The organism is Verrucosispora sp. FIM060022, from assembly GCF_003977705.1.
Classification (GTDB): domain Bacteria; phylum Actinomycetota; class Actinomycetes; order Mycobacteriales; family Micromonosporaceae; genus Micromonospora; species Micromonospora gifhornensis.
The window spans coordinates 114594-172264 of sequence record NZ_RQIV01000003.1; the positions used below are offsets into that span (position 1 = coordinate 114594).

Consider the following 57671-nt stretch of genomic DNA (forward strand, 5'->3'; position numbering starts at 1 on the left):
CGGAGCCGACCATCGAGTGGTACCTGCACACCACCGTCGACCCGTCGCTGGCCGACCCGGACGGGCACCACTCGTCGGCGCTGTTCGTCCAGTCGGTGCCGTACGAGTTGGCCGGCACCACCTGGGAGGCGGCGCTGCCCGGCTACGTCGACCAGTTGGTGGCCATCTGCGAGCGGTACGCCCCCGGCACCGCCGACCTGATCGCCGACGCGGTGCCGCTTCCCCCGCCCGGCATCGAGACGCACTTCGGCATCACCGGCGGGCACATCCACCACGTCGACAACACCGTCTCGTTCACCGACCGGATGCCGTACGCCACCGGGGTCGACGGGGTGTACGCGGGCAGCGCCGGCTGTTACCCGGCGGGCAGCGTGATCGGCGCCGCCGGGCACAACGCGGCTCAACGCATCCTCGCCGACCTCGGCCGCTGAGCGCGCACGGGACGAGGTGCAAGGAAGGGCACCTTATTAACGTCTCGCGTAGTGAAGGGGCCCCTTCTTAACACCTCGGGCAGGCGGCCTAACTCGTCGGTTGGGCGACCTCGGTCTCCTCGCCGACGCGGTGCGCCCGGACCTTGTGCCCGACGCTGGTCAGGCAGCGGCCGCTGGGCAGGTCGAAGCGCCAGCCGTGCAGCTGGCAGGTGAGCTGGTCGCCGTCGACGATGCCGAAGCGGCTCAGGTCCGCCTTCAGGTGCGGGCAGCGGCGCTGCACCACCCAGTCGCCGAGGGTGATGTCCTCGGCGTCGACGGCCCGTTCGTGCTCGTCGTACCAGCCCTCGGCGTACTGGAGACGCTCGGTGGACAGGCACTTGAAGAAGGCGTACACGAACTCGTTGTACTGGCCGATCCGGGCGGCGGAGAACCGGCAGGACAGGAAGAGCGAGTTGACCCAGTCCACCTCGCCGATGTGCAGCAGGTGCTCGACGAGCGCCCGCTCGGTACGGAACCGGTACCTGACCTTCTCGTCGGCGTACGGCCGCACCTGCTTGCCGGGGAAGTCCACCACGATCGACTCGATGCTCTCGCCGTCGTAACCGACCAGGTCGAAGCGGACCGGGCCGCCCACACCCTTGGCCAGGTAGATCGACTCGTCGAGCAACGGCTCGATGCGCTGCTTCAACTCCTTGAGCACGTCGATCTCGGGGTGCCGCCAGGACGCCTTCTCCGCCTCGATGATCGGGCGCTTGCGCTCGCGCATCTCCTCCAGGTGGGCCACCTTGTTGGCGAAGAACTCCTCCACCGGCACCGGGTGGGTCGTCGTCGCGCCGGAGGTGGTGATCTCGGAGACGCTACCGGGCAGCAGCACGATGCCGTTGGTACCGCCGACCTTGGCGTACTCGGCCAGGAAGACCGACTGGTCGGGGAAGATGTTCCCCTCGTCGCCGAAGATGTCGTTGAACTGCCACAGCTCGTCGTCGAGGAAGCAGGGCGGGCCGGCGATCGGGAAGACGTGGTCGGCCTTGAGGTCGTCGATGTAGCGCCAGGTGCGGTCGAACTGCCGGTCCCGCTTCTGCTTGCCGAACGCGGTCTTCGCCGACTGCGGCAGCTCGTAGACCATCGGGTACCAGATCGCCCCGGAGAACTGGAGCATGTGGGCGTGCACGTGACCCAGCTCGGCGAAGGTGCTCAGGTCGGTGGGGCGGGCGTCGTTCTGGTTGAGCAGCCGCACCCCGTCGTACTCCACCCACAGCGACGAGTCACCGATCGGGCCGTCGGTGGGGCTGGTCAACGCCTGGATCATGATCTTCAGGCCGCCGTCCAGCTCCACGACCTCCTCGTTGCGGGTCTTCAGGAACTTCGTGAAGCCCAGCGCGCGGAACTCGTCCTCCATCTCGGAGGTGGGGAACTCGGGCAGCAGCACGGTGGCCTTCTTCGACACGTACCGCTTCAGGTGCGCCGCGTCGAAGTGATCCCGGTGCAGGTGGGAGACGTACAGGTAGTCGACGTCGCCGAGGGTCTCCCAATCGAGCAGGGAGTTGTCCGGGAACGGGAACCAGGAGGCGAAGTAGGCCGGGTTGACCCACGGGTCGCACAGGATGCTGCCCGCGCCCGTGTCGATCCGCATGCTCGCGTGCCCGGTACCGGTCACTCGCACCGCAGTTCCCCCTCAAGAAGACAAATCAAGGCGTACGCCGAAACGCTACCGGAGGTAGCGTGCTCGCCGTCCCTCGACACCGGTAGTCCCCTCCGGCCCGGGGATGACGGGCCCTTCGGCCCGGGCGCTCGCTTTCGGACCGGCCCGTTCGGCGCGTCACGCCGGTCAGTCCCGGGTGATCTTTTCTCTATCGGCCGGACCCTGCGCCAGGGCCGTCAGCGGGCGTGCCAGACTAACCGGAGATCCGATCGCGAGGGAAGGACCGACCAGTGGCAGGAAGCGAGCCGGTAACGTCGCCAGACCAGCACAAGCCTGGGCACCGCAAGTCCGGGCGGATCGGCGCGATCCTCACCGCACTCGCGCTGCTGGCGATGCTCTGCGGCAACCACGAGGGCAGGGTCGAGAACCTGTGGCTGATCGGCCTGGCCGCGCTCCTGCTGCTCATCGTGATCGGCGACGCCGTGCTGCGCCGCAACGGCCTGCGTTCCTGACCCCGCCGCGGTCCTGACGCCCGAGGCTTGGACACCCCTCGGCAGCCGCAACCGGCGCGGGGGTGCTGACGCGGGGCCGAACGGCATGACCACCGGGGCCGTTCACGTCCGGCAGACACGAGTAGGGCCCGCCTCCGACAGCGGAGGGCGGGCCCGATTCGTCGTCGCCGGTCAGCGGCCGAAGAGGATGTCCTGCACGTTCTTCAACGCGGCGTCGACCTCCGCCTCGAAGTAGCCGCCCTGCACCAGGCCGAAACGCAGCGTGTCCAGGTCCTTCGGGTTCACCGGCATCGGGTTACGCCCGGCCATCCCGCCGAGCAGGCTGTCGAAGAACCGGTCGACCTGGTCGGGGTCGTACCCGCTGCCGAACCGACGCACCTGGAAACTGCGCCGGATCTGGTCCACCCGGTAGAGGTCGCTGCCGGGCGGGCCGGCCATCGGCGGGCCACCCATCGAGGGCCCGGCCATCGGCGGCGGACCCGCCATCGACGGACCACCGAGTGCCTGCTGCGGCACCGCGGGCGGTCCCGCCGGGCCGCGACGCGGGTCACGATCCGGCATGCGGATCTCCGCAGTCATATCGGTACGGGCGCGCCGGCCCGCCTCGAAGCCGTCGAAACGCGGCTCGTCCGGCGGACCGTACCCACCAGGACCATCGGGGGGACCGTAACCGCCAGGACCGTCAGGCGGACCGTAGCCACCGGGGCCGTCCGGGGGGCCGTAGCCACCGGGGCCGTCCGGGGGGCCGTAGCCACCGGGGCCGTCCGGGGGGCCGTAGCCGCCCGGCCCGGCGGGCAGGCCGCGCGGCGGAGCACCATGACCCATCGGGCCACCCGGGGGGCCCATCGGCGCGCCTGGCCCCATCGGGCCGCCAGGGCCGCGGGGTGCGTCGTAACCGCCGCGAGGTGCGTCGTAGCCGCCGGCGAAGGCGCCGGTGGGCTCGTCGTAGCGGCCGTACGGGCCGGCCTGCGCCGGCATCGGCCGGGGCGGCATCGGCGGCTGCGGCACCGCCGACATGCCCCGGTCCTCGCGCATGGGCGGACCCATCCGCTCCGCCGGCCCCATCCGCTCCGCCGGGCCCATCCGGGTCTCGCCACCGGCGCGGGTCTGACCCCGCTCCTCCAACTCGGCCAGCTGCCGCTCGACCCGGTCGAGGTGCAGGTCGACCTGCCACTCGTCGTAGCCGTTGAAGCGAACCCGGAAGACGACGTCGTGGACCTCCTGCGAGGCCACCGGGGCACCCACCGGCTGGCCGGCGAGGGTCGCCTCGACCCGGTCCAGGAAGGCGTCCACCTCGTCAACCTTGTATCCCCGGCGGAGCGCCTTACGCCGGAAACGCTGACCCTGACTCGCCACTATGTCTCCTGGTCTCGTTCGCCACGCCCGGTCATGCCGACGGGTTTCCGGCCGGGTCGGTGCCCATGTCCTCCGCGGCGGCCAGCTGCCCACACGCCCCGTCGATCTCGCGACCTCGGGTGTCCCGTACGGTGGTGGACACCCCGGCGTCGCGCAACCGCCGGACGAACTCCCGCTCCACCGGCTTCGGGCTGGCGTCCCATCGGCTGCCCGGAGTCGGATTGAGTGGAATCAAGTTCACGTGGGCCAGCTTGCCGGCCAGCAGCCGCCCGAGCAGATCAGCTCGCCACGGCTGGTCGTTCACGTCCTTGATCATCGCGTATTCGATCGACACACGACGCCCCGTGCGAGCCGCGTACGCCCAGGCGGCGTCCAGCACCTCGGACACCTTCCAGCGCTGGTTGACCGGCACAAGTTCGTCGCGCAGCTCATCATCGGGGGCGTGCAGCGACAACGCAAGAGTCACCGAGAGGTCTTCGCTGGCCAGTCGGTGGATGGCCGGCACCAGGCCGACCGTGGAAACGGTGATGTGGCGCTGCGACAGCCCGAGGCCCTCGGGCGCCGGCGCGACCAGCCGACGGATCGCGGCCACCACCCGGTTGTAGTTCGCCAGCGGCTCGCCCATGCCCATGAAGACCACGTGCGACAACCGTGCCGGTGAGCCCACCACCGCGCCGGAGGCGGCCACACCCGCCAGGTAGACCGCCTGGTCGACGATCTCGGCGGTGGAGAGGTTCCGGGTCAGACCGGCCTGGCCGGTGGCGCAGAACGGGCAGGCCATGCCGCAGCCGGCCTGGCTGGAGATGCAGACGGTCACCCGATCCGGGTAGCCCATCAGCACGCTCTCCACCAGCGCCCCGTCGTGCAGCCGCCAGAGCGCCTTGCGGGTCGCCCCGTCGTCGCAGGCCAGCTCGCGGACCGGGTTGAGCAGCCGGGGCAGCAGCTGGTCGGCCAGCCGAGCCCGGGAGGCCGCCGGCAGGTCGGTCATCTGCGCCGGGTCGCGCACCAGCCGGCCGAAGTAGTGGGTGGAGATCTGCCGGGCCCGGAACGCCGGTTCACCCAGACCGGTGACCAGGGCTTTCCGGCCGGCCAGGTCAAGGTCGGCGAGATGTTGCGGTGGCATCGACGCCCGGCGCGCGCCAGGCGCGTCCGGGTCGACCGGGATCAGTGGCAGGCTCGTCATGGCCCGTCCAGTCTGGCACGCCCGGCGTGGACCGCATCCCTCCGGAGGGTGCGGATCGGGTCCGGCCACGTCCGCGACCAGGCTGCGTGGCCGTGATCCATGCCTCAGTTCACCGCCGGCACGAGGACCACGAGCAGCAGGTACGCCGTCGGCACGGCGAACAGGACCGAGTCGAGGCGGTCCATCAGGCCACCGTGCCCGGGCAGCAGGTTGCTCATGTCCTTCACACCGAGATCCCGCTTGATCATGGATTCGGCGAGGTCACCGAGGACGGCGGCACACGACACCGCCACCCCGAACACGGCACCCCACCACGGTGCCACGTCGAACAGCAGCCAGAGCAGCAGGGCGCTGCCCAGCGCCGCCGCACCGACCGACCCGGCGAAACCCTCCCAGGATTTCTTCGGGCTGATCGTCGGGGCCATCGGATGCTTGCCGAAGTTGGCGCCGGCGGCGTACCCCCCGGTGTCGGAGAGCACCACGGCGACAAGCGTCACCAGAATCCGCAGCGCCCCGTCGTCCGGCGACGACGCGAGCAGCGCGGCGAAGCCACCGAGGAAGGGCACGTACACCGCGATCAACGTGGCCGCGGTCATGTCCCGCCGGAAGTTGGCCATGCCGTCGCCGAGCCGCCAGACGAGCGTGCCCGCGATCGTGACCAGCAACCCCAGCAGCAGCGCGTCCAGACCGCCGAACCAGCCGATGGTGACCGTCAGCACCCCACCGACGATCAGGGGAACCAGTGGCACCACGGCGCGGGCCCGGCGTACCGCGCGGGACATCTCCCAGATGCCCACCCCGAATGCGGCGGCGAGCACCAGCAGGAAGGACGGCGTGTAGAGGAAGAGCGGGAGCAGGACCACAGCCCCCAGGCCGAGCCCGACCGAGATGGCCGCCGGCAGGTTCCGGCCGGCGCGGCTCGGCGCAGCGGGTTTGCCGGGGCTCCCCGCCGGCCGGTCGAGGTGCGACGCGGGCTGCTCACCGGGGCTCGATGCGGGTTGCCCGTTGGTGGGCCGCCCGGCGCGACGACGGCCGCGGTGACGGCGTCCGGGCGGCGGATCGTCGGCCTCCGGTTCGTCGCCGGGCACCGGGGCGAACTGGGCCGTCGGGGCGTCGTCGTGGTCGAGGCCGACACCGGCAGGTATCCGCTCGATCTGCCCGGTCGGGGCGTCGTCGTGGAGCAGATCGGCAGCGCCACGGACCGGTTCGATCTGGGCGGTGGGGGTGGCGTACCGCTCGGCGTGCGGATCAGCGGCCCAGGGGCCGGGATCGAGGTTCGGGTCGGGCCAGGGCAGTTGGGCGGGCTGGTCCGGCCGATCCCAGCCACGGGCCTCGGCGCCGCCGTAGGGGTCGAGGTGGGACATCACGCACCAGAGGGGAGCGGGACGAAATCCACCACTTGCCGTACAACCACTACCATCCCCTACCCGCGCGAGGCGCTCCGTTGAGATTTGCCGGCCGGCCGGTTGACCGATCCCCACCCTTCACCGCCGGGCCACCGGGAATCGTGCCGAGCCTACTGCACCTGTCCGCCCCACAGGCCGCACCAGTACCCACCCACACCCTCGACCCCGCCGTGTTGCTCGCGAAGCTGTCACCACGAGTGCGACGACTGACTTCAGGATCAACCGGACGGGGACGGGGGTGCAGTGGGTGGGCTGGGCGCACCGTGGATCACGGCGCGAGGTCAGACCTCCAGGAGTTCGGTCTCCTTGTGCTTGACCAGTTCGTCGACGTGCGCGACGTAGCGCTGGGTGAGGTCGTCCAGTTCCTTCTCCGCGCGCCGGCCGTCGTCCTCGCCGACCTCGCCGTCCTTGACGAGCCGGTCCAGCTCTTCCTTGCCCTTGCGGCGAATGTTGCGGATGGCGACCTTGGCTTCCTCGCCCTTGTGGCGCGCGACCTTGATCATGTCGCGGCGGCGCTCCTCGGTCATCTGCGGGAGCAGGATGCGCAGCTGGTTGCCCTCGTTGTTCGGGTTGACCCCGAGGTCCGAGTCGCGGATCGCCTTCTCCATGGCATTGATCTGCGAGTTGTCGTACGGCTTGATGATGGCCATCCGCGGCTCGGGAATGGCCACCGACGCCATCTGGGTCAGCGGCGTCGGGCTGCCGTAGTAGTCGATGATGATCTTGGAGAACATGGCCGGAGTGGCGCGGCCGGTGCGGATGGCACCGAACTCCTCCTTGGCGTGCTCGACCGCACGCTCCATCTTCTCCTCGGCCTCGAGGAGGGTGTCGTCGATCACCGTTCTCCTCGCCTCCTTCTTGTGCTCGTCGTGGGGCTTGTCGGGTCACCGGGACCGTCGGGGTGAGGTCGACGGTCGCTTCAGGTGGTGATCAGCGTGCCGATCTTGTCGCCGCCCACCGCCCGGACGATGGTGTCGTCTCCCTGGGCGCCGAAGACCAGCATCGGCAGGCCGTTCTCCATGCAGAGGCTGAAGGCGGCGGCATCGGCGACCCGCAGGTTGCGGCGCAGCACCTCGGAGAAGGTGATCGAGTCGAACTTGCTGGCGGTCGGGTCGATCCGCGGGTCAGCGGTGTAGACCCCGTCGACGCCGTTCTTGCTCATCAGCACCACGTCCGCGTGGATCTCCAGCGCACGCTGCGCGGCCACCGTGTCGGTGGAGAAGTACGGCATGCCCGCCCCGGCGCCGAAGATGACCACGCGGCCCTTCTCCAGGTGCCGGATCGCGCGCAGCGGGATGTACGGCTCGGCGACCTGGGCCATCGTGATGGCGCTCTGCACCCGGGTCTCGATGCCTTCCTTCTCCAGGAAGTCCTGCAACGCGAGGCAGTTCATCACGGTGCCGAGCATGCCCATGTAGTCCGCCCGGGCCCGGTCCATGCCCCGCTTCTGCAGTTCCGCGCCCCGGAAGAAGTTGCCACCGCCGACCACCACAGAGACCTGCACCCCGCGTCGTACCACGGTGGCGATCTGCCGGGCGATGGCCTGTACGACGTCCGGGTCGACGCCGATCGCACCGCCGCCGAACACCTCGCCGGAAAGCTTCAACACCACCCGCCGGGACCGGCCGGGCGGTGGCGCCGTCGGGTCGTCCGCCGCCAGCGTCCGGTCACTCACAACCTGCGTCATCCGCCCGTCCTTCCCCCACCGGTGCACCGGGTGCGTATCTGCCGCTGCCGACCTTATGGGACGAGGAGGCCGCGGTGCTTGTCGCGTACACCGGCGGCCTCCTCGTCGTGTCGTTGCTCAGCCCACGGGCGCGGCGCGCCCGACGGCGGCTCAGGCCTGGCCGACCTCGAACCGCACGAATCGGGTGACCTCGATGCCGGCCTCGGCCAGCACCTGCTTCACCGTCTTCTTGTTGTCGGTGACCGACGACTGCTCCAGCAGGACGAAATCCTTGAAGAAGGAGTTCACCCGGCCCTCGACGATCTTCGGCAGCGCCGCCTCGGGCTTGTTCTCCTCGCGGGCGGTCTGCTCGGCGATACGCCGCTCGGACTCGACGACCTCGGCCGGCACCTCGTCACGGGTGAGGTACTGCGGACGCATCGCGGCGATCTGCATGGCCGCACCACGGGCGTCGGCGTCGGCGGCCTCGTCGGCCTTGCCGGTGTACTGCACCATCACGCCGACCGCCGGGGGCAGGTCCTGGGCCTTGCGGTGCAGGTAGACCGCGACCGTGCCGTCGAGCTTGGCGAAGCGGTTCAGCACCAGCTTCTCGCCGATCTTGGCGGACTGCTCCTGGACCAGATCGGCGACCGGACGGCCGTCGATCTCGCTGGCCAGCAGCTCCTCGGCGTTGCTCACGCCGGAACGCTCACCGTGCTCGACCAGCTGCTGGGCCAGGGCGATGAAGGCGTCGTTCTTGGCGACGAAGTCGGTCTCGCAGTTGAGCTCGAGCATGGCCTGGCCGGCGTGGGCGATCAGCCCGTTGGCGGCGGTACGACCGGCCCGCTTGCCGACATCCTTGGCGCCCTTGACGCGCAGGATCTCGACGGCCTTGTCGAAGTCGCCCTCGGCCTCGGTCAGGGCCTTCTTGCTGTCCATCATGCCGGCGCCGGTCAGGTCGCGGAGCTTCTTGACGTCCGCGGCGGTGATCTGGGACATGGCTCTCTCTTCGGTGTTGAGATTGCGATGGGATGGTCTGAGGTGCCGGTTACCCGGATTCGGGAAGTTCGTGCCGACCTGGTCGCCGCCGGTCACCATCGGCGAACCGACGGTGACCGGACGGCGGCGGAATCACTGGCCGGAAACGGCCGCCGGCTGCTCGGCGGGAGCCTGCTCGGCCGGGGCCTGCTCGGCGGCGGGCTCCTCGTCGGCCTTCTTGGGCTCCTCGAGCAGCTCGCGCTCCCACTCGGCCAGCGGCTCGTCGGTGGCGACACCCGCCTCCGGCTTCTCGTCGCCACCACGGCGACGACCGGAACGGGCGATCAGGCCGTCGGCGACGGCGGCGGCCACGACCCTGGTCAGCAGCTCGGCCGAGCGGATCGCGTCGTCGTTACCCGGGATCGGGAAGTCGACCTCGTCCGGGTCGCAGTTGGTGTCGAGCACCGCGATCACCGGGATGCCCAGCTTGCGGGCCTCGTCGACGGCGATGTGCTCCTTCTTGGTGTCGACGATCCAGACCGCGGCCGGGAGCTTCTGCATGTCCCGCAGACCACCGAGGGTCTTGGTGAGCTTGATCTTCTCGCGGGAGAGCTGCAGGGTCTCCTTCTTGGTGTAGCCGGCGGCGGTGCCGCTGAGGTCACCGAGGGCCTCCAGCTCCTTCATCCGCTGCAGCCGCTTGTACACCGTCTGGAAGTTGGTAAGCATGCCGCCGAGCCAGCGGTGGTTGACGTACGGCTGGCCGACCCGGGTCGCCTGCTCGGCGATGGCCTCCTGGGCCTGCTTCTTGGTGCCGACGAACAGAATGCTGCCGCCCTCGGCCACCGTGTTGCGCACGAACTCGTACGCCTTCTCGATGTAGTCGAGGGTCTGGCGCAGGTCGATGATGTAGATGCCATTGCGCTCGGTGAAGATGAAGCGCTTCATCTTCGGGTTCCAGCGCCGGGTCTGGTGCCCGAAGTGAACACCACTTTCCAGCAGCTGACGCATGGTCACGACGGCCATGGTTCGTACTCCTTGGGGTCCCTGGTTCGTCCGCTCGGCCGGCGGCCGAGTGGCCTGGTGCCCGGTCGTCGGCCAGGATGGGCCCGACAGGGTCGGGACCAGGGAGGCCGCCGCCGCACGACGACTTCGTGAGGAGGGCACGCGAGGTCGACCGCGCGAGGCGGTCGCCAGTCGACCAGTGTACGCGCCCGCCCCGCCGCCCGACCCCCGGGTGCAAGGAAGGGGCCCTTGTTAACGCCTGCGGTAGAGGAAGGGCCCCTTGTTAACAACCGCCGAACGCGAGGTCAGCCGGCGGCGAGCGCCGCAGCGAGGAAGAGCGCCAGCCCGACCGTCAGGTAGGCCGTCGGCGGCCGCAGCCAGCCACGCGCCCCGTCGGCGAGCGAGAACCCGGTCGTCCGCAGCCCGTACAGGCCGACCGCGAAGATCGGCAGACCGGCCACCAGGAAGGTGCCCACGAGCACGTCGGCGGCGGAGACCGGGTCCGCGGTCGCCCCGTGCAGCAACACCCGCAACGCCGGCACCTCGAAGATCACCACCAGGACGGCGAAGAGTACGGCCAGCACCGGCCGGCGGGTCCGGTAGACGCCGTCGCCGCTGGGCGGCCCGGCCGGTACGCCCGGCACCTGGTAGCCGCCCTCCCCGGTCGTCGGCCGGAATCCGGTGTCCCCGGCGGCCTGCTGGTCGCCGGTGTTTCCCGCCGCCAGGTCGCCCCGGGGCGCCACCGGCGGCATCGGCCCGGTCGGCTGCTCCAGCGGATTCATCGCCTCCGTGCCCCGCTTCGCCTCCACGATCGGGTACCCGGTCAGCGGCACGGACCGGGCCGGGTCACCCACCACCGACGCCAGCGGGGCCGGCTCGTCCACCGCCGACGCGAACGGCGCCGGATCGCTCACCACCGGAGCGAACGGGGCCGGATCGTTCAGCAACGGGTCTGCGCCGACCGGCGCGGTGGTCTCCCGGGCGGCACGCCTACCCGGACGTTCGGTGGGCAACTCGCCCGAAACGTCCGGATCGGTCGACCCGGCTCGTCGGGCGCGTGAGGCCCGATAGCGCTCGGGCTCCGCCGGGATGTCGGCGAGCGGGTCCACCCCACCGAAACGTCGCGCGGCGGTGTCGTACCGGTCCTCGTCGTCGATCCGCTGCTCGGGGGGCACCGGCGTGTCGTCCCGGTACCGCGCCTGGGCGGTATCGCGCCAGTCCGGGTCGCCGTAACCGTGGTCGCGGTCACCGGGATACCAACCCGACTCGTGGTCATCGGCAAAGCTACGTCGTCCGTCCACGCCCGGCACCGTATGCGACCGGCCGACCGACCGCCATTCGACCCCGGCCCTGGCCAGCGGCGGGGAAGGGCAATTCGACCGGGTACGCAGAGTAAGAAGCTGATTCGTCACTCAGCTTCGCTTTAGCACACCGAGGGCATGATCGTTTGTCTGTCCACAGCACCTCCGGTCGTCCACAGGCCGCACCGGTGGGGGCACCTCGACCGGCCCGCTGCGGGCAGGGTGCCGGCCATGACCAAGCGGAACCAGGCGGTCGGCGGGTACGGGGAACGATGCGCCGTCCGACACCTGATCGAGGCAGGGCTGCGCCCGGTGGCCCGGAACTGGCGCTGCCCCTCCGGTGAGATCGACATCGTCGCCTGGGACGGGCCGGTGCTCGTCATCTGTGAGGTGAAGACCCGCCGCAACCACGACTTCGGCACCCCGGCCGAGGCGGTGGTCCGGCACAAGGCCCGCCGGCTGCGTCGGCTCGCCGCCGCGTGGCTGGCGGCCACCGGCACCACCGCCGACGAGATCCGCTTCGACGTCGTCTCGGTGCTGCTGCCGCGCGCCGGCCGGGCCCAGGTCGAGCATCTCAAGGGAGCGTTCTGATGAGCTACGCCCGGGTGCTCTGCGTCGGCCTGGTCGGCGTCACCGGTCACCTGGTGGAGGTGGAGGCGGATCTCGCGCCCGGCCTGCCCGCAGTGGTCATCTCCGGGCTGCCGGACACCGCGCTGCACGAGGCGCGCGACCGGGTGCGGGCCGCCGTGGTCAACTCGGGTCAGCGCTGGCCGAACCGCCGCATCACCCTCAACCTGCTACCGGCCACCCTGCCCAAGTTCGGCTCGGCCTTCGACCTCGCGATCGCGGTGGCACTGCTCGGTGGCTCCGGCGAGTTGCCCCTGGCACCGCTGGACGGCGTGGTGATCCTCGGCGAACTGGGCCTGGACGGGACCGTCCGGCCGGTACGGGGCGTCCTGCCGATGGCCGCCGCCGCGGCCCGGGCCGGCGTCGAGCGGGTGATCGTGCCGGCCGCCAACAGCGCCGAGGCCGCCGTGGTGCCCGGGCTGCGCGTCCGGGGCGTGGACACCCTGCACCGGCTGATCGCGTTCGTCCGCGACGGTGCGCCACTGATCGAGCCGCCGACCCACGTACCGGCACCCGCCACCTCCGGTCCCGACCTGGCCGAGGTGGCCGGGCAGGGGCTCGGCCGTCGAGCCCTGGAGGTGGCTGCCGCCGGCGGCCACCACCTGGCGCTGATCGGCCCACCGGGTGCCGGCAAGACGATGCTGGCCGAGCGTCTGCCGTCAATCCTTCCTGAGCTGGACGACGACGCCGCGCTGGAGGTCACCGCCCTGCACTCGATCGCCGGGCTGTTGCCGGCGGACGGTGGGCTGCTGCGCCGCCCGCCGTTCCAGGCCCCGCACCACACCGCGACCATCCCCGCCATCGTCGGCGGTGGGCCAGGACTGGCCCGGCCCGGCGCGATCTCACTGGCCCACCGAGGGGTCCTCTTCCTCGACGAGGCTCCGGAATTCAGTCGTGCCGCCCTGGAAGCGTTACGCCAACCGCTGGAGCACGGCCGGGTGCACCTGGCCCGCAGCCGGGGCGGCGCGGAATACCCCGCCCAGGCCCAGCTGGTGATCGCGGCGAATCCGTGCCCATGCGCCAACCCGGCCGGCGACGACCGTTGCGAGTGTCCCCCGCAGGCCCGCCGCCGCTACCTGGCCCGGCTCTCCGGTCCGCTGCTCGACCGGATCGACCTGCAGGTGCGGCTGCTGCCGATGCGCGCTGCCGAACTCATGGAGGCCGGCACGCAGGAGTCCTCCACGGCGGTGGCGGCCCGGGTGGTCGCCGCCCGTGCCGCGGCGGCGGATCGCTGGTCGGCGTTGGGCCGCCGACTCAACGCTGAGGTGCCCGGCACGCGGCTGCGCCGGCCGCCGTGGCAGCTGCCCGCCGCCGACACCGCCGAACTACGGGCCCGGCTGGATTCGGGGTCGCTCTCCGCCCGCGGCTTCGACCGGGTCATCCGGCTCGCCTGGACGATCGCCGACCTCGACGGGCGCGCCCGACCGGACCGGCACGACGTCGGCGAGGCCATCCACCTCAGGACGGGAGAGGCAATATGAGCAGGTACGACGAGACGACGCTGGCCCGGGTCGCGTTGACCTGGCTGGCCGAGCCGGGCACCCGCTCGGTGTACGCGCTGGTCACCGAACTCGGCCCGGTGGCCGCCCTGGAGTTGCTGCTCGACGGCGCCGCGCCGTACGAGGACCTGCGCGACAGCGTGGCGGCACGCAGCCGGGCCGGAGACGCCCGGGCCATCGCCGCCGAGGCCCTCGATCGCGGCGAACGACTCGGCGCCCGGGTCGTCGTGCCCGGCGACGACGAATGGCCCGGCACGGTCGAGGAACTCCGCAAGCTTCGGCTCTCCGACGCGCGCCGCCGGGTCGACCGGGAGACCGCCCCACCGCTCTGCTTCTGGGTACGCGGACCGTGGCCGCTGGCCGAGGCGCTGGACCGGTCCGTGGCCGTGGTGGGGGCGCGAGCCGCCACGCCGTACGGTCTGCACGTCGCCCGGCAGTTGGGCTACGGCCTGGCCGACCGGGACTGGACGGTCGTCTCCGGCGGCGCGTTCGGCATCGACGCCGCCGCGCACCGAGGTGCGTTGAGTGCGGGTGGCCGGACCGTCGCGGTGCTCGCCTGCGGCGTCGATCGCCCCTATCCGGTGGGCAACACGGCGTTGTTCGACCGAATCGCCGACTCGGGGCTGCTGGTGAGCGAGTGGCCACCGGCCGCCGAGCCGCTTCGTCCCCGTTTCCTCATCCGCAACCGGGTGATCGCGGCCGGCACGAAGGGCACCGTCCTGGTGGAGGCGGCGGCCCGCAGCGGCGCGACCCAGACCACCAGACGAGCCCTCGCCCTGAACCGGCCGGCGATGGTGGTGCCCGGCCCGGTCACCTCGGCGATGTCGGTCGGCACGCACGAGATCCTGCGCGAGGAGCCGGGGGCCCGCCTGGTGACCGGTCTCGCCCACGTGCTGGAGGAGGTGGGCCGGATCGGCGAGTTGGCCCCGGTGCCGCGCGGCCCGGACCGACCCACCGATGTGATCGACGACGATGCGCGGGCGATCGTGGAGGCGATGCCCCGCCGAGGCACGATCGGCGTGGACGACCTCGCGGCCCGAGCCGGCCTGGCCGTACGCACGGTGCTGCGCAAGATGTCCCTGTTGGAGGAGCTGGCCCTGGTGGTACGCCGCGACGACGGCTACGCCCTGGTCCCGCCGCGCCGCGCAGGCTGAGCGGCAGTATCGGTGCGCGGCAGGTTCGCGGGCGCCACCGCCTCGTCCTAGGCTGGGCCGCGTGGGGGGTACCGAAGACCGCAACACCCGCGGCACCCGGGCCGTGCACGCGGCGCTGCCGGAGCCGCTGCGGGACGCGGTGGACGAGTTCGCCCGACACCTCGCCTCGGTCCGCAACCGCTCGGCCCACACCGTGCGGGCGTACGTCGCCGATCTGGTGTCCCTGTTGGATCATGCCCACCGGATGGGCTGCGCCGAGGTGGCTGAGCTGAGCCTTGACACGGTACGCAGTTGGCTGGCCAAACAGCGGACGATGGGAGCGGCCCGGGCGTCGCTGGCCCGGCGGGCAGCGGCGGCACGCACCTTCAGTGCCTGGGCGCACCGGGGCGGGCTGCTACCCACCGACGTGGCCGCCACGCTGGCCAGTCCCCGTCCGCAGCGCACCCTGCCCACCGTGCTCCGCACCGACCAGGCCGCGCTCCTCGTCGAGGCACCGACCCGCAACAGCACCAGCCCCACTCACCCCACCCCCGACGACCACCCCGTTGATGACCACCCCGTTGATGACCACGCCGACAGACACCGCACCGCCGATGCCCACCCCACCGCTGACGGGCACGGCACCGCCGGCGGGCCGGTCGCCGCTGAGACCGGGGACGGTGCCGGGGCGGAAGAAGTGGTCGCCGAGGCGGTGCGGTTGCGGGACCGGGTGCTGCTGGAGTTGCTCTACGGCACCGGAGTGCGGGTGAGCGAGGCCTGCGGCATCGACGTCGCCGATATCGACCATGGCCGGCGGGTGGTTCGGGTCCGGGGTAAGGGCGGACGGGAACGGGTCGTGCCGTACGGCTCGCCGGCCCAGCGGGCCCTCGACGAGTGGCTGCGGCGGGGACGGCCGGTGCTTGTGGTTCCGGGCTCCCGCGACGCGTTGCTCCTCGGCGTCCGGGGTGGCCGGTTGAACCCGACGACGGCCCGCCAGATCGTCGGGGCGTACGCACAGGCCACCGGCCTGCCCCGGATCGGCCCGCACGCGCTGCGCCACTCGGCCGCCACCCACCTGCTCGAAGGCGGGGCGGACCTGCGCGCGGTGCAGGAGTTGCTGGGGCACTCGTCGCTGGCCAGCACGCAGGTCTACACCCACGTCTCGGTCGACCGGCTCCGCGCCGCATACCGCCAGGCCCATCCCCGCGCCTAGGGACTGCACAAGATCCATCACGACGGGCCGGGGACAGCGTTACGATCATCCGGTGAGCGTCCCGTTGCCTCCTGAGCCGATCCCGGGCGCTCGTCTGCTCTTCTCCCTCGACCCGGCGGTCAGCCACCTCAACCACGGCTCGTTCGGCGCGGTGCCGATCACCGTGCAGCGGGCCCAGCAGCGGTTGCGCGACGAGATGGAAGCCGATCCGCTGCGCTTCTTCACCCAGGGTCTGGTCGACCGGATCACGCACGCCCGCCGGCACCTGGCCGGCTTCCTCGGCGCCGACCCGGACGGCACCGCCCTGACCGTCAACGCCACCACCGGCGTGGCCGTGGCGTTGCAGTCGGTCGGGCTGCGCCCGGACGACGAGGTGCTCACCACCGATCACGGCTACGGTGCGGTCGACTTCGCCGTCCGCCGGGAGTGTCACCGCACCGGGGCGACCCATCGGGTGCTGCGGGTGCCGCTGTCCGCGACCACCGAGGAGATCGTGCAGATCGTCCGGTCCGGGCTGCGTCCGGGGCGTACCCGACTGGTCGTGGTCGACCAGCTCACCTCGGCGACGGCGCGACTGTTCCCGGTGGCTGCCATCGTCGGCGTGGCACGGGAACACGGCGTGTCGGTGCTTGTCGACGCCGCCCACGCGCCCGGCATGCTGCCGGCTACCGTGCAGAGCATCGGCGCCGACTTCTGGGTCGGCAACCTGCACAAGTGGGGGTACGCGCCCCGGGGCACGGCCGTCCTCGTGGTCTCCCCGCCCTGGCGGGAGCGGGTCGAACCGCTGGTGGTCTCCTGGGAGCAGGAGGCGGGCTTCCCGGGCCGGGTGGAGTGGCAGGCGACCGCGGACTACACCGGCTGGCTGAGCGCCCCGGTGGGGCTCTACGTCCTGCGTACGCTCGGCGTGGACCGGGTGCGTGCGCACAACGCGGCGCTGGCCGCGTACGGGCAGCGGGTGGTGGGGGACGCTCTCGGCGTGCGACCGGCCGACCTGCCCGACCCCGGCGGACCTACGGTCGCCATGCGGATCGTCCCGTTGCCGGCGGGCCTCGCCACCACCATGGACGGCGCGCGGGCGCTGCGGGCCCGGATCGCCGAGCGGCTCGCCGCCCAGGTCGCGGTCAACACTTGGGACGGGCGGGGCTGGCTGAGACTGTGCGGCCAGGTGTACAACTCGCCCGACGAGTACGACCGGCTCGCCGTGCAACTGCCCACCCTGCTCGACCAGCGCTGAGCGGCGCGTCGGCAAGCGGCAGCAGCCGGGTCCGGCCGAGACCGAGCAGGGCCAGCGGGTCGAGGTAGTCGTCGCCCCGGCGCAACCCCCAGTGCAGGCAGGCGGCCTGCGGACAGCCCGCGTGGCCGGGCAGCAGAACTCCCAGCACGGTGCCCGCATGCACCGACGTGCCGACGGTGACCGCCGGTTCCACCGGCTCGTAGGTGGTGCGCAGCCCGTCGGCATGGGCCACCGAGATCACCGGACGGCCGGCGACCATGCCGGCGTACGAGATCGTGCCGTCACCGGCGGCCCGGATCGTCGCGCCGGCCGGCGCGAGCAGGTCCACCCCACGATGGCCGGCCAGCCAGGGACGAGGCGGCGGATCGAACCGGCGCACCGGCCGGGGCTGCCCGTCGACCGGCCACCGGTACCGCCCGACGCTGTCCGCCGCGACGACCCTGGACGGCGGCACCAGCGCGGACGCCGAGACGACCAGGCCCTGATGATCGGCGGCCAGCGACATCGCCGTCGGCAGCGACGACGAGGGCGGCGGCGGGTACGTGACAAGTGGCACGAGCAGGAGGGCGCAGAGCGCGCCGGATCGGGTCACCATGGCGGCGAGTGTGCGCGTCGTCGGCGCGGCTTCGCTGCCCGGCCGGCCTCGCCTGTGGACGACGCCACGCCCTGTGGACAGACCGCGCCGACGCAGTTGATCTGCTATGGCGTGACGCGGCGACCGAGGGCGATGGCTGCTGCGGAGGCGACGCGGAGAGCCGGACGGGGCCGGGCACGCCGATGTGGACCGATCACGGGCGGGTGGGGGCCGCCGTGACGACAACGGACCGAGGATCAGCCGCCGAAGCCGGAGTCGGCGGGCAGCGAGATGTCGGGCTTCTCCAACTCCTCGACGTTGACGTCCTTGAACGTCATCACCCGGACGTTCTTGACGAACCGGGCAGGACGGTACATGTCCCACACCCAGGCGTCATGCATCTCGACCTCGAAGTAGACCTCGCCGTCGGAGTTGCGCACGTGCAGGTCGACCTGGTTGGCCAGGTAGAACCGCCGCTCGGTCTCCACCACGTAGGAGAACTGACGGACGATGTCGCGGTACTCCCGGTAGAGCTGCAGCTCCATCTCGGTCTCGTACTTTTCGAGGTCTTCCGCGCTCATCGCACTCCGCCTTCCATGACCACATCTTCCCCCACCGGCGCTGGACGCTGACGCTGCTCGCCCAACGCCACGCCGACGGTACCCCCTGCGAAGCCTGAGCGCTCCATCGGCTCGTCCCAGCTTGCGCCCAGCGGTCGACGTGAGCGGGGCGGGCGGCCGTCCAGGCCGGAGACGGCAGCGACGTTGACATAGGAGAACCGGTGTTCCCGGCACGGACCGTGCTCGCGCAGCGCCGCCGTGTGGTCGGCGGTGATGTACCCCTTGTGCTCGGCGAAGCCGTAGCCGGGGTGCTCGGCGTCGAGGTCGACCATGATCCGGTCCCGGGTCACCTTGGCCAGCACGCTCGCCGCCGCCACGCAGGCCGCTACCCGATCACCCTTCCACACGGCGAGACCGGGCACGTCCAGACCGTCGACGCCGAACCCGTCGGTCAGCACGTACTCGGGTCGCACGGTCAGCGAGGCCAACGCCCGGCGCATCGCGGCCAGGTTGCACACGTGCAGCCCGCGGGCGTCGACCTCCTCGGCCGGGATGACCACCACGGCGTACGCCAGGGCACGCGCGACCACCTCGTCGTACACCCGCTCCCGGCTGGCCGGGGTGAGCAGCTTGGAGTCGGCCAGGCCGTCGATCTCGCCCCGCCGCCCCTCCGGCAGCACCGCAGCGGCGGCGACAAGCGGCCCGGCGCACGCGCCCCGGCCGGCCTCGTCGGCACCGGCGACGTGCCGGAAGCCACGCCGCTGCAAGGCCCGTTCCAGCGCGTAGAGCCCGGCCTCCCGGCGCACCACCGTGCGCGGCGGGGTCAGCACGGCGCACCGCCGGCCGTGGCCGGGGCGCCGGTCAACGCCCGGGTCAGGATCGCTGACAGCTCCTGCGGGTAGCACCGCTCGGCGGTGCTGCGCAGCTCCTCGGCCGACCACCACCGGTAGCCGTCCACGCTGCCCCGCTCCGCCTCGCTGAACCCGGTGGTGTCCACCTCGTGGGTGGCCACCCGCACCAGGAAGAACCGCTGCTCCTGCCGGTACCACACCCCGTCGAAGGAGAACTCGGTGATGTCGGCGTGCACCGGTTCACCGAACTCGGCCACAGGCAACCGCAACCCGGTCTCCTCCGCCAGCTCACGCGCCGCGCCGTCGGCGTACGTCTCCCCCGGGTCCAGACCGCCGCCGGGGGTGAACCACCAGCGTCCGCCCTGCGGCTGGGCCGGATCGAAGCCGCGGAAGAGCAGCAGCCGATCGGCCCGGTCGACCAGGAGCACCCGGGCGGCGCGCCTCGGGGTGTATCGCGTCACCGCACCAGACTGCCAGACGTCACCGACAACGCCCACGTCGCCGTCCCAGCCGGCCCGCCGGCACCGTCAGGGTGCCGGAATCGCCTCGAACCCCTCGGGCACCGTGAGCAGGGTGGCCCGGTTGAACGGCCAGAAGACGGTGAAGGCCCGGCCCACGACGTCCTTCTCGGGAATGGTGGCCGCGGTGACGTTCTCGCCGGACTGCTGATAGTGCTCCAGCGAGTCGCCGGAGGCGGAGCGGTGGTCGCCCATCACCCAGAGCCGACCCTCCGGTACGACGACATCGAACTCCTGGTCCGCCGGCTTGTCCCGCTGACCGTCGAAGGAGAAGATGTACGGCTCGTCCAGCGGCACCCCGTTGATCACCAGACGGTCCTGCGCGTCGCAGCAGACCACCCGGTCACCGCCGACGCCGATGACCCGCTTGATGAAGTCCTCGCCCGCGGGGTTGCCGCTCCACTCGACGGGCGCCTTGAAGACGATCACCTCGCCGCGGTGCGGTGTCCGGAAGTTGTACACCAACTTGTTGACCAGCACCCGATCGTCGATCTTGAGAGTGTTCTCCATGGACGGCGACGGGATGAAGAAGGTCTGCAGTACGAAGGCCCGCACCAGTACCGCGACCAGGATCGCCACCCCGAGAAGGATGGGCAGTTCCTTCCAGAAGGAGTGGCGCGGCTTGTCGGTCTGCTCGTCAATCACGGGAGGAGCCTACGTTGCCCGGATCGGTGCCACCGCGTCGAACGCGCGAGAACGGAGAGTACGGCTGCGATCGGAAGTGCCAGGAAGGCACCGCCCTCGGCGGTGGGCCGCACCGCCGGCGCGGCACCGCCGGTGGCCGTGACCGGTGACGGCACGTCGGCGAACGTCTCCGGGATGGGCAGGGTGTGCCAGCGGTTGGAGGGCCAGACCACCGCGAAGGCTCGTCCCACCACGTTGTCGATCGGCACCGTGCCCTGGCAGCGGGCGTCCTGCGAGACGAGACGGTGGTCGCCGAGCACGAACATCTGCCCGGGCGGGACCACGATCTCCTCGAACCGCCGGGAGCGGCACTCCTGCGCGTTGGGGGGCAGGTCCAGTGGCGAGTCGCGCAACACGTACGCCGACTCGTCCAGCGGGGTGCCGTTCACCAGCAGCCGCCCCTGGTCGTCACAGCAGCTCACCCGGTCACCGGGAAGCCCGATGACGCGCTTGATGAAGTCCTTCTCCCCGGGGCGGCTCAGCCCGACCAGGTCACCGACGGTGCGGCCGAGGCGGTCGACGAAGCCGTCGGCCGGCTCCACCTCCACCTGCGGGACCCACTTGTCGGTGCCCCGGAAGACCACCACCTCGCCGCGCTGCGGATCCCGCACGTTGTAGACGACCTTGTTGACCAGGACGCGGTCACCGACGAGCAGGGTGTCCTCCATCGACCCGGAGGGGATGAAGAAGGCCTGGAGCAGGAACGTGCGGATCAGCACGGCGAGGCAGAAGGCGACGACGAGCAGCAGCGGCAGTTCCTGCCAGAGCGGCATCTGCGGCTTGTTGCGCCGGCTGCGCCGACGCCAAGGATCAACCGAGCCGCTGTCGTCAAGCGCCTGTACCACGCGCACTCCCCGGTCCACAGAAACGACTACCGCCCGGCAGTCTCGTCGAGACTCCCCGGGCGGTAGTGGAGGTCACCCGCCGTGCACGGCGGGTCGCCGCCGCGCTGCGCCCGTACGACCAGGGTAGTGCGACCCCGAGCGTACGACACACGCGCAGCTTAGGCGGCGTGGCGCAGAGCGAGGTCAGCTCGGCTGCTTCTCGCGCAGCTCCTTGATCTTGGCCTTCTTGCCCCGCAGCTCACGCAGGTAGTAGAGCTTGGCCCGACGGACGTCACCGCGGGTCACGACCTCGATCCGGTCGATCGCCGGGCTGTTGATCGGGTAGGTCCGCTCGACACCGACGCCGAAGCTGAGCTTGCGAACGGTGAAGGTCTCGCGCAGTCCGTCACCCTGGCGGCGGATGACGACGCCCTGGAAGATCTGGACCCGGGACCGGTTGCCCTCGACCACCCGGGCGTGCACCTTGACGGTGTCACCGGCACGGAAGTCGGGAAGGTCGGTGCGCTTCGACTGGGCGTCAAGGGCGTCCAGGATGTTCATCGCTGCGTCCTCGTGAGGCTCACGGCGCACCGTCAATCGGCGCGCGGATGGGTGATACTGATCCCCGGGTGGTGGTCGCTGACACCAGACCCCGGTCGGGGATCCTCGCAGCCGTCCACGGCGCAGACGACTGCGGCAACCCCTCTACTTTGCCACATCGGGTCCGGGCACCGGAAACCCGGCCCGGTCCAGCGCCGCCACGTCCCGTTTGTCCAGCTCCCCGGGGTCGAGCGCGGCGAGCATGTCGGGCCGACGTCGGGCGGTACGCGCCAACGCTGCGTCCCTGCGCCAGCGGGCGATCCGACCGTGGTCACCGGAGCGCAGCACCTCCGGCACGTCCAGCCCCCGCCAGGTCGCCGGCTTGGTGTACATCGGCGCCTCCAGCAGCCCGTGCGCATGCGACTCCTCGGCCAACGAGCCGGCGTTGCCAAGCACCCCGGGCAGCAGCCGGACGACCGCCTCCAGGATCACCAGCACCGCGACCTCGCCACCGAAGAGCACGTAGTCGCCGAGGCTGACCTCGGTGACCGGCATCCGGGTCGCCGCGTGGTCGAGCACCCGCTGGTCGATGCCCTCGTACCGGCCGCAGGCGAAGAGCAGGTGCGGCTCGGCGGCCAACTCGTACGCCAGCGCCTGGGTGAACGGCACGCCGGCCGGGGACGGCACCAGCAGCCGGGGCGCAGCCGACTCGGCGGGGGCCAGGGCGTCCAGCGCCGCACCCCACGGCTCGGGCCGCATCACCATGCCGGGCCCGCCACCGTACGGCGTGTCGTCGACGGTGCGGTGCACGTCGTGGGTCCAGCTCCGCAGATCGTGTACGGCCAGCCGCAGCGTGCCGTTGGCCCGCGCCTTGCCGATCAGCGACAGGTCCAGCGGAGCGAAGTACTCCGGGAAGATCGACACGATGTCGACGCGCATCAGGGGTGCTCCGCGGGATCAGAGGTCGAGCAGGCCACCGGGCGGGTCGACCACGACGCGACCACCGGCGAGATCGACCTCGGGGACGATCGCCTTGACGAACGGAATCAGCGCGGTACGCCCCTCGGGACGACGGAGCACCAGCAGATCCGAGGCGGGTGCGTGGTCGATCCGAGCCACCTCGCCGAGACGCTCGCCGGACGGGGTGACCACGGCCAGCCCCACCAACTGGTGATCGTGGAACTCCTCCGGATCCTCCGGCGGTGCCACGTCGGCGCTGTCCACGGTGAGCAGGGTGCCCCGCAACGCCTCCGCGACGTCACGGTCCAGTACCCCCTCGAAGGCGACCAGCAGCCGCCCCTGGTGCCAGCGGACAGCCTCCACGGTCAACGCGTCGGGCACCTCGTACCGCTCGCCCGGTTCGGCGGCCGGCTCCTGGCCGCCCCGGGGAACCACCCCCGGCATGGTGGCCAGCACCACACCGGGGGCGAACCGCGTATCGGGCTCGTCCGTACGGACCTCCACGGTGACCTCACCGCGGATGCCGTGCGGCTTACCGATCCTGCCGACGATGAGCAGCATCAGTACGAGTCGACGATGTCGACGCGCACGCCGCGCCCACCGATGGAGCCGATCACCTGGCGCAGTGCCTTGGCGGTCCGACCGGACCGCCCGATCACGGTGCCCAGGTCCTCGGGGTGCACGCGAACTTCGAGCCGCTTGCCCCGACGGGAGTCGACCATCCGGACGCGTACGTCATCGGGGTGGTCGACGATGCCCTTGACCAGGTGCTCCAACGCCGGCCGCAGTGCCATGTCAGGCCTGCTCGCCGGAGTCCGCAGCAGCCGGCGCCTCGGCCTTCGACTCCTCGGCCTTCGGCGCCTCAGCCTCGGCCTTGGCGGCCTTCTTCGCCGGCTTGGCCGGAGTGTCCGCCACACCGGCGGCGGCCTTCGCCTCGGCCTCGTAGGCGGCCGTGCGGTCGACCCGCTCCGGCGCCACCTTCAGCGGCGGCGGGGCCGGCAGGCCCTTGAACTTCTGCCAGTCACCGGTCAGCTCCAGCAGCCGCTGCACCGCCTCGCTCGGCTGAGCGCCGACGGACAGCCAGTACTGGACCCGCTCCGACTTGACCTCGATCACCGAAGGGTCTTCCTTCGGCTGGTAGATGCCGACGAACTCGATCGCCCGGCCGTCACGCTTGGTGCGCGAGTCGGCGATGACGATGCGGTACTGCGGGTTGCGGATCTTGCCCATCCGCAGGAGCCGGATCTTTACGGCCACGGTTGTTTCGCTCCTGTTGCGATCTCACCGGCCCAGGTGGGCGGTGTGCACGGGTGAGCGCCAACCGGCACAGTGGGGTTGGGCCGGAGACTGCTCGGGTGGACTGGCGACGCGACCGGGTTAGAGGGCGCCGGACGCGCGCCGGATACCAGCCAGCCATTCTGCCAGATCCACCCCGGATCCCTCACATCGGACCAGGGCGGGTCACCCGAACCGGCCCGTATGTGACCCAGAACACACCGAAACAGCCAGCTCGGCGCAGGTGGGCGACTCAGCGCACGGGTGGGCGGTCCCAGCCGGCGGGTAGCCACTGCGGGGTTTCCCACTCCGGGGGCGGCGTGAAATCGCACCAGGTGCCGTCGAACGGGAACTCACCGGCCTCGGCCAGGGCGATCACCCGCTTGCCCTCGGCTCGTACGGCCGCCTCGTCGGTCACCCAGTAGTGCTCCGGGAAGGCCAGCCGCTCGACGAACTCGCCCTCGTCCTTCCACTCCCAGCTGCGGTCGGGTCGGACCCACACGTCGAGATCCTGGTCGATGATGTCGATACCGGCCAGCCCGCCGTCGTCCCACCGGACGCCGGTCTCCTCCAGGTTGACGTACCACCCGGTGAACCGCCCCTGCGCGTCCCGGAACCACCAGACGGAATGCGCCGCCCCGGCAGGCAGGAACTTCAGCAACGGCGGCCCGTTCCACCGCCCCTGCTTCAGCTGAAACGTCGGAGTGAGCCACTCGGCAAACGGAACCGCCCGCATCCCCAGCCCGGCAGCGTTCACCTCCCCCGCCACCGCCGACCCCTCAGCCACCCACAACAGCAGCCCACGCTCATCGTCGCTGATCACCCGGGCGGGCCGCACCCACCCGATCCGCCCTCGCCGCACGTTGCGGTGCACCACCAACCGCCCCACCTCAAACCTCACGCCCCGACCCTACCGCCCCCAATCCCCGCGATCTTGCACTTCTGGTCGCCGAAATACACCTTTTCCTCGGGTTTACCCCGACAGAAAGTGCAAGATCGACGGGCAGAGCGGGGGTGGGGTGGGGGTGGGTGGGGGTTAGTAGGCGCGGGCGAGGATGGCGGTGAGGTTGGGTTCGTCCTCGGTGTCGGGGACGGAGTTGTCGGCGCGGACCAGGCAGCGGACGGTGACGCCCTGGGCGTTGGCCTTGGCCTCGCCTTCGACACCTACGGCCGACCACGGGACGCGGGCCCAGCCGGTGGCGGCCGCCTCGATCGCCTCGTCGAGGGTGGCGACGTCGATGGTGCGGGACTGACGGAAAGCCAGGGCCTGGTCGTGCAACGCCTGCTGGTCGGCGTCCAGCGCGGCGAGCACCGCGCCGACCACGTCCGCGATGGGGGTGGGGGCCTTCGAGCCGTCCGTACGCCGGACCACGACCGCGTTGCCGGCGGCCAGGTCGCGGGGGCCGACCTCGACGCGTACCGGGTAGCCGCGCAGCTCGGCGTCGACGGCCCGGCGGCCGAAGGGGGTGTCGGTGCGGTCGTCGAGCATGACCCGGACGCCGGCGTCACGCAGCGCGTCACGCAGCTTGGCCGCCGCCTCGCCGACACCCTCGCCGTCCTTGACCACCATGACGTACGCCTGCACCGGCGCCAGCTTCGGCGGCACCCGCAGCCCGTTGTCGTCGCCGTGGCACATGATCAGACCGCCGAGCATCCGGGTCGAGGTGCCCCAGGAGGTGGTCCAGGCGTGCTCCCGACCGCCCTCGGCCGAGGAGTAGCTGATGTCGAACGCCTTGGCGAAGTTCTGCCCGAGCTCGTGGCTGGTGCCGAGTTGGAGCGCCTTGCCGTCACCCATCATGCCTTCACAGGTGTAGGTGGCGGTCGCCCCGGCGAACCGCTCCCGGGCGGTCTTGAGCCCGACCACCACCGGGATGCCGAGCACGTTGACCATCAGGTCCTCGTACGCCTCGTGCAGGATCTTGCGGGCGTAGGCCCGGGCGTCCTCGCGCGTGGCGTGGGCGGTGTGGCCCTCCTGCCAGAGGAACTCGCTGGTGCGCAGGAAGATCCGCGGACGCAGCTCCCAGCGGACCACGTTGGCCCACTGGTTGAGCAGCAGCGGCAGGTCCCGGTACGAGTCGATCCACTTGGCCATGAACTCGCCGATGACCGTCTCGCTGGTGGGGCGTACCACGACCGGCTCGGCCAACTGCTTGCCGCCGCCGTGGGTGACCACCGCCAGCTCCGGCGAGAAGCCCTCGACGTGCTCGGCCTCGCGCTTGAGGTAGCTCTCCGGGATGAACAGCGGGAAGTACGCGTTCTCCGCCCCGGCCGCCTTGATCCGGTCGTCCATCTCGGCCTGCATCCGCTCCCAGATGGCATAGCCGGCCGGTCGGATCACCATGGTCCCCCGCACCGGCCCGTTGTCGGCCAGCTTCGCCTTAGCGATGAGGTCCTGGTACCACCGGGGGAAGTCCTCAGCCCGGGGAGTAAGCACGCGCGCCATAACCGCACATCCTATGCAGGGGCGGACAGGGCAGCGCGATCGGGCGCGACATCACCACCATCAGCCGCCATGTCCTCCCCTGCCCCGGTTCCGGGTCCAGGCGCAGTACCGGCTCGACGTGCGGTACGTCGGGTCAGCGGATGACCCGGCCCCGCAGCACGATGCGGGCAGGCTCGCGAACCACCCGCAGGTCCCGGCGCGGGTCGTCGGAGTAGACGACGAGGTCGGCGAGGCCACCGTCGACCAGGCCGGGGAAGCCGAGCCACTCCCGGGCCCGCCAGGTGGCGGCGGCGAGCACGTCCTCGGTGCTCATGCCGGCCTGCTCGTGCAGCAACAGCATCTCCTCGGCGGCCAGGCCGTGGTCGATGCCACCGCCGGCGTCGGTACCGACGAAGATCGGCACCCCGGCCTCGTACGCCGAGCGGACCACCTCGGGGAAGCGGTCCCGCAGGGCGATCATGTGGTCGGCGTACCCGGGGAACTTGGGTCGGGCCTGGTCGGCGATGTGGCCGAAGGTCTGAATGTTGATCATTGTGGGGATCAACGCGGTGCCCTGCCGGGCCATCAGGTCGATCAGGTCCAGGCTCAACCCGGTGCCGTGCTCGACGGAGTCCACCCCGGCCCGCACCATGATCTCCACGGCCGACTCGCTGAAGGTGTGCACGGCGGCGCGTACCCCGGCGGCGTGCGCGGCGGCCACCGCGGCGGCCATCGTGTCCGCGTCCCAGGCCGGCGCCAGGTCACCGACCCCCCGGTCGATCCAGTCCCCGACCAGCTTGACCCAGCCGCTGCCGGCCGCGGCCTGCTCGGCCACGGTCGCCGCCACCTGGGCCGCCTCGACCTCCACCCCGATGTCGCGCAGGTAGCGCCTCGGCGGCGCGATGTGCCGCCCGGCCCGGACCATCCGGGGCAGGTCGGGTTCGTCCTCAAGCTCCGGGTACGGGAAGGGCGAACCCGCGTCCCGGATCGCCAGCACACCCGCGTCCCGATCGATGCGCGCCAACGTCCGCGCCTGGTCCAGCGAGGTGATCGGGGTCGCGCCCCGGGCGATGCCGATGTGGCAGTGCGCGTCCACCAGCCCCGGCAGGACGAAGCCGCCATCGACGATGGTCTCGGCGCCGGGCACCGGTTCGAAGGTGATCCGGTCGCCGACCAGCCACAGATCCCGGACCTCGTCGTCCGGCAGGAGCACACCGCGCACATGCAGAGCCATGCGCACAGTCCTACCGGATCACTCTCCGTCGCCGGCGAGGAGCCCCGCCCGCCGTACGGTCAGCGAGGCGGCTGACCGCCCTTGCCGAGCTTGTTGAAGTCGATCTTCGGGAGCTTGAAGCCCGGCGGGAGGCCCTGACCGGCCGCCAGGTCCTCCGGCTTCATGCCCGGCGGGAGTTGCGGCATGCCGCCCGGGAAGCCACCGGGCATGCCGGCACCGGTACGCGGCCGACCGCCGCCCTTCGTACCCTTGCGCTTGTTCTTCGGGCTCTTGGTGGCCTTGCGCCGGCCGCCCGGCAGGCCCATCATGCCGCCCATCTGCTTCATCATCTTCTGCGCGTCGGCGAAGCGGTTGAGCAGCTGGTTGACGTCCATCACGGTGACCCCGGAACCGTTGGCGATCCGGGCCCGACGGGAGCCGTTGATGATCTTCGGGTTGGTGCGCTCGGCCGGGGTCATCGACCGGATGATCGCGGTGATCTTGTCGAAGTGCTTGTCGTCCACCTCGGCGAGCTGGTCCTTGACCTGCCCCATGCCGGGCATCATGGCCAGCACGTTGGCGATCGGCCCCATCCGGCGCACCGCGATGAGCTGGTCGAGGAAGTCCTCCAGGGTGAACTGCTCGCCGCCCATCAGCTTGGCGGTCATCTTCTCCTTCTGATCGGTGTCGAAGGCCGCCTCGGCCTGCTCGATCAGAGTGAGAACGTCGCCCATGCCGAGGATCCGGCTGGCCATCCGGTCGGGGTGGAAGACGTCGAAGTCCTCCAGCTTCTCGCCGGTGGAGGCGAACAGGATCGGCTGCCCGGTCACCTCACGCACCGACAACGCGGCACCACCGCGGGCGTCGCCGTCGAGCTTGGAGAGCACCACACCGGTGATGCCGACGCCGTCGCGGAACGCCTCGGCGGTACGCACCGCGTCCTGACCGACCATCGCGTCGATGACGAAGATGACCTCGTCGGGGTCGACCGCGTCGCGGATGTCGGCGGCCTGCTGCATCATCTCGGCGTCGATGCCGAGCCGGCCGGCGGTGTCGACGATGACCACGTCGCGGGCGGCACGGCGGGCGTGTTCGAGGGACGCCTTCGCCACCTGCACCGGGTCACCGACGCCGTTGCCGGGCTCCGGGGCGTACACCTCGACGCCGGCCCGGCCACCGAGCACCTGGAGCTGCCCGACGGCGTTGGGACGCTGGAGGTCGGCGGCGACCAGCAGCGGCTGGTGGCCCTGGGCCTTGAGCCAGCGGGCCAGCTTGCCGGCGAGGGTGGTCTTGCCGGAACCCTGGAGGCCGGCGAGCATGATCACGGTCGGCGGCTGCTTGGCGAACTGGAGCCGACGCCCCTCGCCGCCGAGGACGGTGACCAGTTCCTCGTTGACGATCTTGATGATCTGCTGGGCCGGGTTGAGCGCCTGGGAGACCTCCGCACCGCGCGCCCGTTCCTTGACGTTCGCGATGAAGCCCTTGACCACCGGCAGCGCGACGTCGGCCTCCAGCAGCGCGAGGCGGATCTCGCGCGCGGTGGCGTCGATGTCGGCGTCGGTGAGGCGTCCCTTGCCGCGGAGCTTGGTGAAGATCCCGGAGAGGCGGTCACTCAAGGTGTCAAACACGCGAACATCCCGATCGTCGTCTTCGGCGGGCACGGTGCGGACACGCGGGTGGCGTCCAGCCCACCGCTAGCCTAGCCCGACCCCGCTTCCCCGGCCCGGCCCAGCCGCCCCCTTTACCGCCGGCAACCCCTCCCACACCCCGCTCCCACGCCGCCCTGCGAGGTGTGCGGGCCGCACCCCGCAGGGCAACGACGCCGCTGCGCGCGCAACATCAGGGAAAATGCTGCCTCGTCGGCTGGTGAGGCAGCATTTTCCCCGAAACTGCTGGCAGCACGTTCTCGGAGACGCCGCCAGGGCCGACTACACGGCGGCGAGGACGGCGGCTTCCAGGCGGGTGCGTTCGTCGTCGGAGGGCCAGCCGCCCACCAGGTAGAAGACGTCGACCACGTCCCCGCCGAGGGTGGCGATGCGGGCCGCGCGGACCTGGGCGCCGGCGGCGTCCAGCGCGCTTGTCACCCGGTACAGCAGGCCGGCGGCGTCCGCGGCCCGCAACTCCAGCAGTACCGCGTCGGTGGCGGCGTCCCGGTGCCAGACCACTCGTGGTTCGGCACCGGCCCCCCGTGCGGCCAGGGCCCGTCCACGCAGTCGCTGGGTGACCGACACGTCGCCACCGACCGCCCGACGCAGGTCGGAGCTGAGCGCCACCGGCTCGGGGGGCAGCCCGTACCGTGGCTGCACCCGGCACTCCACCAGGGCCCGCCCGTCCACCGTCGAGGCGTCCGCCGCGAGCACCTCCAGGCGGTGCAGGGCCAGGCAGCCGGCCACCGTGGCGAGCAGGCCACGCCGGTCCGCCGCGGCCACCGCCACCCGGTCCCCGGTCAGGTGTACGACCGGCAGCGGCCCCGCCACCAGCGCCGGGTCCGGTGCGGGCGGCTCGGGTACGGTGCCGGTGTCGAGCGTGGTGCGGACCCGGGCCACCAGTTCGGCGATCAACCGGCCCTTCCAGTCCGACCAGGCGCCCGGCCCGGTGGCGGCAGCGTCCGCCCGGGCCAGCGCGTGCAGCAGGTCGAGGGTGGTGACGTCACCGACTGCCTCGGCCACCCCGGAAATGGTCACCGGATCGGCCAGGTCGCGGCGGGTGGCCACCTCGGGCAGCAGCAGGTGCAGCCGGACCAGGGTGCCGATCAGTGTCGCCTCGGCGGCGGGCAGGCCGATCCGGGCGGCCATCGCCTCGGCGATCGGCGCACCGACCGTGGAATGGTCACCCGGCAGACCCTTGCCGATGTCGTGCAGGAAGGCAGCGAGCAGCAGCAGGTCGGGGCGGTCCACGTCGCGGGTGTGCCGGCTGGCCTCGAAGGCGGTCTGCACCAGGTGCCGGTCGAGGGTGAACCGGTGCACCGGGTTGTGCTGGGGCAGGCTGCGCAGCCGGGTCCACTCCGGCAGCCAGCCGTCGATCAGCCCGTACCGGTCACAGGTCTCCCAGGCGGGCAGCAGCCCCGCACCGGCGCCCAGCAGGGTGGTCAGCGCGGCTCGGGCCTCCGCCGGCCACGGCGTGGGCAGCGGCGGACAGTAGGTGGCCAGCCACTCGCAGGTGGCGCGGGCGATCGGCAGCCCGGTGACCGCCGCCGCGGCGGCCACCCGTAGCGAGAGGTTGGGGTCGGGGCGGGCCCCGATGGCGGTACGGGCCAGCACCAGTTCCCCGTCGTGCTCGACCACGTCCCGGGCCACCGGCCGACGCAGCGGCCGTCCGTCGGCACCCCGGCGACGACCGGAACGCAGCCGGTCCGCGGCGCGGAAGGCGTCGTGCAGAGCATGACTGACGGTACGGGCGTCACCGGCCACCCGGCGCAGCAGCGCGTCCCCGTCCCCGGCCGATCCACCCGGGCCGGCGGTGTGAGCGGTGTCAGGGCCGCCGGGTGCTGCCTGGCGCAGGCCGAGCAGCGCGGCGACCCCCTCCCGTTCCTGGGCCAGCAGCCGGTCGACGCGCCGGCCGACCTGGTGATGCAGCGCGTCGCGGGTGTCCAGCAGGCGCAGGTGGGCGGCGTGCACGGCGGGCCGCAGCGCGTCGGTGATCCCGGCGATCGCGATGGCCCGCAGGATGCCGACGTCCCGCAGGCCGCCGGCCGCCTCCTTGAGGTCGCCCTCCAGCAGGAAGGCCAACTCGCCGTGGGCCTGCCAGCGGGCGACCGTGGTCTCCCGCAGCGGGGCCAGTTGGCGTACGGCGGTGCGCCGCCAGTGGTCGGTGGCGCTGCGGATCAGCGTGTCGGCCAGGTCGGGGTCACCGGCGACGAGACGGGCGTCGAGCAGCCCGAGGGCCACCTTGACGTCGTCCTGGGCGACCGACAGCGCCTCGGCGACGGTGCGTACGGAGTGGTCCAGCCGCAGCCCGGCGTCCCAGATCGGGTACCACAGCTCGGCGGCCAGCTCGTCGATCCCGGCCACCCCGGAGTGCACCAGCACCAGGTCGAGGTCGCCGTAGGGGGCGCACTGCCGCCGGCCCAGCCCACCGACCGCGAGCAGGGCGACGCCCGGCCGCGGTGGCAGCAGCCGGGCCAGCCAGGCGTCGTACGCGTCCGAGCGGGCCCGACGCGCGGTGGCGCCGATCCCGGCCGGTACGCCGACGACCTCGTTGACCTTCGGTGCTGCCGTGGGGCTCGAAGCCGAGGCTTGCCGAGAGATCAACGAGGTCATCGACGGTGTCTCCTTACAGGGCGTCCAGGCCGCGCTCGCCGGTGCGTACCCGAACGACCTCCTCGACTCCGGTCACCCAGACCTTGCCGTCACCGATCTTGCCCGTCCGGGCGGCACCGACCACCGCGTCGACGATCTTCTCGACGTCGATCTCGTCGGTCAGCACCTCCACCCGGATCTTGGGCAGGAACTCGACTGTGTACTCGGCACCCCGGTAGACCTCGGTGTGCCCCTTCTGTCGCCCGTAACCCTGGACCTCGCTGACAGTCAACCCGGCCACGCCGAGGGCGTGCAGGGCCTCCTTGACGGCGTCCAACTGGTGCGGCTTGATGACCGCGGTCACCAGCTTCATGTCCAACCCCTCCATCTCACGAACGTTAGCCGGCGACCTTTTCGCTTACCGCTTCGGTGGGCTCACTCTTCGGCTTGGCCGAGGAAGCGATACCCGCGGCGGCGAAAGCCCCGCCACCACCACTCGTGGAGCTGAACTCGTACGCGCTCTCCGCGTGCTCGGCGTTGTCGATGCCCTCGACCTCGGCCTCGGCGCTGGCCCGGAAGCCGATGGTCTTCTCGATCGCGAACCCGATGATGTACGCGACCACGAACGAGTAGACAAGCACCGCGATGACGCCGACCGCCTGCAGACCCAGCAGCTTGATGCCGCCGCCGTAGAGCAGACCGTCGTTGCCCTCACCGGCCAGCACCTCGATGGCCAGGAAACCGATGAGCAGCGAGCCGATGATGCCGCCGACCATGTGCACGGCGACCACGTCGAGCGAGTCGTCGTACTTGAGCTTGTACTTCATGCCGACCGCGAGCGCGCAGATCGCACCGGCGATCAGGCCGAGGGCGATGGCGCCCAGCGGCTCCAGGAACGCACAGGCGGGGGTGATGCCGACCAGACCGGCGACCGCGCCGGAGGCCGCACCCAGGGTGGTCGGCTTGCCGTCGCGCAGCCACTCGACCACGATCCAGCCGAGCACCGCGGCGGCGGTGGCGACCTGGGTGTTGATCAGCGAGATGGCGGCGGTGCCGTTGGCCGCGCCGGCGGAGCCGGCGTTGAACCCGAACCAGCCGAACCACAGCAGACCCGCACCGAGGAGCACCATCGGCAGGTTGTGCGGCTTGAACTTGTCCTTCGGCCAGCCAACCCGCTTGCCGAGTACGAGCGCCAGAGCGAGCGCGGCGGCACCGGCGTTGATGTGCACCGCCGTACCACCGGCGAAGTCGAGCACGCCGAGCTCCATGATCCAGCCGCCGCCCCAGACCCAGTGCGCGACCGGGAAGTAGACCAGGGTGGCCCACAGCCCGGCGAAGAGCAGCCACGGGCCGAACTTGGCCCGGTCGGCGATCGCACCGCTGATCAGAGCGACGGTGATCACGGCGAACATCAGCTGGAAACCGGCGAACAGCAGATCGGGAATGCCGCCCTCGGTGCCGCTCTCCAACATGCCACGCAGACCGGCGGCGGAGAGATCACCGGTGATCCCGCCGATGTCCTCGCCGAATGCGATGCTGTAGCCGTAGAACACCCACAACAGGCTGACCAGGCCGATCGCGCCGAAGCTCATCATCATCATGTTGAGCACGGACTTGGATCGCGTCATGCCGCCGTAGAACAGCGCCAGGCCGGGCGTCATGAGCAACACCAGCGCGGCAGAAGTCAAAATCCAGGCGGTGGCACCAGAATCTAGCTCCGGCACGCTGCCTCCTCTCGGGTCGTTTTCCCTCCCTCCCGGCATCGCGCAGCATCGCCCGTACGCCGGTTGGCCGGAACTCTCGTCGTCGGCTGTTTCGACGAGGGGCCCCGACTGGTTTCCGGTGCGTCACGGCTTGTTTCGGACGTGTGAAGAAAACCGCACAGCTCCACGCTTCGACGGGGGTGGATCAGCCATTTGGTGATGGTCTATCCCCCGACGGGTTACTGCAGGGCGGATTCCAGGGCACGCCGCTCGTAATCGAGCAGTCGAAGATCGCGCATCGGCCGGCGCAGGTGGCCCTTGTGCACGATCCGCACGAAGGCCGGCTCCCCCGCCGCAGCCATCCGCCGGATGCCCTCGACGTGGTCGATGATCCGCTTGCGGATGGTCCCGATCAGCCGGTGGCGGTCGCGGGGGATCAACCCGTACGCGTCGGCGAACAGCCGCAACCGGCGCGGCCGGTCCGGACGCTTCCAGCCCAGGGTGATCGAATCCCGGTCGGAGAAGATCGGCACCCAGGTCCAGGCCGCGTACGCCACGTCGTAGATCCGCGCGCCGGGTGAGGCGAGGTCGAAGTCGATCAGCCCGAGGGTGCCGTCCGGACGCCAGATCACGTTGTGCGGCGCGGCGTCGTGGTGGCAGATGACCTCGGTGTCCGGTGGCGGCGGCCCGAACGAGCGCCACACCGCGTTCGCCGGCGGCGCGAAGCCGTACTGGGCGTCGTGGAACATCCGCAGCATGGTGGCGACGGTGACCAGCGCCTCGTCGGTGACCCAGTGCGGGGCCAGCGGGTATTCCCCGCACTCCCCCTCCAGGTACGACAGCACCTCCCGGTTGCGCTCGTCCATGCCGAGCGCGCGGGGGGCACCGGTGAAGCCCACGTACTCCAGGTGGCGCAGCAGGGCGTGCACCGACGGCGTCCACGGTCCGGCGTTGCGCCGGACCGTGTCGCCGACCCGCACCACGGTGCTCACGTTGCCGCCGTGCAGGGGGATCTCCTGCGAAGTCACGTACGGTCTCCCGAGGCGCTGCGACGGGTGGCTCGGGTCGCGCCAGCCCGCGTACGCGCGATTGTCTCTGGTCACCCGAGGTTACGCGGCCGGACCGGGGGCTTCGGTGCCCAGCAGCGCGTCGACGAACTGCGCGGGGTCGAACGGCGCCAGGTCGTCCGGGCCCTCGCCGAGCCCGACCAGCTTCACCGGGATGCCGAGCTTGCGCTGCACGGCGATCACGATGCCGCCCTTGGCGGTGCCGTCGAGCTTGGTCAGCACCACTCCGGTGACGTTCACCACCTCGGTGAAGACGCGGGCCTGCTCCAGACCGTTCTGCCCGGTGGTGGCGTCGAGGATGAGCAGGGTCTCGTCGATCGGGCCGTGCTTCTCCACCACCCGCTTGACCTTGCCCAGCTCGTCCATCAGGCCGACCTTGTTCTGCAGCCGGCCGGCGGTGTCCACGAGCACGGTGTCCACGCCGGTGTCGATACCCCGCCGGACCGCGTCGAACGCGACGCTGGCCGGGTCGGCGCCCTCCGGGCCCCGGACGGTCTCCGCGCCGACCCGTCCCGCCCAGGTCTCCAGCTGGTCGGCGGCGGCGGCCCGGAAGGTGTCGGCCGCGCCGAGCAGCACGCTGCGACCGTCGGCGATGAGCACCCGGGCGATCTTGCCGCAGGTGGTGGTCTTGCCGGCGCCGTTGACCCCCACCACCAGCAGCACCGCCGGCACGCCCTCCTTGGGGGTGGTCCGCAGCGAGCGGTCCAGCTCCGGGTCGAGCGCGTTTACCAGTTCGGCGGCGAGCAGGGCACGCAGTTCGGCGGCCGAGCGGGTGCCCAGCACCCGGGTCCGCTCGCGCAGCCGGTCGACGATCTCGCGGGTGGCGTCGATGCCCACGTCCGCGGTGATCAGGCTGTCCTCGATCTCCTCCCAGACGTCCTCGTCGAGGCGGTCGCGGCTGAGCAGGCCGAGCAGGCCCTTGCCGAAGGCGTTCTGCGAGCGCGACAGCCGGGACCGCAGCCGGACCAGCCGGCCGGCGGTCGGCTCGGGCACCTCGACGGTCGGGGTCGGCGCCTCCACCACCGGCGGCGGCTCGACCAGGATGCCGGTGGACAACTCGGCCTCCGGGGCCTCCACCGGCGGCCCGGCGAGATCCTCCTGCGTCCGGGTGTCGACCTCCGTGCGCGGCAGCGGCGGTGCCGGCCGCCGGCGCAGCCTCGGCACGACCAACCCGATGCCGCCGAGGATCAGCACACCGAGCAGGGCGAGAACGATGAGGAGGTAGTCCTTCATGCCGAAATCCTGTCAGATGCCGCCGACCGCGTCTCAACCACCGCTGCCCCGCACCCGGCGCGGGGCGGCGGTAGTCTCGGCCACAGCCAGCAGTGGTGCGACGGCCGGCCGGGTAGTAGAGGTCGAAACACTCTCATCTGGAGGTCCCACATGCCCGCCGAGCTGCTCATCGGCCCCCTGCTCCGCCGGGTGGTCGGCACGCGGGCCACGGTCTGGGTGGAGACCACGGCCCCGGCGGTGGTCACCGTCCGCACGGCCGACGGCGCCACCGGCACGACGAACACCTTCACCGCGTACGACCACCACTACGCACTGGTGGTGGTCGACGGGCTCACCCCGGACAGCACCACGGCGTACCAGGTCTTCGTCGACGACCAGGAGGTCTGGCCGCTGCCCGACGGGCGTTTCCCGCCCAGCGTGATCCGCACCCGCGCCGCCGAGGACCGGGATCAGCCGGTCCGGCTGCTGTTCGGCTCCTGCCGGGAGACCACCCAGCACGCCACCACCCGCAAGCTGCCCCCGGACGCGCTCGACGCGTACGCCCGGCGGATCCTGGCCGACCCGGACCCGGCGGCCCTGCCGGACCTGCTGGTGCTCCTCGGCGACCAGGTCTACGCCGACGAGACCTCGCCGACGGTGAAGCGCCTGCTGCGCCGACGGCGACGCCGCCCGGCGGGCGCGCCCAGCGACCAGGTGGTCAGCTTCGACGAGTACACGAAGCTCTACCTGGAGTCCTGGGGCGACCCGGAGATCCGCTGGCTGTTCTCCACCGTGCCGAGCGTGATGATCTTCGACGATCACGAGATCATCGACGACTGGAACACCTCGGCGTCCTGGCGCGCGGACATGCGCGAGCAGCCCTGGTGGGCCGAGCGGATCACCAGTGGCCTGGCGTCCTACTGGGTGTACCAGCACCTGGGCAACCTCTCCCCCGACGAGATCGCCGCCGACCCGATCTTCGCGAAGGTGACCACGGCGGGGGACGCCACCGGGGTGCTTCGCGAATTCGGCCAGCGGGTGGACACCGAGGCAGACCTGGCACACGACATCGAACGGTGGCAGGCGGTGCAGTACCAGTGGAGCTACTCGCTCGACCTGGGTCGCACCCGCCTGGTCATGCTGGACACCCGGTGCAGCCGGGTGTTGCAGCCGGGCCACCGCGCGATGTTGCCGCCGGGCGAATGGTCCTGGTTCGTCGACCGGGTGCACGGCGACTACGACCACCTGGTCGTCGGTTCCTCGCTGCCCTGGCTGCTGCCGCCCGGCATCCACCACGTCGAGGCGTGGAACGAGAAGCTTGCCGACTCGTCCCGGCCGTGGCTCGCCGCCCTCTCCGAACGCCTTCGCCGCGGGCTGGACCTGGAGCACTGGGGTGCGTTCCGCCGTTCGTTCGACGCCATGGGTGCGCTGTTCGCCCGCGTCGGCGGCGGCACACCGGGTGAACCCGACGACCGCAAGGGTGCCGGCCCGGCGTACCCGCCCCCGGCGTCGATCAACGTGCTCTCCGGTGACGTGCACCACTCGTACGTGGCCCGGGTCCGGTTCGCCGATTCGACCGTACGCACCCCGGTGCATCAGCTGACCTGCTCGCCGATCCACAACCAGGTGCCCGCCGGGATGCGTCCGCTGATGCGGTTGGGCTGGTCCCGTGGGCCGGCCGGGGCGACCCGGGCGCTGGCCCGTACCGCCGGCGTACCCCGGCCGCAGGTGCGCTGGCGCAAGCTCGCCGGCCCGTACTTCGGCAACGCGGTGGCCACGCTGACCCACGCCAGCCGGACCGCCGACGTGGTCATCGAGGGCACCACAAACGACGGCCACCTCCGCCAGGTAGCCCACCACCGCCTGACCCCGTGAAAGGAAGGGCACCTTGTTAACGCCTGGCGTAGTAGAAGGGCCCCTTGTTAACACTGCGGGCGGGGTAACCAACCGGTACGGGGCGACTAACGCTGTGGTACGGGGCAGTCAGCGGACGGTCACCCCGGCTCCGTAGTCTCGTCGCCGTGGACGACGATCTGCCGGAGCGCCTGCGCGAGGTCGAGGACGAACTGACCGCCCTGTTGCGGCGCGGTCGGGCCCTCTCGTGGGAGATCGCCAGCGAGGTACACCCGAATCTGGAGCCGAACGCGTACGGGCTGCTGCTCTGGCTGCGCCGCTCCGGCGCGATCCGGCTCACCGACCTGGCCGCCCGGCTCGGGGTCGGCAAGGGCACGCTCAGCCGGCAGATCCACAGCCTGGAGACCCTCGGTCTGGTGAGACGGGATCCGGACCCGAGTGATCGGCGGGCCGCGCAACTCAGCCTCACCGAGGAGGGCCAGCGCCGGTTCGACGCCGCTCGGGCTCCCCGACTCGGACAGATCCGTCGGGCGCTGCAGAGTTGGCCGCAGCAGGACGTCGAGGAGTTGGCCCGGCTGCTCCGCCGCTTCAACGACGCCTGGGGCTGACGCCGTCCCACCTGACGCCGTTCCGGCGATCCGGCGATCCGGCGATAATCGAGTCGGATTTTGACCGCAATTCCGACGTAACGGCGCTATCAGCGACACTCTCCGGCCAGACGGGCGGAATAGAGCCCTCGCCGAGCAAGTTGTTGCTTCAGGCAACCAAGTCGTACGGTTGCCTCCGGCAACAATTTCCACTCCGCTTGGAGGCTTCTCCATGACTCAGGCGAGCGCTCCCGCCCGAGCGATGCCCGTACAGATGAGTCACCGGCAGATCCTGGAGGCCCTCTCCGGTCTGCTGCTGGGCATGTTCGTCGCGATCCTGTCCGGCACGGTCGTCGCGAACGCGCTGCCGAGAATCATCACCGAGCTCAACGGCAGCCAGTCCGCGTACACCTGGGTGGTCACCTCGACGCTGCTGGCCACCACCGCGACCACCCCGCTGTGGGGCAAGCTCGCCGACCTGACCAGCAAGAAGATGCTGGTCCAGCTCTCCCTCGCCATCTTCGTGCTCGGCTCGGTGCTGGCCGGGCTCTCGCAGTCCACCGGGCAGCTGATCGCCTGCCGGGTGGTCCAGGGCATCGGCGCCGGTGGTCTCACCGCGCTGGTTCAGGTGGTCATCGCGACGATGATCGCGCCACGGGAACGGGGCCGCTACAGCGGCTACCTCGGCGCGGTGATGGCCGTCGGCACCATCGGCGGTCCGCTGATCGGTGGCGTGATCGTGGACACCTCCTGGCTCGGCTGGCGCTGGTGCTTCTACGTCGGCGTGCCCTTCGCGCTGGCCGCCCTGGTCGTACTCCAGCGGACCCTCGACCTGCCGGTCGTCCGCCGCAAGGTGAAGATCGACTGGTGGGGTGCCACCCTGATCACCGGTGCCGTGTCGCTGCTGCTGATCTGGGTCTCGCTCGCCGGCAACCAGTTCGACTGGGCCTCCTGGCAGACCGCGGTGATGGTGACCGGCGCGCTGCTGCTCGGTGCCGCCGCCGTACGGGTGGAGACCCGGACCAGTGAGCCGCTGATCCCGCCCCGGCTGTTCCGCAACCGCACCATCACCCTGTCGGTGGTGGCCAGCATCGCCGTCGGTGTGGGCATGTTCGGTGCCTCGGTCTTCCTCGGCCAGTACTTCCAGATCAGCCGTGGGGCCAGCCCCACCATGTCCGGCCTGATGACCCTGCCGATGATCCTCGGCCTGCTGGTCTCCTCCACCGTGGTCGGCCGCATCATCACCAACACCGGCCGCTGGAAGCGTTACCTGGTCGCCGGCTCGGCGCTGCTCACCGTCGGTTTCGCGTTGATGGGCACGCTGCGGGCAGACACCCCGTACTGGCAGGTCAGCATCTACATGGCGATCATCGGCGTCGGTGTGGGCATGTCCATGCAGAACCTGGTGCTCGCCGTGCAGAACACCGTCGAGCCCCACGAACTCGGCGCGGCCAGCTCGGTGGTGGCGTTCTTCCGCAGCCTCGGCGGCGCGGTCGGCGTCAGCGCCCTGGGCGCCCTGCTCGGTCACAATGTCACCCGCTACCTCAGCGAGGGGTTGGCCGCGCTCGGCGTACCGAGTTCGAGCGCCGGCGGTGGCACGTTGCCCGACGTACACGCGCTGCCCGCACCGATCCGGGCCGTGGTGGAGTCCGCGTACGGGCACGGGGCCGGAGACATCTTCCTGGCCGCCGCACCGTTCGGGCTGATCGCTCTGATCGCTGTGCTGTTCATCAAGGAGGTGCCGCTGCTGCGGCACACCGGTGGCCCGCTCACCGACGAGGTGGAGCAGGAGTCGACGGTGGCCACCGGTGGCGCGACGGCCGTGATCCGCACCGGCGTACGGGACTGACCCGACATGGACACCATGGATCGTCAGCAGTACGGCCCGCAGGCCCGCGCGGTGCCCTATGAGCGGGGCACCGACGGGCCGCGGGTGGTACTGGTCGGTGTGGACGGCACCCGGACCTCGCTGCGCGCCGCGTCGTACGCCGCCGGTCTGGCTCGTCGACAGGGTGCCCGGCTGGTGGTGGTGTTCGTCAGCTCGCCGGCCGGCTTCGCCGCCATGATGTCCGGGGTGGTGGCGGAGGCGGTGCAGCAGACCCACGACGAGCTGGCCGAGGATCTGCGCCAGGAGTGCCGCCGCAGCGCCGAGGAGCTGGACGTGCCGGTGACCTTCCTCTGCCGACGGGGTGACGCGTACGCCGAGCTGTGCGCCGCGGCCGACGAGACCCGGGCGGACCTGGTTGTGGTGGGCTCGTCCGAGCAGGCCGGGCATCGCCTGGTCGGCTCGGTCGCCACCCGCCTGGTCCGCACCGGCCGCTGGCCCGTCGTCGTCGTACCGTGAAAGGAAGGGCCCCCTGTTAACGCCTGGCGTTGTACCGGGGCCCCTTCTTAACGCCGCAACCACAAACTCGCTCGCACTTGTCGTACCCGGGCCGCACGATGACCGGCATGACGTGGACCGCACCGGCGATCGACCGCCGCAACGAGCCCTACCGTGCCGACGAGCGCACCATGCTGGAGGGCTGGCTCAACTACCACCGGGACACATTGCTGCTCAAATGCGCCGGGCTGACCGGCGAGCAGCTACGGACCGCGAGCGTGTCGTCGTCGACGCTCACCCTGCTCGGTCTGGTGCGGCACATGACAGTCGTCGAACGGTGGTGGTTCCGGCAGTGTTTCGCCGGTGAGAGCCTGCCCGAGCTGTACGACTTCGACGCCGACCCGGACGCCGAATTCAACACCGTGGACAGCGCCGACCCCGAGGCCGACCTCGCTGCCTTCCGCGCCGAGGTCACGGCCGCCGACGCGGCCACCGCCGGCCACGACCTGGACGAGGTCTGCACAGTCAAGCGCCGCACCGGCACCGAGGAGATCAGCCTGCGCTGGATCTACCTGCACATGATCGAGGAGTACGCCCGGCACAACGGGCACGCCGACCTGATCCGCGAGGCGATCGACGGGGTGACCGGCGAGTGACCGGCCGCCGTCAGCAGGCCAGCGCGGCCCGCAGGTAGCGCAGGTCCTCCGGCCCGTTCCAGCGGTACGCCGACAATCCGGCCACCCGGGCCCCGCTGATCGCCCGGTCCTCGTCGTCGACGAAGAGCACCCGGTCCGGCGGGGTCTCCAGGGCCACGCAGGCTGCCTGGAAGTACTCCTTGGCCGGCTTGTGGATGCCGATGGCCGAGGAGTTGACCACCACGTCGAGTTCGTCGGTGAGGTCGAGCGCGGTCAGGTCGGCGTCGAGCTGGTCGGTGGCGTTGGTGCCCAACCCGACCCGGATGCCGGCGGCCCGCACCTCGCGGATGAACGCCAACACCTGCGGGTCGACCTCACCGCGGTAGCGCTGCCACTGCTCCACGGCCGCGCGGGCCCGGTCCGGGTCGCCCACCGACGGGGTCAGCGCGTCGGCCACGCTCGACATCCAGTCGGTGTGGCTGACCCGGCCGGTGAGCACCGGCTGGAGCAGCCCCCAGGACGTGGCGATCTCCCCGAGCACGCCGGTGGAGAGGCCGTACTCCCGCTCCACCCCGGCGGCGACCGCCGGGTCCCAACGCCGCAGTACGCCGTCGAAGTCCACCAACAGCGCTGTCGCGCGTTCCCGAGCCACTAACCGTTCTCCTCGCCGCGGCTTCGCCGCTCGTCGTCCGTGTCGGCCCGGTTGAGCCGTTGACTGATCACCTGGGTCACCCCGCCCCGCATGGTCACGCCGTACAGGGCGTCGGCGATCTCCATGGTCCGTTTCTGGTGGGTGATGACGATGAGCTGACTCTTCTCCCGCAACTGCGCGAGCAGGGTGATCAGCCGACCCAGGTTCACGTCGTCGAGCGCCGCCTCGACCTCGTCCATGATGTAGAACGGGCTGGGCCGGGCGCGAAAGATGGCCACCAGCATCGCCACCGCGGTCAGCGACCGCTCGCCACCGGAGAGCAGCGACAGCCGCTTGATCTTCTTGCCGGGCGGGCGGGCCTCGACCTCGACGCCGGTGGTCAGCAGGTCGTCCGGGTCGGTGAGCACCAGCCGCCCCTCCCCACCGGGGAACAGCACGGTGAAGACCTGCTCGAACTCCCGGGCGGTGTCGGCGAAGGCGCTGGCGAAGACCTCCAGGATCCGCTCGTCGACGTCCTTGACCACGGTGAGCAGGTCCCGCCTAGTCGCCTTGAGGTCCTCCAACTGCTCGGAGAGGAACTTGTAACGCTCCTCCAGCGCGGCGAACTCCTCCAACGCCAGCGGGTTGACCTTGCCGAGCAGGGCCAGTTCGCGTTCCGCCTTGGCGGCCCGTTTCTCCTGCACCGGGCGCTCGTAGCGGACCGGTTCGGGCACCGGCAGGCCGTCGCGTTCCGCGGCGGCCACCTCGGCCTCGGTGGGCGGCACCGGCTGACTCGGGCCGTACTCGGCGATCAGCGTCTCCACGGTCAACCCGAAGTCCTCGGCGGCCTTGGCCTCCAACTGCTCGATGCGCAGCCGCTGCTCGGCCCGGGCCACCTCGTCGCGGTGCACCTGACTGGTCAGCCGCTCCAGTTCCGCGCCGAATCGTTTCGCGGCGGCCCGCACCTCCTGAAGTTCCGCCTCGCGGGTGGCCCGTGCCCGGGCCACCGCGTCACGCTGCTCCTCCGCCTGGGCGATGCTGGTGGCCAGCCGGGTCAGCGCCTCCCGAGCTCCACCGGCCACGGCCCGGGCGATGCCCGCGCCCCGCACCCGCGCCGCCCGCCGGGCCGCGGCCCGCTCCCGCGCGGCCCGTTCGGCGGCGGCCTGCCGGCGCAGCGAGTCGGCCCGCCCGGCGATGGAGGACACCCGCTCCTCGGCGGTACGCACCGCGAGCCGGACCTCCATCTCGTTCTGCCGGGCCTGCGGCACCATCGCGGCGAGCTGGTCACGTTCCTCGGTGGAGGGTTCCGCGTCGATCGGGGTCGCCTCCGCCAGGCGCAGCCGCTCCGCCAACTCGGCCAGGGCGGTCAGGTCCCGTTCCCGGGCCGCCTCGGCGCGGGCCCGCGACTCGCCCAGCCGGTCGGTCTCCGCCTTGGCGGACCGGGCGGCGGCACCCAACTCGGCGAGCCGGCGGGCGGCGGCGTTGCGGTGGCTCTCCGCCTCCCGCTTCGCTGCGGCGGCATGCTGCACCCGCTCCTTCGCCTCGGTCACCGCGGCCCGCGCCTCGACCAGTTGTTCGCGCAGTTCCGCGCTGGTGCGCTCGGCGGCGAGCCGGTTGGCCCGGGCCTCCTCGACGGCCGCCTGCACCTCGATGTAGCTGGGTGCCTTCGCCGATCCACCGGCCGCCGCGTACGCCCCGACGACGTCCCCTTCCCGGGTGACCGCCCGCAGCTCGGGGTTGCCGGCGACCACCTCCGCAGCGGCAGCGAGGTCGTCGACAAGCACCACGTCCCGCAGCGCCCGGTGCACCGCCGGTCGGATCCGCGCGTCGCACTCGACCAGGTCGGGTGCCCAGTGCGCGCGGTCGGGCAGCTTGGGACGCAGCGCGTCGGCGGAGCCGGACATGCCCGGCCCGGCCGGGCTGCCCACCAGCAGGCCGGCCCGCCCGGCGTCGGAGATCTTGAGCAGCCGCATCGCCTCGACCGCCTCGTCCACCCCGCTGACCGCGACCGCGTCGGCCAGCCCGCCGAGCGCGGCGGCGAGCGCCGCCTCGTGGCCGGGGGCGACGGTGAGCAGGCCGGCGAGGCTGCCCAGCAGCCCCGGCACCTGGTCGGCGCGGGCCAGCAACGCTCCGGCGCCGTCCTTGCGGCGCAGGCCGAGGGCGAGCGCTTCCTCGCGGGCCTTCCAGGTGGCGGCGTCCTTCTCCGCCGCCCGCTCGGCGTCGGAGAGCGAACGGACCGTCGCCTGCGCCTGCTCCTGGACGCTGACCGCCTCGGCGTGCCGGGCATCCAGGTCGGCGTTGTCGCGGTCGGCCTCGGTGGACTGCTCGGCGACGGCGTCCAGGTCGGCCTGGGCCCGCTCGGCCCGGGCCATCGCGTCGGCGTGCGCGGCGGCGAGCCGCTCGATCTCCTCACCGGCGCTGGTGGTCCGGGCGCGGGCCGAGTTCACCTGACCGGTCAGCCGGGCCAGCCCTTCGCGCCGGTCCGCGATCGCCTTCGCCGCAGCGACCAGTTCGCGTTCCGCCGCCGCAAGCTGCCGTTCCAGTTCCTGCCGGTGTTCCACCGCCTCGGCGAGGCGGATCTGGTCGTCGGTGAGCGCCGCCCGCAGCTCCTCCTCCTGCTCCCGGACCCGTTCGGCCTCGGCCTCCAACTGGTCCGGGTCGCGGCCCGGTCGCTCGTCGTCCGGGGTGGCGCTGAGGTGTCGCAGCCGCTCCATCGCGAGCTGCTCGATCGAGCGGAACCGCTCCTGCAACGCGGAGAGCTTGTACCAGGTGTCCTGGGCAGCGGCCAGCAGCGGCGCGTCGGCGGCCAGCGCCTCCTCCAGCTCACCGAGGCGGGCCTGCACCTCGGTGTGCTCGGCCTCCACCTCCTCGCGCCGCTGTCGCAGCGCGGTCTCGTCGGCGATCTCCCGGTCCAGGGTGGTCCGCAGGGTGGCGAGATCGTCGGCGAGCAGCCGCAGGCGGGCGTCACGCAGGCTGGCCTGGATCACCGCGGCGCGGCGGGCCACCTCGGCCTGTCGGCCGAGCGGCTTGAGTTGACGCCGCAGCTCGGCGGTGAGGTCGGTGAGCCGGTTCAGGTTGGTCTGCATCGCGTCGAGCTTGCGCAGCGCCTTTTCCTTGCGCTTGCGATGCTTGAGGACGCCGGCCGCCTCCTCGATGAACGCGCGCCGATCCTCCGGCTTGGCGTGCAGCATGCCGTCGAGCCGGCCCTGCCCGACGATGATGTGCATCTCCCGGCCGATGCCGGAGTCGGAGAGCAGTTCCTGGATGTCGAGCAGGCGGCAGGTGTCGCCGTTGATCTCGTACTCGCTCTCGCCGGAGCGGAACATCCGGCGGGTGATGGAGACCTCGGTGTACTCGATCGGCAGCGCGCCGTCGGTGTTGTCGATGGTCAGCGTCACCTCGGCACGACCGAGCGGGGCACGACCGGCGGTGCCGGCGAAGATGACGTCCTCCATCTTGCCGCCCCGCAGCGCCTTCGCGCCCTGCTCGCCGAGCACCCAGGCGATGGCGTCGACGACGTTGGACTTGCCGGAGCCGTTCGGGCCCACCACGCAGGTGATCCCCGGCTCCAGCTTCAGCGTCGTCGCGGAGGCGAAGGACTTGAAGCCCTTCACCGTCAGGCTCTTGAGATGCACCTTCTCGATCCTCGTCCGGTGGCCGCCGTACCGTCGCCCGGCTGCGCGGACCCTGGTAAACCCGCAGAGTAACCCGGCACCAGGTGGGCTGCGCGACGCGACCCACCCGCCGGCACGCCGCGAGCGTTCCTTTTCACAGGTGTCGGACGGTTTGGCTTCGGCCTCGGAGGGCCTAGTCGATCATCAGGCCACAAAGTCGATCAATGGTGCACAGAATTGCGCGCCGGCACTTGGTGTCGGCGCGCTTTTTGTGCGGTGGTGCTATTCGGTTGTGGCGGCCAGGTGGATCAGGTCAGCGCGGGCTCGGCAAGACGGAGCAGATCATCCGCCTCTGCCGCAGCCGCCGCGAGCCGATCGTTCTCGGCACGCAGCCGCGTGATCTCGAACTCCAGTGACTGAACCCTGGCACGCAGTCGGGTGACCTCGTCGAGCAGGCGCCGGTCGGGCGCTGCACCTACGTGGCCGAAGAGGGCCTTCGCCATGTTGACTCCTTGAATTGCGCTGCCGGAGAGGCCGGCCAACGCGCGCCCTTGTATACGCGACTACCATTCCCACGAATTCTGGGCACGGCCGGGCGCGACTGGCGACATCTCTATATTGAGCCGACAGCCCCTGTTTCGTCAAGTTCACGCAGGCCGTAGATCATTTCGACGTCTACCCGACCCGTCGCGGGAGGCTGCCACACGGCGCGGACACACTCTGTCCGGACACCCCAACTCTACGCACCGAATCGCCGGAATACCTCACCCGGATGTACAGGGTCCTCTTAACTCTTCCTTAGCCACATTGCTGCTGCTCAGACCGACCACGTAGCGTCACCCCGGCCCCTAACCGACCCGTGGAGGCGACAGGCGTGCACGGCTGGAACGACCCGCTCGACCCGGATGCCACCCGGCGGCCAGCGCCACCGACCGACGACCCGGCCTGGCTGACCGACCGCCCGGCACCGCGCTCGTCGTACCTGTTCGGTGACGAACCGGAGAGTTCGTCCGACCGGTGGTACCACGACCAGCCCACCGAGCAGTGGCACCGCCCACACCGACCCGCCGAGGCGGGCTATCCGGCACCGGCCCACCCCCGCTGGGCCGACCAGGACGGTGCCGGCCAGGACAGTGCCGGCCAGCACCATCGGGACACCGCCTGGTCGACCGAGGGCCACCACGGCGCGCCGAGCCACGGCCGGCACGACGGCGGTTGGCGCGCCGACGAGCCGACCACGCAGGTCAGCCGCTGGTCCGACCAGCACGACGGGCAGCAGCCCGCGCGGCACGCCGCCCCCGACCCGCACCACGACAACCAGGGGTACGACAACCAGGGGTACGCCGACACCCGGCCGCCCTACACCGGCCAGGCCCCCTACGGCGCCCAGCCCTACGGTGATCAGCCTTACGGTGCGCAACTGCCCTACGCCGGTCAGCAGCACTACGGGCGGGGTGACGAGGGCCAGTGGTACGGGGAGGGGTCCTACGGCGTACCGGAGGATCGGGCCACCGCCCGGACCGAGGCGGTGGCCGACGCGTCCGGGACCGACGCCCGGCCGTCCCGTCGTCGCCTGTCGCGTCCCCTGGTGCTGGGCGGTGCCGCGGCGGCGGCCACCCTCGCGGTGAGCATCGGCGTCGCGGCCCTCGCGCTGCCCGGCAACGACGCGCCGACCAGCACCACCGCCGGTGAGCGTCCGGTGGCCACCGGACCCGCGCTGCTGGAGACCGACGAGTCGGTCGACGTCCTCGACCCGCTCGACTCCCCGAGCCCCAGCCCGAGCCCGAGCGTCTCGCCCAGCGCCGCCACACCCTCGCCGTCGCCCAGTCAAGCGGTGAAGCCGAAGCCAACCCCCGCGCGCAGCAGCACCGCACCCTCCCGGCAGAGCGCCGAGCGTCGGGGCAGCCCGAGTCGCGGTGCCACGGTCACCGCCTCGCCGTCCAACCCGGCCGGTGCCTCGCAGGCCGCCCAGGTGGTCGACCTGGTCAACGCGGAACGGGCGAAGGCCGGCTGCGGCGCGCTGACCGTCGACGAGAAGCTGACGACCGCGGCCCAGCGGCACAGCCAGGACCAGGCCGACAACCGGAACATGTCGCACACCGGCAGCGACGGCAGCGACCCGGGAGAGCGGATCGACCGAGTCGGGTACGCCTGGCGCACGTACGGCGAGAACGTCGCCTGGAACCAGCAGTCGCCCGCCGCTGTGATGGACGCCTGGATGAACAGCCCCGGTCACCGGGCGAACATCCTGAACTGCGCCTTCACCGAGATCGGCGTCGGCGTGGCGAGCAGCAACGGACCGTACTGGACGCAGGTCTTCGCCGCGCCACGCTGAGTGCGGCGGGCGCGGCACCGGAACTCGTCGCGTTCCGGTGCCGCGCCACGTCCAGCCGCGAATCCTTGTCGGGTCTGCGCTCGTTTGAGTGGGTGAGGTACGCCGACGGCGTACCGGCTCGGGCGGCGTCCCGCCGCCGGCGCAACCTGCGGAGCTGGCGATGCGGATCGGGCTGGGCGGGGCACAGGTACGACGGGCGATGCGCGCCGGCCTGGCCTGCACCGTGCTCGTGTCACTGGCCGCCTGCCGGCCGGATCTCACCCCGCCCGGCGCACCGACGAGTTGGCCGTCCGCCTCGGCCCGGCTGTGGCGTTGGCAGTGGCAACTCGACGGCGTGCTCGACGTGACGGTCGAGGCGGACGTGTTCGTCCTCGATCCGGTCAGCACCACCGCGGCGCAGACCGCCGACCTGCGGGCCCGTCACCGTCGCCTGGTCTGCCAGGTGCACGTCGGCACGGTGCATCCGGACGATCCGGACGCGACCCGGTTCCCGCCGCAGGTCCGCGGCGCGACAGCCACCCCCTCCGGCCGTACCTGGCTGGACGTACGCCGATGGGACGCCCTGCGGCCGGTGCTGGCCGACCGGTTCCGGCTCTGCCGCGGCAAGGGCTTCGGCGCGGTGCTGCTCGCCGACGCCGATGGCTACACCCACTCCCCCGGCTTCCGGCTGGATTTCGACGACCAGTTGCAGTTCAACCGTCGGGTCGCGGCGTTGGCCCGTTCGCTGGATCTGTCTCCCGGGCTGCGGGGCAACCTCGGGCAGGTCGCCGCGCTGGCGCCGGACTTCGACTTCGCGGTCGACGAGGAGTGCGTACGGCTCAAACGGTGCGACAAGCTGCTGCCGTTCGTCGACGCCGGCAAGCCGGTGTTCCACGTCGAGTACACCGGCGGGCTCACCGACTTCTGTGTCACAAGCGTCGGCTACGGGCTCGCCTCCATCCGCAAGCACCGCAGCCTGGACGCCTGGCGGCTGCCCTGCCCCGTACCGTGATCGCCGTCAGCCGCGCAGCGTGGCGCGGGGACGGGGCTGGCAGCGCGGGCAGCTGTACGACGACCGGTTCATGAAGGCCTCCCGACGGATCGGCGCGCCGCAGCGCCGACAGGGCTGCCCCTCACGGCCGTAGACGTTCAGCGACCGGTCGAAGTAACCGCTCTCCCCGTTGACGTTGACGTACAGCGCGTCGAAGCTGGTGCCGCCCGCCGTGATCGCCTCGGTCAGCACGTCGCGTACGTGGCCGAGCAACCGCCGTACGGCCGGGCCGGTCAACGCGTCGGTCGGTCGGGTGCCGTGCAGTCCGGCCCGCCACAGCGCCTCGTCGGCGTAGATGTTGCCCACCCCGGAGATCAACGTCTGGTCGAGCAGCGCACGCTTGACCTCGGTACGGCGGCGGCGCATCGCGGTGACGAAGTCCGCGTCGGAGAACTGCGGATCCAGCGGATCCCGGGCGATGTGGGCGATCTCCGCGGGCAGCGTCGCGCCGCCCTCGCTGACCGAGAGCCCACCGAACGTACGCTGGTCGACGAAGCGCAGTTCGGGACCGTCGTCGGTGAACCGGAAGCGGACCCGCAGGTGCGGCTCCTCCGGGGCGGCGGCCGGTTGCAGCAACAGCTGCCCGGACATCCCGAGATGCCCGATCACCGCGTCACCGCTGTCCAGCGGCAGCCAGAGATATTTGCCGCGCCGGCACACGTCGAGCACGGTCCGACCGGCCAGCACGTCGGCGAAGTGGGCGCCACCGGCCACGTGTCGACGCACCGCACGCGGGTGGCGTACCTCGACGGACTCGATCCGTCGGCCGGTGACCCAACGCGCCAGCCCCTGCCGGACGGTCTCCACCTCGGGCAGCTCAGGCACGGGGTGCCTGCACCTGCGGCTGACCGGCGTCCACGACAGCCCGCCCGTCGTCGGCCGCGACCTCCGCCGGCTCGACGGTCACCGCGGCGACGGACGGCTCATCGACCGTCGCCGGCTCGGCCCGGTCGGCTTCGGCATCGGCTTCGGCCTGCGCGTTCAGGGTCCGCCAGGCCGACTCCGCAGCCCGCTGCTCGGCCTCCTTCTTGCTGCGCCCGTCGGCACCGCCGTACCGGTTGCCGGCGACCACCACCCAGGCGGTGAAGGTCTTCAGATGGTCCGGTCCGGCACCCTCGATCCGGTACTCCGGCACACCGAGACCCAGCGCCGCGGTCAACTCCTGGAGGCTGGTCTTCCAGTCCAGGGCGGCACCCCGACCGGCCGACTCGGCCATCAACGGGTCGAACAGCCGGTGGATGACCTCGGCGGCGGTGTCCAGCCCGTACTGGAGGTAGATCGCGCCGAGCAGCGCCTCCAGGGTGTCGGCGAGGATGCTCGCCTTGTCCCGACCGCCGGTGGTTTCCTCACCCTTGCCCAGCAGCAGGTAGGGGCCGAGCCCGTCCGGGCCCAGCCCGCGCGCCACGTCGGCCAGCGCGCGCATGTTGACCACGCTGGCCCGCAGCTTGGCCAGTTGCCCCTCGGGCAGGTCCGGGTGGTTGTGGAAGAGCGCGGTGGTGATCACCACGCCGAGCACCGAGTCGCCGAGGAACTCCAGCCGCTCGTTGGTCGGCAGGCCGCCGTTCTCGTACGCGTACGAGCGGTGGGTCAGGGCCCGCTCCAGCAACTCCGGGTCCATTGACACGCCGAAGGCTGCCTCGAGGTGGCCGATGGAGGGCCGCCGTCGCTTGTCGATGCTCATGATGTGCGTACCTCAGTGTCGGTCGTGCGATCGGTGCGGTCGGTGGCAAGCAGCGCGGCGACCCGGTCGGTGGCAGCTCGCCGCCAGAGGTGAGCAGCCAGCGCGATGCCGGAAGCGATGTCGGCCGGGCGAGCGGCGCCGTGACAGACCACCACGGTGCCCGCCACCCCGAGCAGCGCGGCTGCCCGCGGCGCGCCCCCGTCGGGCGGTGGTCCGCCCGCCATGGCGTACGCGCCCTCGATCGCCTTGAGCAGCACGTTACCGGTGAACCCGTCGGTGACCACCACATCGGCGCGCGTGCCGAGGCAGACGTCGTACCCCTCGACCAGGCCCACGTACCGAGCGTCACCGGGCAGTTCCGTAGCGCGCAACATCGGGTCGGCGAGGCGTCGGGGCCGGTCACCCTTGCCCGGTTCGGTGCCCACGGAGAGCAGCCCCACCCGGGGGGCGTCGAGACCGTGGGCGATGGCGGCGTACGCGGCGCCGAGCACGGCGTGCCGGGCCAGGGTCGCCGGACTCGGCTCCATGGAGCCGCCGACGTCGAGCAGGACGACCGGTCCGGAGACGCCGGGCAGGGTGGCGGCCAGGGCCGGCCGTCGGATCTGCGGCCAGCGGCCGAGGCCGAGGGCGGCAGCGGTCACGGTGGCGCCGGTGGACCCGGCGGAGACCAGCGCGTCGGCCTGGCCGGCGCGGATCGCGGCGACGGCCGCCCGGACCGTGTTCTCGGCGCGGGCCGCAGTGAGATCGTCGGCCGTTTCGACGGCGGTGCGCGCAGGTCGCAGCGTCAACCGGGCACGTTGGGCCGGGTCGAGGGCGTCGACAAGCGCACCGGCGGCCCTGGTCGGGCCGACGAGCAGGAGGTGCAGATCAGGGTCGGCGCGCACCGCCCGTAGAGCGCCGTCCACCACCACGTCGGGAGCGTCGTCCCCGCCGAGGAGGTCAACGGCGATCCGTGCGGTTCCCGGCTCCGTGACGACGCCGGCCGGGGAGAGCCGGCCGGCGTCGGCGGGAGCAGCAGGCGATCGCCGGGGTATGCGCGTCGCCCGACCTGTGGTCGGAGACGTCACGCGGCGTCCGGGTCAGACCTCGAGGACCTGGCGGCCGTTGTAGGTGCCGCAGACGGAGCAGGCGGCGTGCGGCAGCTTGGGGGACTTGCACTGCGGGCAGGCCACGGTCGCGACCGCCGCGGCCTTCCAGTTCGCCCGGCGGGACCGGGTGTTGCTGCGCGACATCTTGCGCTTGGGGACGGCCACGGTTCTTACTCCTCTGTACGGGTCAGTTGCGACAGGCCCGCCCAACGCGGGTCGACCTGCTGGTGGCTGTGGTCCGCCGGCAGATCGTCCCAGTGCACCCCACACTCGGAGCACAGTCCCGGGCAGTCCTGGCGGCAGAGCGGGTTGGTCGGCAGTGCGAGCACCACCGCATCCCGCAGCGCCGGTTCCAGGTCGATCAGGTCACCCTGCAATCGACCGACTTCGTCCTCTTCGGTGGTGGCGTCCGTGGTGCTGTTCTCGTACGCGTACAGCTCCTGGATCGTCACCGTCACCGAGTCGTCGATCTCGCGTAGGCAGCGACCGCACTCGCCCCGGATCGGACCGCTGACGGTCCCCGACACGAGCACGCCCTCGGACACCGACTCCATCCGCAGATCGAGGTCGAGGTCCGCGCCCTCCGGCACGCCGATCAACTCCACGCCGAGGTCCGACGGTGCCTGAACCACCCGTTCGACGGTACGCAACGCACCAGGTCGGCGCGGCAGCTCCCTCGTGTCGAGGACCAGCGGCGACCTGGGGTCGAGTGGAGAAGGCGAGTGTTTGGGCATAGTCAGACTCCGGCCGGTGAGAGGCCGACAAACGAGGTTACCTGGACGGGCACTCGAACGTCGAACCGGGGGCGGCCCCACCGCTGGCGGCGGGGCGGATGCGGGTGGCGGGCCGGCCGCCGGTTTCCGGACGGCCGTCGGGCTCCGGTCGACTGCCGGTTTCCGGACGGTCGCCGGTTTCCGGACGGTCGCCGGCTCTGGTCGGTGGCTGGAGGATCGCGGCACCGATGCGGTCGCGCCGCTCAGAACGGTAGCGGCCGCTCCGTCTCCTCGCCACCGAAGGTGCCGATCTCCCGCAGCGCGTGCATCTTGTCCCGCCCGCGCTCGATGGAGGCCAGTGCCCGGGTGAGGAACTGCTCGAAGTTGGCCAGCGCGGTGTCGACGTAGTCGTCGACCTCCTCGCGGAGGCGCTGCGCCTCGGCGCGGGCCTCGGCGATGATCCGGGCGCCCTCGTGCTCGGCGGAGACGGTGATCTCGTTCACCGAGACCAGGCGGGCGTGCTCCGCCTCACCCTCACTGATGATCCGGTCGGCCTCCCGCTTGCCGGCCTCCATGATCTTGTCGCGCTCCTCGAGGAGTGCCGCGGCCCGGCGTAGGTCTGCCGGCAGTTCGGCGCGCAACTCGTCGAGAGCACCGATCATCTCGCCCCGATCGACCATGCAGTTGTTGCGCGACATCGGGACGGAGCGCGCCTGCTCCACCATGGCAATCAGTTCCTCGATGCGGTCGAGCGGGTCCACCGGCACCTCACTCCTGTCGTTGGTCAGACCGACCTACATCATGCGGGCTGAAGCCAGTCTCCCGCCTCACCCAATGATGTCGTCCCCCACCCCACCCAACCGCCACCCCTCCCCCCGGCGCGTCGCCCACCCCTTGCCCCCCCGCCCCCCTTTGTCCCCGCGATCTTGCACTTCTCGTCCCCACAAAAGCCGCACACGGGGCATATCCCCGACCACAAGTGCAAGATCGACGGGAAGAGGAGGGTGAGGGAGGAAAGGGGGAAGGAAGGGGTTAGGCCGGGGGTGGGGGGGTCAGGCGGGTTTTGAGGGCTTCGCGGACTATGTCGGGGACGTGGGGGGTTACGTCGCCGCCCCATTTGGCCACGTCCTTGACGAGGCTGGAGGAGAGGAAGGAGTAGAGGGGGTTGGTGGGCATGAACAGGGTTTCGACGCCGGCCAGGCCGATGTTCATCTGCGCCATCTGCAACTCGTAGTCGAAGTCGCTGACCGCTCGGATGCCCTTGATCAGCACACTTGCCTGCTGGGCTCGGCAGAAGTCCACCAGCAGCCCGCGGAAGGACTCCACCCGGACGTTGTCATAGGAGGCGGTCACCTCGCGGAGCATGGCTATCCGCTCCTCGACGGTGAACAGTCCGGTCTTCGACTGGTTGATCAGTACGCCGACGATCACCTCGTCGAACAGCCGGCTGGCCCGGCCGACGATGTCGAGGTGACCGTTGGTGACCGGATCGAACGAGCCGGGGCACACCGCACGTCTCATGATCGGCGACCGTACCAAAGCGTGGTCTCGCCGTAACGACGACTGCGCTGGCCAGTGATCCCTTCCACCCAGTCGACCGGCCCGCTGCGGGTGGATCGTTCCACCACCACCATGGCGTCCTGGGCCAACCAGCCACCGTCGACCAAGGCGGTGAGCATGGCACGCACCCCGTCGTCCGACAGCGAGTACGGCGGGTCGGCGAAGACGACGTCGTACGGCTCGCCGTCCGGGCCGGCCGCCAGCACGGTGCTGACCTTCCCGGTGACCAGCCGTGCGGCGGGTGCCGCCCGCAGGATGGCCATGTTCTCCCGGATCACCCGGGCCGCCCGGGCGTCGGATTCGACGAGCAGCACGTGCCCGGCCCCACGGGACAGCGCTTCGAGGCCGACCGCGCCCGAGCCCGCGTACAGGTCGGCGAAGCGCGCCCCGACCAGGTCGAGTTCCGCCTGCACGGAACTGAAAAGCGCTTCGCGTACGCGATCGGCGGTGGGTCGGGTGCCGGAACCCGGCGGTACGGCGATGCGCCGACCACCGAGGCTGCCCGCCACGATCCGGGTCATCGCCCCCTCCCGACCATGCCGTAAGGGCCGACCCCACACCCGCGCACACCGTCGAGCCTGCTTCTGCTCATGGCGCCGACGCTACGCGACCTCCGGGTGACCCCCGCAACGAACCACACCGCCTGAAGTCGCCCAGATCGATCCCATCCGATGCAGGCCGCCTCAGGCGCATCACTCTACGTAGAGCAACTATTTCATGTTCATCACATCATCCTTAGTGCTCGCTGAGGGCTGTCTCGATATCGACGATCTCGCTAGGGTCTGCCCGATAACCGGCTCATCGATGCCGGATCACCGCACGGGAGGCACCCTCTCCGGCGCGGCACAGCTCCGCCGACGCCGTCCGTTCCTCCCGCGCCGCCCCTGACGCTTCTTCACCCCGGGAGTACGCGTGTTCCGACCCAAGCTGTCGCTACGGCGACCGCTGGCTGTCCTGGCAGCCGCCGTCATCGGCTCGACCGGCGCAGCGGTGGTGGCGGCCACTCCGGCCAGCGCCCACCACACCACGATCACCGGCACCGTCGACTGTGACCGGCTCACCGGCGAGCGGGTGATCACGTGGACGGTGGTCAACAGCGAGCGCGGCAAGACCGCCACCATCACGGGTGTCACGGCCGATCCGGCGACCCCGGTCCTGCTCGTGGCTGAGGGCACCGATGCCACCGCCGAGCTCAAGGGCACCCCGATTCCGAAGGCCGGCCAGGTCCAGGGGGTCCAGCGGGTTCCCGGCGACACCCAGCGCGCCACGCTGACTGTGGAGGCCGCCTGGTTCCAGAAGGGCGACTCGCAGCGCAAGAAGCCTCCGACGTCGAAGGACCACAAGACCATCGAGCTCGGCGCCGACGGCACGTGTGCGCCGGCACCGAAGTGCGTCGACGCCAGCGACGCCAAGTACAGCCACACCTTCGACGGCCCGAAGGGCACCGCGACCGTCAAGCTGGCGGGTGACCTGCCGCTGTGCGGCGAGGAGAAGCAGTACTTCACCCTGGTGTCGTACTTTGCGCCGCGCCCGCAGTTCGCCACCCCGCAGTACGTCTACGGCACGCCGGACAGCGACTTCCTCGGCGGCACCCAGACCGAGATCGAGCTGAAGGTCGACGTCCCGGACTGCCACACCCAGGTCGACCTGATCTGGGGCGGGGTCGACGAGGTCATCGACCCGCTTGTGGAGAACGGCCCCCGCTACGGCTCCAAGAAGCTCGGCGACCGGGGTGCTCCCGGCAACCGCTCGACCGGCCCGCAGGGCTGGTACAACGGCGGCAAGAAGAACTGCACCACCCCGGCGTCCACCTTCGCCTCCGCCTGCGACGGCACCGTCACCGTCTCGCTGAGCAACGACGGCTCGATCTCCAAGTACCCGGTCGAGTTCGAGGTCCGGGGCGAGAACGGCTTCTCTGAGAAGGTCACCGTCGAGCCGGGCAAGGCGAACAACGAGACCGTGGTGCCCGCCGAGCACGCCGGCGCGATCGAGGTGCTGGTCGACGGCGAGGTGATCGACAACGGCACCTACGAGTGGGAGCGCCCGGAGGACTGCCCGCTGCCGACGATCACCGCCGACGCCACCTGCGAGACCTTCGCGCTGACCGCGTCGAACCCGGAAGGTGCCCAACCGGTCAAGGTGGACTTCACCTACGGCGACAAGACCGAGAGCCGTACGGTCAAGCCGGGCTCGTCGGAGTCCGTCACCTTCCCGGCCGGCGACGACGAGGCGGCGCTTGTCGCCCTGCCGGAGCTGGACCTGGAGCTCGAGGTCGTCTACGCCCCCGAGGGCTGCGGCGGAGGCGGAGGCGGCGAGGAGCCGCCCGGCCTGCCGGTGACCGGTGTCGCGGCCGGTGGCATCGCCGCAGGCGCCATCGTCCTGCTGGCGGTGGGCGCGGTGCTGTTCGTCATGGCCCGGCGGCGGCGGATCCACTTCACCGCCTGAGCCGCCCCTGAGGGTGCCCTCGCCGCACTGAGGACACCCCGCAACACCTGACCCGAAGGCGCGTCGACCACACGTCGACGCGCCTTCGGCGTTCCCGCCCCGTGGCGGCAGTCGCTCGATCCGGGATTGAGTGCCCTCCGAGCGACGCCAAAGCCACTCGATCCCGGATCGAGCGCGATCACCCGACGCCGAAGCCACTCGATCTCGAATCGAGCGCGATCATGGTGAACGCGGCGGTGACAAAGCGCGAGGCGGGGTCAGCCCTTTTCGAGGTATTCGGCGCGGTCGGCGTCGACCAGGGCCGCGACCGAGGCGGCCAGCGCCGGCTGGCGGGTCAGGTCCGGGTCCTCCTCGACCAGCGTGATCGCCTCCGCCCGCGCGTCGCGGATCAGGTCGGCGTCCCGCAGCAACGACAGCAGCCGCAGGTGGGAGCGCCGGCCGGACTGGGCGGCACCCAGCACGTCGCCTTCACGCCGCTGCTCCAGATCCAGTTCGGCGAGCTTGAAGCCGTCTGTGGTGGAGGCGACCGCGTCCAGCCGCTCCCGGGCGCTGGTGCCCTCGGTCGCCTCGGTGACCAGCAGGCAGAGCCCGGGGGCGCTGCCCCGGCCCACCCGTCCGCGCAGTTGGTGCAGCTGGGAGACGCCGAACCGGTCGGCGTCCAGCACCACCATCATTGTCGCGTTGGGTACGTCCACACCGACCTCGACCACCGTGGTGGCCACCAGGACGTCCAGCTCACCGTTGGCGAAGGAGCGCATCACCGCGTCCTTCTCGTCGGCGGGCAGCCGGCCGTGCAGCACGCCGATGCGCAGCCCGTGCAGGGGCCCGTCGGCCAGCAACGGCGCGACCTCGGTCACCGCCAGCGGTGGGCGTCGACCGGTGTCGTCCACCGCCGGTGGTTCCTCCTCGGCGCCGGTGGTGGAGTCACCGATGCGCGGGCAGACCACGTACGCCTGATGGCCGTTGGCGACCTCCTCGCGCAACCGACGCCAGGCCCGGTCCAGGAAGGCCGGTTTCTCGGCGGCCGGCACCACGTGCGAGGCGATCGGTGACCGGCCCCGGGGCAGCTGCGAGAGGGTGGAGATCTCCAGGTCGCCGTAGACCGTCATGGCGACCGTCCGAGGGATCGGCGTGGCGGTCATGACCAGCACGTGCGGGGGCTGTTCCGCCTTGGCCCGCAACGCGTCGCGCTGCTCCACCCCGAACCGGTGCTGCTCGTCGACCACCACCAGACCGAGGTCGGCGAAGTCGACGCCCTCGTACAGCAGGGCGTGGGTGCCCAGCACGATGCCGGCGGCGCCGCTGGCGACCTCGGCCAGCGCCCGCCGTCGGGCTGCCGCGCCGAGTGAGC

55 protein-coding genes and 1 pseudogene (2 of these 56 cut by a window edge) are annotated in these 57671 nt (G+C 71.4%); 15 read left to right on the forward strand and 41 right to left on the reverse strand.

The genetic code is table 11. From position 1 onward, the window contains the following. Nucleotides 1–431, forward strand: partial view of a phytoene desaturase family protein gene (locus EG812_RS11020; protein WP_126711513.1) — the 3' portion only. The gene continues 1165 nt to the left of window position 1, outside the view; the window shows 431 of its 1596 coding nt (coding positions 1166–1596); its start codon lies beyond the left edge, outside the window; the stop codon is at nt 429–431. Between the two features lie 88 nt (nt 432–519). Here EG812_RS11020 and EG812_RS11025 read toward each other — a convergent pair whose 3' ends face one another. Continuing rightward, nucleotides 520–2094, reverse strand: a complete 1575-nt coding sequence (locus EG812_RS11025; protein ID WP_043719947.1) for a Rieske 2Fe-2S domain-containing protein — start codon at nt 2092–2094, stop codon at nt 520–522. 269 nt (nt 2095–2363) lie between these two features. On the opposite strand from EG812_RS11025, the gene EG812_RS11030 reads away from it, so the two are divergent. Next, nucleotides 2364–2585, forward strand: coding sequence for a DUF2631 domain-containing protein (locus EG812_RS11030; protein ID WP_013732123.1), 222 nt, complete (start codon nt 2364–2366; stop codon nt 2583–2585). A 171-nt stretch (nt 2586–2756) separates the two neighbouring features. Here EG812_RS11030 and EG812_RS11035 read toward each other — a convergent pair whose 3' ends face one another. The 8 genes from EG812_RS11035 to EG812_RS11070 form a co-directional block, all read right to left on the reverse strand. After that, nucleotides 2757–3941, reverse strand: coding sequence for a DivIVA domain-containing protein (locus EG812_RS11035; RefSeq protein ID WP_126711514.1), 1185 nt, complete (start codon nt 3939–3941; stop codon nt 2757–2759). 31 nt (nt 3942–3972) lie between these two features. After that, on the reverse strand, nt 3973–5124 hold the full coding sequence (gene rlmN / locus EG812_RS11040) for a dual-specificity RNA methyltransferase RlmN (RefSeq protein ID WP_013732121.1): 1152 nt from the start codon (nt 5122–5124) through the stop codon (nt 3973–3975). Nucleotides 5125–5228: 104 nt separating this feature from the next. Continuing rightward, nucleotides 5229–6488 (reverse strand): phosphatidate cytidylyltransferase, encoded by a 1260-nt coding sequence (locus EG812_RS11045; protein ID WP_013732120.1) that lies wholly within the window; start codon nt 6486–6488, stop codon nt 5229–5231. Nucleotides 6489–6811: 323 nt separating this feature from the next. Continuing rightward, nucleotides 6812–7369 carry a ribosome recycling factor gene (gene frr / locus EG812_RS11050; protein ID WP_013732119.1) on the reverse strand — a complete coding sequence of 186 codons (558 nt, stop codon included), beginning with the start codon at nt 7367–7369 and terminating at the stop codon, nt 6812–6814. A gap of 80 nt (nt 7370–7449) precedes the next feature. Continuing rightward, the gene (gene pyrH / locus EG812_RS11055; protein WP_013732118.1) at nt 7450–8217 is read right to left on the reverse strand and encodes a UMP kinase; all 768 of its coding nucleotides are present in this window, start codon (nt 8215–8217) and stop codon (nt 7450–7452) included. A gap of 150 nt (nt 8218–8367) precedes the next feature. Next, nucleotides 8368–9195, reverse strand: coding sequence for a translation elongation factor Ts (gene tsf, locus EG812_RS11060; protein ID WP_013732117.1), 828 nt, complete (start codon nt 9193–9195; stop codon nt 8368–8370). Between the two features lie 132 nt (nt 9196–9327). Then, on the reverse strand, nt 9328–10197 hold the full coding sequence (gene rpsB, locus EG812_RS11065; protein WP_013732116.1) for a 30S ribosomal protein S2: 870 nt from the start codon (nt 10195–10197) through the stop codon (nt 9328–9330). A gap of 284 nt (nt 10198–10481) precedes the next feature. Next, nucleotides 10482–11486 (reverse strand): hypothetical protein, encoded by a 1005-nt coding sequence (locus EG812_RS11070; protein ID WP_043719937.1) that lies wholly within the window; start codon nt 11484–11486, stop codon nt 10482–10484. Between the two features lie 222 nt (nt 11487–11708). Here EG812_RS11070 and EG812_RS11075 point away from each other — a divergent pair, with 222 nt between their 5' ends. The 5 genes from EG812_RS11075 to EG812_RS11095 all read left to right on the forward strand — a co-directional run bounded on the left by EG812_RS11075 (nt 11709) and on the right by EG812_RS11095 (nt 17183). Further along, on the forward strand, nt 11709–12068 hold the full coding sequence (locus tag EG812_RS11075) for a YraN family protein (RefSeq protein ID WP_013732114.1): 360 nt from the start codon (nt 11709–11711) through the stop codon (nt 12066–12068). After that, nucleotides 12068–13585, forward strand: coding sequence for a YifB family Mg chelatase-like AAA ATPase (locus tag EG812_RS11080; RefSeq protein WP_013732113.1), 1518 nt, complete (start codon nt 12068–12070; stop codon nt 13583–13585). Before EG812_RS11075 ends, EG812_RS11080 begins: the two co-directional genes overlap by 1 nt. Further along, nucleotides 13582–14757 carry a DNA-processing protein DprA gene (locus EG812_RS11085; RefSeq protein ID WP_013732112.1) on the forward strand — a complete coding sequence of 392 codons (1176 nt, stop codon included), beginning with the start codon at nt 13582–13584 and terminating at the stop codon, nt 14755–14757. The genes EG812_RS11080 and EG812_RS11085 overlap by 4 nt, the downstream gene beginning before the upstream one ends. Before the next feature lie 61 nt (nt 14758–14818). Next, complete coding sequence (locus tag EG812_RS11090) at nt 14819–15949, forward strand: tyrosine recombinase XerC (RefSeq protein ID WP_126711515.1); 1131 nt, start codon at nt 14819–14821, stop codon at nt 15947–15949. 52 nt (nt 15950–16001) lie between these two features. Continuing rightward, on the forward strand, nt 16002–17183 hold the full coding sequence (locus EG812_RS11095; protein ID WP_126711516.1) for an aminotransferase class V-fold PLP-dependent enzyme: 1182 nt from the start codon (nt 16002–16004) through the stop codon (nt 17181–17183). Here EG812_RS11095 and EG812_RS11100 read toward each other — a convergent pair. The 20 genes and pseudogenes from EG812_RS11100 to ftsY form a co-directional block, all read right to left on the reverse strand. Next, on the reverse strand, nt 17071–17778 hold the full coding sequence (locus EG812_RS11100; RefSeq protein WP_043719933.1) for a M23 family metallopeptidase: 708 nt from the start codon (nt 17776–17778) through the stop codon (nt 17071–17073). The two genes, EG812_RS11095 and EG812_RS11100, sit on opposite strands and share 113 nt — an antisense overlap. Nucleotides 17779–18014: 236 nt before the next feature. Beyond that, nucleotides 18015–18338: a DUF2469 domain-containing protein gene (locus EG812_RS11105; protein WP_007075222.1), complete on the reverse strand. Its 324-nt coding sequence runs from the start codon at nt 18336–18338 to the stop codon at nt 18015–18017. After that, entirely contained in the window at nt 18335–19147 is an 813-nt protein-coding gene (locus EG812_RS11110) for a ribonuclease HII (RefSeq protein ID WP_126711517.1), read from the reverse strand. Before EG812_RS11110 ends, EG812_RS11105 begins: the two co-directional genes overlap by 4 nt. Further along, nucleotides 19141–19629: an NUDIX hydrolase gene (locus tag EG812_RS11115; protein WP_043723325.1), complete on the reverse strand. Its 489-nt coding sequence runs from the start codon at nt 19627–19629 to the stop codon at nt 19141–19143. The genes EG812_RS11110 and EG812_RS11115 overlap by 7 nt, the downstream gene beginning before the upstream one ends. A gap of 66 nt (nt 19630–19695) precedes the next feature. Further along, the gene (gene lepB, locus EG812_RS11120; RefSeq protein ID WP_013732106.1) at nt 19696–20331 is read right to left on the reverse strand and encodes a signal peptidase I; all 636 of its coding nucleotides are present in this window, start codon (nt 20329–20331) and stop codon (nt 19696–19698) included. 9 nt (nt 20332–20340) lie between these two features. Continuing rightward, nucleotides 20341–21215: pseudogene (lepB, locus tag EG812_RS11125) on the reverse strand (signal peptidase I). Nucleotides 21216–21398: 183 nt separating this feature from the next. Further along, nucleotides 21399–21755, reverse strand: coding sequence for a 50S ribosomal protein L19 (gene rplS, locus EG812_RS11130; RefSeq protein ID WP_013732104.1), 357 nt, complete (start codon nt 21753–21755; stop codon nt 21399–21401). A 144-nt stretch (nt 21756–21899) separates the two neighbouring features. Next, the gene (gene trmD, locus EG812_RS11135) at nt 21900–22673 is read right to left on the reverse strand and encodes a tRNA (guanosine(37)-N1)-methyltransferase TrmD (protein WP_013732103.1); all 774 of its coding nucleotides are present in this window, start codon (nt 22671–22673) and stop codon (nt 21900–21902) included. 18 nt (nt 22674–22691) lie between these two features. Beyond that, nucleotides 22692–23252, reverse strand: coding sequence for a ribosome maturation factor RimM (rimM, locus tag EG812_RS11140; RefSeq protein ID WP_193386311.1), 561 nt, complete (start codon nt 23250–23252; stop codon nt 22692–22694). Between the two features lie 2 nt (nt 23253–23254). Beyond that, entirely contained in the window at nt 23255–23515 is a 261-nt protein-coding gene (locus EG812_RS11145) for an RNA-binding protein (RefSeq protein WP_175440282.1), read from the reverse strand. Further along, nucleotides 23490–23951: a 30S ribosomal protein S16 gene (rpsP, locus tag EG812_RS11150; protein WP_126711518.1), complete on the reverse strand. Its 462-nt coding sequence runs from the start codon at nt 23949–23951 to the stop codon at nt 23490–23492. The genes EG812_RS11145 and rpsP overlap by 26 nt, the downstream gene beginning before the upstream one ends. A 271-nt stretch (nt 23952–24222) precedes the next feature. Then, nucleotides 24223–24870, reverse strand: coding sequence for a ribonuclease FAU-1 family protein (locus EG812_RS11155; protein ID WP_126711519.1), 648 nt, complete (start codon nt 24868–24870; stop codon nt 24223–24225). A gap of 135 nt (nt 24871–25005) precedes the next feature. After that, the gene (gene proS, locus EG812_RS11160; protein WP_126711520.1) at nt 25006–26412 is read right to left on the reverse strand and encodes a proline--tRNA ligase; all 1407 of its coding nucleotides are present in this window, start codon (nt 26410–26412) and stop codon (nt 25006–25008) included. 133 nt (nt 26413–26545) lie between these two features. Further along, entirely contained in the window at nt 26546–27625 is a 1080-nt protein-coding gene (locus tag EG812_RS11165) for an amidohydrolase family protein (RefSeq protein WP_126711521.1), read from the reverse strand. A 59-nt stretch (nt 27626–27684) separates the two neighbouring features. Next, nucleotides 27685–29232 (reverse strand): signal recognition particle protein, encoded by a 1548-nt coding sequence (ffh, locus tag EG812_RS11170; protein ID WP_013732096.1) that lies wholly within the window; start codon nt 29230–29232, stop codon nt 27685–27687. A gap of 300 nt (nt 29233–29532) precedes the next feature. Continuing rightward, nucleotides 29533–31863, reverse strand: coding sequence for a [protein-PII] uridylyltransferase (locus EG812_RS11175; RefSeq protein ID WP_126711522.1), 2331 nt, complete (start codon nt 31861–31863; stop codon nt 29533–29535). 13 nt (nt 31864–31876) lie between these two features. After that, nucleotides 31877–32215 carry a P-II family nitrogen regulator gene (locus EG812_RS11180; RefSeq protein ID WP_165521895.1) on the reverse strand — a complete coding sequence of 113 codons (339 nt, stop codon included), beginning with the start codon at nt 32213–32215 and terminating at the stop codon, nt 31877–31879. A 25-nt stretch (nt 32216–32240) separates the two neighbouring features. Further along, nucleotides 32241–33605, reverse strand: coding sequence for an ammonium transporter (locus tag EG812_RS11185; RefSeq protein WP_050814560.1), 1365 nt, complete (start codon nt 33603–33605; stop codon nt 32241–32243). Between the two features lie 179 nt (nt 33606–33784). Next, nucleotides 33785–34648, reverse strand: coding sequence for an aminoglycoside phosphotransferase family protein (locus tag EG812_RS11190; RefSeq protein WP_169804609.1), 864 nt, complete (start codon nt 34646–34648; stop codon nt 33785–33787). 6 nt (nt 34649–34654) lie between these two features. Next, nucleotides 34655–35845, reverse strand: coding sequence for a signal recognition particle-docking protein FtsY (gene ftsY, locus EG812_RS11195; protein ID WP_013732091.1), 1191 nt, complete (start codon nt 35843–35845; stop codon nt 34655–34657). Between the two features lie 150 nt (nt 35846–35995). On the opposite strand from ftsY, the gene EG812_RS11200 reads away from it, so the two are divergent. The 5 genes from EG812_RS11200 (at nt 35996) to EG812_RS11220 (ending at nt 41244) form a co-directional block, all read left to right on the forward strand. Further along, nucleotides 35996–37699, forward strand: coding sequence for an alkaline phosphatase D family protein (locus EG812_RS11200; protein WP_126711523.1), 1704 nt, complete (start codon nt 35996–35998; stop codon nt 37697–37699). Between the two features lie 146 nt (nt 37700–37845). Further along, the gene (locus tag EG812_RS11205; protein ID WP_013732089.1) at nt 37846–38286 is read left to right on the forward strand and encodes a MarR family winged helix-turn-helix transcriptional regulator; all 441 of its coding nucleotides are present in this window, start codon (nt 37846–37848) and stop codon (nt 38284–38286) included. 211 nt (nt 38287–38497) lie between these two features. Then, nucleotides 38498–40114, forward strand: coding sequence for an MDR family MFS transporter (locus tag EG812_RS11210; protein ID WP_126711524.1), 1617 nt, complete (start codon nt 38498–38500; stop codon nt 40112–40114). 6 nt (nt 40115–40120) lie between these two features. Then, a complete protein-coding gene (locus EG812_RS11215) occupies nt 40121–40609 on the forward strand; it encodes a universal stress protein (RefSeq protein WP_013732087.1) in 489 nt (162 codons plus the stop codon). 107 nt (nt 40610–40716) lie between these two features. Next, nucleotides 40717–41244: a DinB family protein gene (locus tag EG812_RS11220; RefSeq protein ID WP_013732086.1), complete on the forward strand. Its 528-nt coding sequence runs from the start codon at nt 40717–40719 to the stop codon at nt 41242–41244. A 10-nt stretch (nt 41245–41254) separates the two neighbouring features. Here the strand turns inward: EG812_RS11220 and EG812_RS11225 are convergent, their stop codons facing one another. The 3 genes from EG812_RS11225 to EG812_RS11235 all read right to left on the reverse strand — a co-directional run bounded on the left by EG812_RS11225 (nt 41255) and on the right by EG812_RS11235 (nt 45971). Further along, entirely contained in the window at nt 41255–41875 is a 621-nt protein-coding gene (locus EG812_RS11225) for an HAD family hydrolase (RefSeq protein ID WP_126711525.1), read from the reverse strand. Further along, complete coding sequence (gene smc / locus EG812_RS11230) at nt 41875–45489, reverse strand: chromosome segregation protein SMC (RefSeq protein WP_126711526.1); 3615 nt, start codon at nt 45487–45489, stop codon at nt 41875–41877. Before smc ends, EG812_RS11225 begins: the two co-directional genes overlap by 1 nt. A 287-nt stretch (nt 45490–45776) precedes the next feature. After that, nucleotides 45777–45971 carry a hypothetical protein gene (locus EG812_RS11235; RefSeq protein WP_013732083.1) on the reverse strand — a complete coding sequence of 65 codons (195 nt, stop codon included), beginning with the start codon at nt 45969–45971 and terminating at the stop codon, nt 45777–45779. Between the two features lie 371 nt (nt 45972–46342). Here EG812_RS11235 and EG812_RS11240 point away from each other — a divergent pair, with 371 nt between their 5' ends. Further along, complete coding sequence (locus EG812_RS11240; protein WP_126711527.1) at nt 46343–47803, forward strand: CAP domain-containing protein; 1461 nt, start codon at nt 46343–46345, stop codon at nt 47801–47803. A gap of 88 nt (nt 47804–47891) precedes the next feature. Beyond that, a complete protein-coding gene (locus EG812_RS11245; protein WP_233579451.1) occupies nt 47892–48794 on the forward strand; it encodes an endo alpha-1,4 polygalactosaminidase in 903 nt (300 codons plus the stop codon). A 6-nt stretch (nt 48795–48800) separates the two neighbouring features. Here EG812_RS11245 and mutM read toward each other — a convergent pair whose 3' ends face one another. The 8 genes from mutM to rsmD all read right to left on the reverse strand — a co-directional run bounded on the left by mutM (nt 48801) and on the right by rsmD (nt 54396). Then, nucleotides 48801–49658 carry a bifunctional DNA-formamidopyrimidine glycosylase/DNA-(apurinic or apyrimidinic site) lyase gene (mutM, locus tag EG812_RS11250; RefSeq protein ID WP_126711528.1) on the reverse strand — a complete coding sequence of 286 codons (858 nt, stop codon included), beginning with the start codon at nt 49656–49658 and terminating at the stop codon, nt 48801–48803. Further along, a complete protein-coding gene (gene rnc, locus EG812_RS11255; RefSeq protein WP_126711529.1) occupies nt 49651–50514 on the reverse strand; it encodes a ribonuclease III in 864 nt (287 codons plus the stop codon). The genes mutM and rnc overlap by 8 nt, the downstream gene beginning before the upstream one ends. After that, nucleotides 50511–51464, reverse strand: a complete 954-nt coding sequence (locus tag EG812_RS11260; protein WP_043723305.1) for a fatty acid synthesis plsX protein — start codon at nt 51462–51464, stop codon at nt 50511–50513. Before EG812_RS11260 ends, rnc begins: the two co-directional genes overlap by 4 nt. 129 nt (nt 51465–51593) lie before the next feature. Continuing rightward, the gene (gene rpmF / locus EG812_RS11265; protein WP_013732077.1) at nt 51594–51767 is read right to left on the reverse strand and encodes a 50S ribosomal protein L32; all 174 of its coding nucleotides are present in this window, start codon (nt 51765–51767) and stop codon (nt 51594–51596) included. Nucleotides 51768–51772: 5 nt separating this feature from the next. Further along, a complete protein-coding gene (locus tag EG812_RS11270; protein ID WP_043719909.1) occupies nt 51773–52336 on the reverse strand; it encodes a YceD family protein in 564 nt (187 codons plus the stop codon). A 242-nt stretch (nt 52337–52578) separates the two neighbouring features. Next, nucleotides 52579–53076, reverse strand: coding sequence for an SPFH domain-containing protein (locus EG812_RS11275; RefSeq protein WP_043723302.1), 498 nt, complete (start codon nt 53074–53076; stop codon nt 52579–52581). Nucleotides 53077–53347: 271 nt separating this feature from the next. Next, nucleotides 53348–53836 (reverse strand): pantetheine-phosphate adenylyltransferase, encoded by a 489-nt coding sequence (gene coaD, locus EG812_RS11280; protein WP_043719906.1) that lies wholly within the window; start codon nt 53834–53836, stop codon nt 53348–53350. Next, a complete protein-coding gene (rsmD, locus tag EG812_RS11285; RefSeq protein WP_126711530.1) occupies nt 53833–54396 on the reverse strand; it encodes a 16S rRNA (guanine(966)-N(2))-methyltransferase RsmD in 564 nt (187 codons plus the stop codon). The genes coaD and rsmD overlap by 4 nt, the downstream gene beginning before the upstream one ends. 391 nt (nt 54397–54787) lie before the next feature. On the opposite strand from rsmD, the gene EG812_RS11290 reads away from it, so the two are divergent. Then, nucleotides 54788–56320, forward strand: coding sequence for a cell wall anchor protein (locus tag EG812_RS11290; RefSeq protein WP_126711531.1), 1533 nt, complete (start codon nt 54788–54790; stop codon nt 56318–56320). Nucleotides 56321–56577: 257 nt separating this feature from the next. Here the strand turns inward: EG812_RS11290 and recG are convergent, their stop codons facing one another. After that, nucleotides 56578–57671 carry the 3' end of an ATP-dependent DNA helicase RecG gene (gene recG, locus EG812_RS11295; protein ID WP_126711532.1) on the reverse strand. 1111 nt of this gene lie beyond the right edge of the window, so only the last 1094 of its 2205 coding nucleotides appear in the window; its start codon lies beyond the right edge, outside the window; the stop codon is at nt 56578–56580.

Bases quoted from the DNA above. Each gene is read 5' to 3' on its own strand.
- EG812_RS11175 (WP_126711522.1), bottom strand. From the start codon at position 31,863: ATGACCTCGTTGATCTCTCGGCAAGCCTCGGCTTCGAGCCCCACGGCA.
- rsmD (WP_126711530.1), bottom strand. From the start codon at position 54,396: ATGACCCGGATCGTGGCGGGCAGCCTCGGTGGTCGGCGCATCGCCGTA.
- proS (WP_126711520.1), bottom strand. From the start codon at position 26,412: ATGGCGCGCGTGCTTACTCCCCGGGCTGAGGACTTCCCCCGGTGGTAC.
- EG812_RS11185 (WP_050814560.1), bottom strand. From the start codon at position 33,605: ATGCCGGGAGGGAGGGAAAACGACCCGAGAGGAGGCAGCGTGCCGGAG.
- rlmN (WP_013732121.1), bottom strand. From the start codon at position 5,124: ATGACGAGCCTGCCACTGATCCCGGTCGACCCGGACGCGCCTGGCGCG.
- coaD (WP_043719906.1), bottom strand. From the start codon at position 53,836: ATGAGACGTGCGGTGTGCCCCGGCTCGTTCGATCCGGTCACCAACGGT.
- pyrH (WP_013732118.1), bottom strand. From the start codon at position 8,217: ATGACGCAGGTTGTGAGTGACCGGACGCTGGCGGCGGACGACCCGACG.
- EG812_RS11045 (WP_013732120.1), bottom strand. From the start codon at position 6,488: ATGTCCCACCTCGACCCCTACGGCGGCGCCGAGGCCCGTGGCTGGGAT.
- EG812_RS11200 (WP_126711523.1), top strand. From the start codon at position 35,996: ATGCCCGCCGAGCTGCTCATCGGCCCCCTGCTCCGCCGGGTGGTCGGC.
- rnc (WP_126711529.1), bottom strand. From the start codon at position 50,514: ATGAGCATCGACAAGCGACGGCGGCCCTCCATCGGCCACCTCGAGGCA.
- EG812_RS11180 (WP_165521895.1), bottom strand. From the start codon at position 32,215: ATGAAGCTGGTGACCGCGGTCATCAAGCCGCACCAGTTGGACGCCGTC.
- EG812_RS11270 (WP_043719909.1), bottom strand. From the start codon at position 52,336: ATGCCCAAACACTCGCCTTCTCCACTCGACCCCAGGTCGCCGCTGGTC.
- rplS (WP_013732104.1), bottom strand. From the start codon at position 21,755: ATGAACATCCTGGACGCCCTTGACGCCCAGTCGAAGCGCACCGACCTT.
- EG812_RS11220 (WP_013732086.1), top strand. From the start codon at position 40,717: ATGACGTGGACCGCACCGGCGATCGACCGCCGCAACGAGCCCTACCGT.
- EG812_RS11085 (WP_013732112.1), top strand. From the start codon at position 13,582: ATGAGCAGGTACGACGAGACGACGCTGGCCCGGGTCGCGTTGACCTGG.
- EG812_RS11235 (WP_013732083.1), bottom strand. From the start codon at position 45,971: ATGGCGAAGGCCCTCTTCGGCCACGTAGGTGCAGCGCCCGACCGGCGC.
- EG812_RS11100 (WP_043719933.1), bottom strand. From the start codon at position 17,778: ATGGTGACCCGATCCGGCGCGCTCTGCGCCCTCCTGCTCGTGCCACTT.
- ftsY (WP_013732091.1), bottom strand. From the start codon at position 35,845: ATGAAGGACTACCTCCTCATCGTTCTCGCCCTGCTCGGTGTGCTGATC.
- EG812_RS11215 (WP_013732087.1), top strand. From the start codon at position 40,121: ATGGACACCATGGATCGTCAGCAGTACGGCCCGCAGGCCCGCGCGGTG.
- trmD (WP_013732103.1), bottom strand. From the start codon at position 22,673: ATGCGCGTCGACATCGTGTCGATCTTCCCGGAGTACTTCGCTCCGCTG.
- EG812_RS11075 (WP_013732114.1), top strand. From the start codon at position 11,709: ATGACCAAGCGGAACCAGGCGGTCGGCGGGTACGGGGAACGATGCGCC.
- EG812_RS11210 (WP_126711524.1), top strand. From the start codon at position 38,498: ATGACTCAGGCGAGCGCTCCCGCCCGAGCGATGCCCGTACAGATGAGT.
- tsf (WP_013732117.1), bottom strand. From the start codon at position 9,195: ATGTCCCAGATCACCGCCGCGGACGTCAAGAAGCTCCGCGACCTGACC.
- EG812_RS11080 (WP_013732113.1), top strand. From the start codon at position 12,068: ATGAGCTACGCCCGGGTGCTCTGCGTCGGCCTGGTCGGCGTCACCGGT.
- EG812_RS11105 (WP_007075222.1), bottom strand. From the start codon at position 18,338: ATGAGCGCGGAAGACCTCGAAAAGTACGAGACCGAGATGGAGCTGCAG.
- rpsB (WP_013732116.1), bottom strand. From the start codon at position 10,197: ATGGCCGTCGTGACCATGCGTCAGCTGCTGGAAAGTGGTGTTCACTTC.
- EG812_RS11165 (WP_126711521.1), bottom strand. From the start codon at position 27,625: ATGGCTCTGCATGTGCGCGGTGTGCTCCTGCCGGACGACGAGGTCCGG.